A 57,671-nucleotide genomic window follows, 5' to 3' on the forward strand; every position below is an offset into this window, starting at 1 on the left:
TTCAGGCAGGCACTTAAAGATCACAAAATCATTCAATCCATGTCAAGGAAGGGTAACTGTTACGACAATTGCATCATGGAGACCTTCTTTGGACGGATGAAAAACGAGATGTTCTACGGGCATGAAAAAGAGTATTCCTCTTTTGAAACGTTTGCTAAGGCCGTTGACACCTACATAAATTACTACAACAACGAAAGAATCCAAGCGAAAACAAAATGGATGCCTCCCGCAAAATTCAGAGAGGCATCCATGTGCACCTAATTCAATTTTTAATGTGTCCAGAATCCTGGGTACATATCAGAACGCGGCTCCGTCCATTTTACCCAATCAATCCCGTTTCCAAACATTGAAGCAAACCCGAGAAAATTGTATAATCTAAGAAAGATTGAAACAAGTCAGTCTGGTTTTGTGTCTATATAGGTGCAGTGAAACAAGTAGACAAATTTCCAGTTTATTAAACCAAACAGCACATACTGACCGATAGGGGTAAGGTTGAAATACACCTTGCCCCTTTTCATTCCGCTATGGTTATTTGCAAAAATGAATGAGGCTCCACGGAACTGCAAAAGTCCTGTGGAGCCTTGAGACTGTCGAAAAACTTCGTTTTTCTGACAATCTATGTTTGGGCTACGCCAAACATGAACGAAAAAGAAATTCCCGTGCAGCAACTCATTTTGCACAAATTATTGAAAAAACGTTAAAATCCTTCGGTTTTCCAACAAAAAGCAGTGCCAATCACACTCTTTATCGGCATACTAACGCACTTTTCAGCGTATCTTTGCCTCCTCAATTCCACGTACACGAATCTGCTCCCGCACGTATTCGCGCAGCAGCGTATATACCACAGATACGATCGGGATCGCAAACAGAATACCGAGCACGCCGGCAAAGCTGGCGCCCAATGTAACCGCAACCAGTACCCAAATTGACGGCAACCCCACCGAACTGCCAACAACACGGGGATAAATAATGTTGCCCTCAATCTGCTGCAAAACAAGGAACAACAAAACGAACCACAGCGCCTGCACTGGATTGGCGATCAAAATCAGGAACGCACCTACGATACAGCCGATAAATGCACCAAAAATAGGAATCAATGCGGTCACACCGATCAGCACAGCAATCACCAGCGCATAGGGCATGCGAAACAGCGACATGGTGATAAAAAACATCAGCCCCAAAATAAAGGCTTCCAAGCACTGGCCGGATAAAAAGCTGTTGAAAGACGATGAAGTCAGGTAGCATACCTCAATGAATCGATCCACGTGCCGCTCCGGAAATACTGCATAGAACAGTCGGCGGAACTGACGGCCCAGATTTTCTTTCTGCAGCAAAATATAAATTGCAAAAACCAGTCCGATAATCGTATTGGCCACGCCGCTGGCCACCGAAGTAGCAATATTGAGCGTACTGCTGAGAAAATTGCTGTTCTGCAAAAAGTCCTTGATCAGTATGCCGACTTCCCGCCAATCGACATTAAGAAAATTATCGCGCAGCGATGCGATCTCGTCACGGAATATGGGAAGCATATCAGCCGCCTGATCCAGCATCTGCGGGATGCGCACACTCATATAGGACAATTCCCGCCCGATTGCTGCAAACGATTTGTACAGCTCGGGAACGACCATGAACAGCACAACTACCACAACGCCGAACACAACCACAATCGTCAGAATCAGGCTCAGTATCCGCTTCAGCTTGCGCGCCCGAGAGGTCGCGCTCCATTTCTTATGCGCAAATATATTTTTCTCAAAAAAGCGCATCGGCACATTAAGCACAAATGCAATGCAGCCGCCGATTAAAAACGGTGTGATCAGACCAATGACATAACGGAGCGCACCGGCAAAAATTTTTGTATTCTGCAGACCCACATACAACAGAATCGCAAAAGCGATCAATCCCATGATTTTTTTAATATTTTTCTTGTTCAGATCCAATATACCGCCCTCTTTGCAGATAATATCTCATTCAAACACTTTTTTCATGCAAAGTCAATAGAAACAGCCAATTATTCACGATATTTTAAGAATTTTCCGTTTTTCTCTGCCCACGTGATCTTCCCTTCCCCCTGTTGCAGCGTAATGTAACGTATTTCCTTATTCGAGAAAATCTGCTATACTATTTGCAGCGGCTCCCTGCCGCCGATCAATCGGAGAGAAAGAAGGCATAAAGATGAAAAACAGAATTATTGCATTATTCTCCGCCGCCGTACTGTGCTTTGGCATTTGTCTGCCGCAAGCATCGGCGCTGCAAATTCGCGCGGAAAGCGCATTTGTGATGGATGGCAATACCGGCGAGGAGCTTTACGCCGATCAAGCCGATCAGGCACGGGTACCCGCCAGTATGACCAAAGTACTGACCGCCTATATCACCTATCAGGAGATGGCTGCCGGGCGCCTTACACCGGAAACAGCGGTTAAAATCAGCAAAAATGCCGCTGCAAAATCGCGGGACAGCAGCTATCCCATGGCAGTTCCACTGCAGGAAGGCAGCACCTACACGGTGGACACCCTTCTGCATCTCATCATGATCCCCTCTGCCAGCGCATCCTGCATTGCAATGGCGGAGCACATCAGCGGCAGTGAAAGCGCCTTTGTAGAACGCATGAATCAAACCGCCAAAGAGCTCGGGCTGAATGCCACCTATTTTAATTGTCACGGCGCCCGTCCCAACTACATCACTGCCCGTTCGCAGGCCAAGCTGACCAAAGCGTTTATCGACACCTACCCGGATATTCTCCGGATCACATCTAAGAGCGGCGTTACCTTTAATGGGCGATATTACAACAATACCAACCATATGCTCAACACCATGGCACCCTATGAGGGCTTAGACGGGTTCAAAACCGGTACGATCGCTGAGTCCGGATACTGCGTCACCACCACAGCTGTGCGGAATGGTCATCGTGTGATTGCAGTAGTGATGAAATCTACCAGCGATACACAGCGTTTTGCGGATTCCCGCCAGCTGCTGGATTATGGTTTTGAGCAGATCCGTCTGCGGGATGCTTCCCGTGCCGCTACGCAAGTGCAGCTCCTTGCGCAGCCTGACAGCATCCGCCCGTATCAGCCGGTGTCCTTTCAGGTTAAGCTGAGCGGCGTATCCGTTCCCTATACCGCAAAGGCACAATGGTATATCAATGATGAGCCGATCGCCCAGTACGGAAATGACAGTTTTCAGGCGGCAAACGGTAAGATCAGCACCATGCATTATACCCTGCACGAGCTGAACGCAGCGGAGATGACCGTTCGTTTTGCATTAACCATGCCCGACGGCAGTGAAAAATCCGCCGAAGCGGTCGTACCGATCGAGCAGCGTCCGCTGACCTTTACCGGCTCCCTGAATATCCAAAGCGCTGCCGTCTATCCGGGTAAGGCTTTGACCGTGACCGCCGCAATCGCAGGCCGCAATGGGCTCAGTCCGATCCACCTGCCCGCCGGCTGGATGTGGGATGGCGAACCGATTGACGGCTATACCAATCCGGCCTTTGCTGTCATCAATGATGCGGCAGACAGCCAGTATCAACTTCGGATCCCGGCAGATGCACAGCCCGGCTCGCATACGCTGTCATTCTTTGTCGGCGCTGACGGCAGCACCGGTGTTGAACCGCTGCTTCTATCCGCTGATATCACAATCGTGTCCGCCCCTGCCGATTTGCAGCGATAAAACAGGAAAAGTCAGGCCACGGCCTGACTTTTCTTGTTTTTATATCTGCCGTTGTGTTTTGCTCCGCGCGTGGCCACATCATAGCGCCAGCGCGTTTCACACAAGCCGCGTCGGTCAAAGTGTGAGAGACGGCGCTGTATATGTACGTGCCGCCATTTCACTGTTCAGCATATACAATCCCTTAGCATCCCCGCCAAACAGCTCCATCTTGGTGATCATATCCGCCGAATTCTTTTCCTCTTCTCCCTGCTCCTTCACAAACCAGTCGAGGAACTGCACGGTACGGAAATCCCGGCATTCCTGTGCCGCCGCATAAATCGCATTGATCAATGCCGTAACATATTTTTCATGCGCTAAGGCCGCCTTCAGCGGGTCCATCGGTGTGGCATAAGACTGATCCGGCTTGGCGATCGCATCCAACGTTACCGCTTCGCCGTTATTATGCATATACTGGTAAAACAGCATCGCATGATCCTGCTCTTCCTTTGCCTGTATCTGATACCAGTTCGCAAATCCCTCCAACCCCTTGGATGCATAAAAGTTTGCCATATCCAAATACAGATAGGCGGAGTAAAACTCCTTATTGATCTGATCATTGATCAGCACAGATACCTTTTGATCCATTAACAAGACCTCCTGCAACGCAATATTTACACAAATTTTGTGTAGGTTTGTTTTCAGTATATCATATCCGCGCACGCTGTCAAGAGCTGTACCTCGGATCAGATCAGACACCATCTGAAAAACCGGACAAAGGTATCCCTTTGTCCGGTTTGATCTGTTCCATGCGGCAGCATGTGCGCCGCTGCATCATCAGTATTCGATTGTCGCCATCACGTCGGACACCTGCGGTTTGGTCGTGATCAGCCCCTCCGCATACATCCAGTCGATATTCTCCTGCCAGCAAGTTTCGCTCTGGCTGAGGAATGGGGCATCCACCGTTTCCATCAACGGCAGCAAAGTTTCGCAGGACTGCTTTTCCACATCCGGGTCAAGGGCGAAATTTGCCTTATCCTGATGATCCAGCAGTACCTGCAACACCTCATCCGTATGACTTTGGAAATCTGCAAATCCCTTGCCGCAGGCGCGCAGGAAACCGGCCAGCACCTCCGGCTCCTCTGCAATCAGGCTGTCATTTGCCAGAAATACCCCCTCATAATACTGCGGAACGCCAAAATCATCCGGGAAAAAGTAATTGACGGCAAAGCCTTCTTTCTCCATCTGCGGCACTTCATGGTTGACCAGACAGCCGATCGTTGCATCCACATTGCCAGTCGTCATGGATGCCATTAAGTCAAAGCCCACATCAACCAGCTTGACCGATTCCGGATCGGCGCCGCTGTTCTGCATAATGCTGTGCACCAAAGCCTCCGACAGCTCCGTGCCCGCATAACCAACCGTTTTGCCCACCAAATCTTCCGGTTTGGTGATGTTTTTATCCTTCAGGGACAAAATAATATTAAGCGGCGCCTGTACGACCGCCGCAATCGACTTGATCGGTACATTTTGCTCTGCCCGCGCCTGAATCAGATCCTGCTGGTAATACAGGCCGATATCCGCTTTACCAGCCGCCACCATGCTCATGGCATCGTTGACGCCCGCCGGCGGCTGGATATCAACGGTCAGGCCTTCCTCTGCAAAATAACCCGCCTGCTCAGCCTGATATAAGAAAGCATGCAGTGCATTCGGATACCAGTCCAACACAACTGTCAGTTTGCGAAGCTGCGCATCCGCTTCACCACCTGCCGCCGGCTCCTGCGTATGATCCGAACTGCCGGCACAACCGGAAAGCAGCATCGTCCCTGCCATCAAGGCGGCTAAAATCTTCTTTTTCATATACATTTCATTCCTTTTCTATCGATATTGCAGCGATTACAGGCTTCCACGCCATGTGATCAGCTTTTTTTCCAGCCATGATACGGCAGCCACTGCCAACATAGCCACAACACTCAGCAAAACGATCGGGGCAAACACCCCGGCGCCGTCCAGTTGGGTCATCATGCGGCGGCTGAAATACCCCAGACCTGCCTGTGCGCCCAGCCATTCACCGATCGCAGCGCCGATCACCGACAGCGGGATCGCCATTTTGATCGCTGAAAAAAAGTACGGCAGTGCTGCCGGCAGCTTCAGCTTCAGGAATATTTCCTTCCGTCCCGCCCCGAAGGTTTGCAGCATGTCTACCATATCGGTTTTGACCGACCGAAACCCATCAAACACCGTCATCGCAATCGGGAAAAACGTGATGAGAACGGTAACCAGCACCTTGCTCCAAATCGTATAGCCAAACCACAGCACAAACAACGGCGCCAATGCAGTTGTTGGGATGGTTTGCGAAGCGACGATCAGCGGGTACAGCATCTTCTCCGCGGACGGGCTTGCATCCATCAGCATAGCCAGCAGCAAACCGAGCACTACGGAAATCACCAATCCGATGCCGGTGCACAGCATCGTTGCAGGCAGATGTGCCGTCAGCAGCGGCTCACGCAATTCCCACATCCGCACCAGAATCTGCGTCGGTGACGGCAGGATATAGGCGGCGTTCATTCCCATTGCACCGATCTGCCATAGGATCAGCAGGGCGAACAGAAAAAGCATCGCCGGAAGGTTTGCATTTTTCCGTTTCATACCGTCACCTCCCGCCGCAGCATATCGATCAGGTTTTCCCGCAGCGAGAGCATCTCGGGCGCTGTCAGGCAGGCACGGGTGCGGGGATATGGCGCAGGCACTGTAAACGAAACCAGACGGCGGATCGGGGTTTGCTCTACCACCAGCACGCGGCTCGAAAGAAAAATAGCCTCTTCCACATCATGTGTAATAAACAGCACGGTTTTATGATCGTTTTCCCACTGGCGGAGCAGCCATTCCTGCATACTGATCCGCGTGAGAAAATCCAATGCAGAAAACGGTTCGTCAAGCAGCAGCAGCTCAGATCCGGTCAGCAATGTGCGCGCAAAAGCAGCCCGCTGCCGCATCCCGCCGGACAATTCATCCGGGCGCTTCTCTCCCCAACCGGACAAGCCGACATGCTCCAGCGTATCCGCTGCCCGGCGATCCATCTCCTCCCGGCTTATTCCGCCCCGAATCTCCATCGGCAAGCGCAGATTTTCATGCACCGTGCGCCATGGAAACAACAGATCCCGCTGGGGCATATAGCCGCAGTAGCCGCGCCGCCCGTCGATCCGTTCACCACCGACGGTGATCTCCCCGGCCTTGCACGGCAAAAGCTGATTGATCAAGCGAAAGATAGTGGATTTTCCGCATCCGGACGGACCGATGACCGAAACAAATTCTCCCGGTGCAATAGCAAAGGAAAGCCCGTCGATGATATTGAACTCTTCGCTGTCATACTGGAAAACGACATTTTGAAAGCGCAGCATCGCTCACATCGCCTCATTCCACGCCATGTCCCAGAACATAGCCTCGTATCGGGAACAGGTCACAAAGATATCGATCAGATGCTGCTGCTGAGATGCAGTGCAGTCTGCCGCAAGCCGCTCCATCAGCGCCGTCAGATGCCGGTTTTCTTCTGCATAGGCCGCGCCCGCATAGCCCTGCACCCATTCGCCGTAAAAGTCATGCTGATCCGCCTGCGGATAGTGCGTTACGATCCAGCGTGCGATATATTCATAGCTGAGCGCACAGGACAGGACAGCTGCCATGATCTCCGCAGGCCCTTCCTCCGCTGCCACTGCCCGCATATAGGCCGTATAGGACTGATTGCTCAGCGCCGGGCAGACTGCTTCCGCCTGCGATTCCGAAATGCCGAGCCGCTTCATATAGCCGCGGTGGATCTCCATCTCTCCGTTCAGGATGCTTGCCACATAGGATGCAAACAGACGCATGACTTCCGGATCGCGCGACTTGACGACGCCCTGTGCGAATACCTTGGCATAGTCAAACAGATAAACATAATCCTGCAATAAATAGAATCGGAATTTTTGAGCAGCAAGGCTGCCGTCCGCAATGCCCCGTACAAACGGGTGCTCCACATAGCCCTCCCAAATCGGGCGGGCAGCGTCCAGCAGTCTTTCGGTAATGGATTGATTGTTCAAGGTGGTACCCCCAATGAATCGTATTTTAGACTGTCGGCTCGTCGGCCGGCAGCACTTGTTGTGTGTTGGCTTACAGCGCTTGTATGCGCAGCCCGGATGCCAGATCAGACGCTGTCAGCAAGCTGACGGCATCGATCAGGCGCGTGCGAAAGGAAGCGGTGCCCTCCATCTCTTCACACACGCGCGCATACGCCCGTTCTCCGCAATATTTCATCACGCCTGCCGCAGTAACTGCGGCGTCAAATATTTGGTCCGGCACTGCACCGCAGCATACCGCCGTAAGCGATGTCAGCATACAGCCCGCTCCGGTGATCCGGCACATCCATTCACTCCCGCCTCGCAGCGCCACAGTGCGTGTCCCGTCTGTTGCCAGATCGATCGCACCGGAAAGCAGGATGACTGCACGGGTCCTTCTGCTGAAATCCGCAGCCCATGCAGCGGCGGTAGCCAATGTTTCTTCCGTCACGCAATCCAGCGCATCCGCCTCCACACCGGCTGCATGCGCTCCTTCGGCGGCTGCCAGCGCGTGGATCTCGGATGCATTGCCGCGGATCACAGATACCAGACCCTCCTCCAGCAGCCGGCTGCACATTTCCCTGCGCAGCCGGCTCGCCCCGGCGGCTACCGGATCGAGCACGACCGGGCGGGCATCCCGCTTCGCCGCCCGTGCCGCCGCCAGCATCGCATCCTGTGCACGCAGCGCCCCCATATTGAGCGCCAATGCCTGACTGTGTGCTGTGATCTCTTCTGCCTCGCGTTCATCCTGCGCCATAATGGCCGTACCGCCCGCCGCCAGAATGATGTTTGCACAGTCGTTCATCGTCACATTATTCGTAATCGAATGTACCATCGGACGGCTGCGCCGTATCTGTTCCCATATCCGGCAAACGCGTTCGGTCACCGCAGCGCTCCTTCCAGCTCACGAAACACATGCGTCCGCTTCAGGGCAGCCAGCACCAATACCGAAATTGCAGCCCCCACCGCTGTCGAAACCAGGAAGGATGGCACAAAGGTAAACAGAGCCGCTGTGGCATTGTTCATCAAAACGGCTGCAATCGGATAGGAGGCCATGCCGCCCAAAATTCCTGTTCCGAACACTTCGCCCACATAGGCAACAGACAGACGCGGCCACAGCTTATACAGCACCCCGCACAGCAGCGCGCCGATCATCGAACCGGGAAATGCCAACAGGCTGCCCAGCCCCAGCAGATTACGGATCAGTGCCGCGGCAAATCCCATTCCAAACGCATAGCCCGGCCCCAGCATGACTGCTGCCAGCACATTGACCATGTGTTGCACCGGCGAACACTTGGCGCCGAACATCGGAATGGAGAACAAACTGCCGACCACGGCAACCGCTACCAGCAGGCCAGCCAAGGTCAATTTACGAATCGATTTACTTTTCATCACATGATACCTCCTCAAAAATAGGTACGGCAAAAATGGTTCAGCGGCCCGCAGCCATGGCCAAGGCCGGGTGCATGCACGATTGCTTCCGTAACATACGCTTTGGCGCGCTCAACCGCATCCGGCACTGTGTAACCCAATGCCAGATTGGATGCAATCGCCGAAGATAATGTGCAGCCGGTTCCGTGCGTGTTTTTTGTTGCAAGCTGCTTAATTTCAAACCGGCGGACATCGCTGCCGTCAAACAGAACATCCACCGCACCTGCCATGTTCTGTCCGCCCTTAACCAACACGTTTTTACAGCCCTTCTCCCAGATGCGGCGGGCAGCCTGCTCCATATCCTCCGGTGTGAAGATTTCCATACCGGCCAAATACTGCGCTTCCGGAATATTGGGTGTCAGCAGCTCGGCATGCGGCAGCACGGTTTCGATCAATGCTCCCACCGAAGCCGGATCCATCAGCGCATCGCCGTTTTTGGCAAACATCACCGGATCGATCACCACATGCGGCGGACAATACTGTGCCAGCTTGCCGGATACGGCACGCATGCAGGCCGGCGAGGACAACATTCCGATTTTGACCGCATCCGGCACAATATCTTCAAATACTGCATCGATCTGCTTTTCGATCATTTCCGGGCTGATATCCTGAATGTCGATCACACGCGCTGTATTTTCTGCCACAACCGAAACGATCACACTCATGCCGAACACGCCGTGCGCTGCCATGGTTTTCAGATCGGCCTGAATACCGGCGCCGCCGGAGCAGTCCGATCCCGCAATGGTTAAAACTTTTTTCAATCTTATCATTCCTCCCAAGTTTTGCCAAAAGGAAAAGGGAACATCCGTGAGGATGTTCCCTTCTGTGCATCGTTTTCTGCACGGGCATTGACCCGTTCATGCACTTTGTCTGCATCCCTACGTTGGCATTATCCAAATCAGGTAAGGTCGAGAATTTGCATTCTCCTCTCAGCCTCCTAACAGAAGCTCCCTTGCGTGTATAAGCGTATCATTGAACGGGAAATTTGTCAAGATTGTTTTCCCGCACTCCTGTAAAATCATTTTTCTGTTTTGGCTTCGGATACGCGGACATTCCCCCGGAAATTCCTGTGTTTCACACCTATTCTTCCAATAAAAGCTGCCGCGCCGCAGCATACCGCACCTGTAGTGAGTTCATTTTTTCCACATCCTGTTCTGCACAGCCGTCCAGACGGGTTTGATCCGCATTATGCTCTATATCCGCCAGTTTTACCCGCCGTGCAACCGGATCGCACCGGAGTATCCGAATATACGTCAGATACGGCGTATTGGGATCATGTGTCAGCAGTCTGAGCGGCCTAAGCACCGCCTCCGGGAACGCCCGTGAAAGCACTTCGAGCATTACACCAGTATCCTCCGCCACATCATGCAACAACGCAACACATGCAGAAACCTCATCCTCCATCTGTTCCGCCAAATGAATCGGATGGAAAATATAAGGCACGCCCGCCCGATCCAACTGCCCGCTATGGGCATGGTATGCAATACACATTGCTTTTCTTGTCAATGCCGTATAGACCATTCTGCTCTCCTTTCCCGTTTTATTTTTTCATACCGGCTGCATATTTCTCACTGTCAACCGCAAAAAACGCAGCATCTGCGGCATTCTTACACCGCAGCGCTGCGTTTTGCACTTATTTTTGAAGAACTGTCACATGCGGATACGCAATTTCTACACCGGCCCGTTCATACACCTGCAAGATTTCCTCCTGCACCGCGCATTTCAAGCTGAATGCTGTTGCGTTATCTCTGGCCCACAGCGATGCACGCAGTGTGACCGCGCTGTCGGCCAGCGCCAGCACAACAACCTGTACTTCCGGCACACCCTCCGCCTTCTGATCGGGTGTGCGCACATCCAGATAATCCGGCTGCGCCGCCACAGTCTCCGCCAGCAGCTGCTTGGCAAGCTGTACGTTGGATTCGTAGGTCACGCCAACCTCCAGAAAAACGCAGACACGACTATCCGCATAGTCTGCATTTTCCACGATGGCACTGTTCATCACGCTGTTCGGTACGATCACACGCTTATTTTCATAGGTGCGGATCGCGGTATGCCGCAGCGTGATCTCTTCAATCACACCGGAGATATTCGTATCCACACAGCGCACCACATCACCGATGACAAACGGCTTAAAGGCAAGAATCACCAAACCGCTGACCACGCTGCCCAGTGCCTCCTGCGCAGCCAAACCACCGATCACTGCCAGAATACCGCCGGCTGCGAGCACCTTATTTACACCCGCACTCAAAGCCGGAATATTGGAAACGATCACGGCAAAGCCTGCAAAATACACCGCAGCCACCGCAACATAGCGAAAAAATGCCAAAATCGTTGCACTGCCGCTGTTTACTTTTTTCTGCCGTTCGATCAGCCGGCACATCAGCCGGTTAACCAGCCGGGAGGCGATCAGCGTCACCGCCACGGACGCAGCCACAAACAGCGCACCGAGCGCCAACTCAGGCAGCCGGTTTTGTACAAAATTCTCCATCCACGCTGTCATTACACTACCTCCCCGGCACGCAGCTGCACTACCGTGCGCTTACAATCAGTACGCAATGCCCCAAACGACCATTTTGTTCGCAGGCTTGCCGCATACCGGGCAAACATCCGCAATATGCTCCTGCTCAAACGGCATACAGCGGGACGGCATACCGGTCTCTTCCTTGATCTTCTCCTCGCAGGCGCGGTCGCCGCACCACATGGACTTGATAAAACCGATGTGATCCTTAAGGATCTCCTTCATCTCATCCAGCGATTTGGCGGTATAGGTGTGCTCCTCGCGGTTGCGGAGCGCCTTTTCAAACAACGCCTTCTGAATATCCTCCAGCAGCGCCGGAATGGTTGCCGCCAGATCCTCGAACTTGCAGACCGTCTTTTCGCGGGTATCACGGCGGACAAGCACGCACTGACCGTTTTCGATATCGCGCGGGCCGACCTCCAGACGGAGCGGCACGCCCTTCATCTCATACTCGGCAAACTTCCAGCCGGGCGAATTGTCCGAAACATCGATCTTGGCACGGATACCGGCTGCCTTGACGGTTTCCAGCAGCTCCTGCGCCTTTTCGGTAACGCCGGCCTTATGCGCCGCCACCGGAATGACCACCAACTGGGTCGGCGCGATGCGCGGCGGCAGCACCAGACCCTCATTATCGCCGTGGGTCATGATGATCGCGCCGATCAGACGGGTGGAGACACCCCACGAGGTCTGCTCCATATATTGCAGCGTGTTGTTCTTATCCGTATACTGCATATCGAACGCCTTGGCAAAGCCGTTGCCGAAATAATGGCTCGTGCCGGACTGCAGCGCCTTGCCGTCGTGCATCATCGCCTCGATGGTATACGTCTTTTCCGCGCCCGCAAAGCGTTCCTTCTCGGTTTTTTCACCCTTGAGCACAGGGATCGCCAGATACTCCTCGCAGAAGGTAGCATACACATTCAGCATGCGCAGCGTTTCCTCCATCGCCTCTTCCGCGGTCGCGTGTACGGTGTGACCCTCCTGCCACCAGAACTCACGGCTGCGCAGGAAAGGACGGGTGGTCTTTTCCCAGCGGACGACCGAGCACCACTGGTTATACAGCTTGGGCAGGTCGCGCCACGAGCGGACGGTTTTTGCGTAATGCTCGCAGAACAGCGTTTCCGAGGTCGGGCGCACGCACAGGCGTTCCTCCAGCTTTTCCGAACCGCCGTGCGTTACCCACGCAACCTCAGGCGCAAAGCCCTCCACATGATCCTTTTCCTTTTGCAGCAGGCTTTCCGGAATGAAGATCGGCATCGCGACATTCTCGTGTCCGGTTGCCTTGAACATGCCGTCCAGCGTGTGCTGAATATTTTCCCAAATCGCCTGCGCGTAAGGACGCATGATCACACAGCCCTTGACCGAGGAATAGTCGATCATCTCTGCCTTTTTGACGATATCGGTATACCACTGGGCAAAATCCACATCCATGGATGTGATCTCACTCACCAGTTTTTTCTTATCTGCCATGCGTATTTCACCTTTTCCTTGTCTGTTTCATAAAATAAGGTATCTGCTTCATTTCCGGCAGCCCTGCGCCGCATTCCGCCGGAATGGGGCTGCCAACAAACGATATGCGAGGGTTGCTTCATGAATTTTTCTCATGCTTTCTATGTCAAACCGGCTGCACGCGAGCTGGTCGATGCGGCATCCATTCTTGCGCCGGATCAGCGTCCCGCGCTGACAGGCACCGTACTGGATGCCGCCGAGCGTCCTGTCGAGGCGGCGCTTGTCACCTTTTACCTTGCCGATGCGCCCACGAAGCCGGTCGGCGCCGTCTATACGGATGAACTCGGCCGGTTTGCTTTTGGCCCGCTCGAGGCAGGGCAGCTGTATCACGTCACCGTGTTCAAAGCCTCTGACGAGATCCGTCCCCTGCCATAGCGGCACACAGAAAGAAAACGCTTACTTGAGCTTTTTCTCCACCTCATAGGTCAGCTTTTCGATAAACTCAGAAAGCTCCATCTGCGTGGTTTCGCCGGTCTTGCGTTCGCGTACGGAGATGATACCCTTTTCCTCATCCTTGTCGCCAATGACAATCATATACGGCACCTTATGCACCTGTGCTTCACGGATCTTGTAGCCGATTTTTTCGTTGCGGTCGTCCATGGAAACGCGGAAGCCCGCCGCCGTCAGCTGATCCATCACTTCCTGTGAACACGGCACGTTGCGGTCGGTCATCGGCATCACGCGCACCTGCTCGGGCGCCAACCAAGTCGGAAACGCGCCGGCAAAATGCTCGGTGATAACGCCGATAAAGCGTTCAATCGAGCCAAGCACCACGCGGTGGATCATGACCGGACGATGCTTCTCACCGTCCGCGCCGATATACTCCAGCTCAAACCGCTCGGGCAGCTGGGAATCCAGCTGAATAGTGCCGCACTGCCAAGTACGGCCGAGCGAATCCGCCAGATGGAAGTCCAGCTTGGGTCCATAGAATGCGCCGTCGCCCTCGTTGATGACATAGCTCTTGCCCAGCTCAGTGATTGCTTCCTTCAGGATATCCTGATTATGCTCCCACTGCTCCACCGTGCCGATATGATCCTCCGGCATGGTGGAAAGCTCGATCTCATAGGTCAGGCCGAATACCGAATAGACCTCGTCAAACAGCTTGACCACATTCTTGATCTCGTCCTTCATCTGCTCGGGCGTCATAAAAATATGCGCGTCATCCTGCGTAAAGCAGCGCACACGGAACAGGCCGTGCAGCGCACCGGACAGCTCATGCCGGTGTACCAGACCCAGCTCGCCTACCCGCAGCGGCAGCTCACGGTAGGAGTGCGGCTGCGATTTGTAAACCAGCATACCGCCCGGGCAGTTCATCGGCTTGATGGCAAAATCCTCTTCGTCGATGACCGTGGTATACATATTGTTCTTATAATGATCCCAGTGACCCGAGCGCTCCCACAGCTTGCGGCTCAAAATCGCCGGGGTGGATACCTCCACATAGCCATAGCGCTTGTGTACCTCGCGCCAGTAATCAACGAGGGTGTTCTTCAGCACCATGCCGTTCGGCAGGAAGAACGGGAAGCCCGGGCCTTCCTCGGTCAGCATAAACAGACCCAGCTCCTTGCCAAGGCGGCGGTGATCGCGCTTCTTGGCCTCCTCCAGCATTTGCAGATACGCGTCCAGCTCATCCTTCTTCGGGAAGGCCGTGCCGTAAATGCGCTGCAGCATTTTGTTCTTAGAATCGCCGCGCCAGTACGCGCCCGTCACATTCTGCAGCTTGATGCCGTTGCCTTTTACGCGGCCGGTCGAATCCAGATGCGGTCCGGCGCACAGGTCGGTAAAATCGCCCTGCTTGTAGAACGAAATCGTTGCATCCTCGGGCAGGTCGTTGATGAGCTCCACCTTGTACGGCTCATCGCGCTCCTCCATGAACTTGATCGCTTCTGCACGCGGCAGCTCAAACCGCTCAAGCCCCAGTTTTTCCTTGCAGATCTTCTTCATCTCAGCTTCGAGCGCGTCCAGATGCTCCTGCGTGAAAGAGAACGGCGCGTCAAAATCATAGTAAAACCCATTCTCAATGGCAGGGCCGATGGCGAGCTTTACCTCGGGGTACAGGCGCTTGACCGCCTGCGCCAGAATATGGGATACCGTGTGGCGGTAGGTATCGCGATATTCCGGATTTTCAAACGTATACTTGTTTTCTTCGGACATGGTAGTTCCTCCTTAAACTTTACGGGGCAAAAGAAAAACTCTCACCCCTAACGATGTGTCAGGGGTGAGAGTATAGATCCCACGGTTCCACCCTGCTTGCCCTCCGCCCCTTTCAGGTGCGGAAAGCCGCTCGGAAGCCCGTAACGTGGACAAGACGGCACGGCATACTGCATGGTTCCGCCGTGCGGCTCGGGAATCGGTTCTGCCCTCCCCGCGTCTGCGAACGCTTTCAGCCGCGGCGTTCACTCTCTCCAAAACGCTTTCCGGGTACTGACAGGGTTTCCGTCATCGCTTTTTTGTTATGAATGTTCCTATTTTATACCCAAAACACCGCTTTGTCAAGCGTCCCGCCGTTATTCTTACGCAGCCTTCTCATACCGGCCGACAAACAGAAGCTCCCCTGCCGCGTTATCCCGAATGGCAAAGTAGAACGGTTCGTCCGCAGTAAATTCGCGCACCAGCGCGGGGCGCTCGGGCATCGCCGAACCGCCGACGTCCATCGCGGCGGTCACAGCGGCCGCTTCCGTCCCTTTTTCGTCCACAGCGATGTAGGTCTTGTGCAGCACCGTGTCCAGAAAATGCTGTTTGTCCGGCAGCCCCGTGGGGTCCAGCATCGCGGTCAGGTCTGCCTGCTCCGCATCATATGCCGTTTGAACGCCGAGCGCCCGCAGCGCGTCATCCAGCGCCGCGCCGTACTCCACCTTAAACTTGGGCACGGCCACCCGAATCTCCCCGCTGCCCTTGGAAAAGTCCGCGCTGTCCAGAAAATGCTGCACGTCCAGCCCCTTGTCTGCCTTGATGATGTACATGCTGAAATCCGCATCGCGGAAAAATTCCCAGTTGTCGCCCTCCGCATTGTCCACTGCATACTTGCGGTAATCCATTTTCAGCGCCTGCGCGCCGGGCGTCGCATAATAGCCGAAAGAATCGGTCTGGTGCATCATATCAACCTTGGACTTTGTACCGTCCGCATTGGTGAACTCCGCCTTTTCCGTCCGCTGGGCGGGGAACTCATTTTCCCATGCCGCCTTGAAATACACGGCATTGACCAGCGCCGTTACAAATTTGCGGTCATCCTCGGTCAAAACAGACGGGATCTTGCCGTGCGTCTTTTCGTTTACCCATGCGTTGACCCGCTCAACCGCATCCCGGTTGGTGACCTCCTCCGCCGTAGCGCGGTAATTCTCCTCCATTTTGTGCGCAAACCCCGGCAGGAATTCGCCTCGTCCGTCAAACCAGCTCTGGTTGAGCCACAGGGAATTTGCCGTTTCCAGCGACATGATGCGCGCATAGCTATCGTAGGTACGCAGCAAGTCGCGCGTTTGGGCGTTAAACGCCGCCAGGTCGGCAATATCCAGCGCTTCCAGCAGCTCGCGCTGCGTTTCGCCCTTTGCGCCGTTCGCCAGCATCGCCAGACACATCCGGATCGAATACGGGGAAACCGCCCAGTTGTCCTTTGTTTCCAGTTTGCGCACCAGATCGTCGGCAAATGCCGGTTGTTCCGGCGCAGTGATCGCACTGGCCTGCACAGCGTTTGCCGCTGCGATCCACTGCGCAGCCTCTGCACCGGATACCAGCCCCTCCGGCCGGAAATCCGGCGCATAGCCCGTATCGATCACGCGATACAGCCAGCATTTCATCACGCCGTCCCGCGCCCATGCGGCAACGTTGTCCATTTGGGGTGCGCCCGTTCCGCAGCCGTCGGGCAGCTCGGTGTAGCGGTAATCCAGATACCGTCCCAGAAAAGCCGCCGCTTCCTGCCGGGTGATGGGGTCGTCCAGCCGCAGCGTGGCCTTATCCCCCGCGCCGCTGCCATTGAGGATCCACTTGGCAAATGTCCACTTTACTGCCGCCGACGCAGTTTCTCCGTCTGCAAAATACTCCTCCATCGGGATCCATGTATCCTGCGTCAGATCTTCCTCTGCACAAAGCGCCAGATGTTCCAAAAATGCGCCGCGCGTCATGGTTTTCGGAAAATCCTCTGCCGCAGGATAGCCGCAGGGCGCCTGTGCCGCCCCTGCGTGCACCGGCAGCATCATGCCTGCCGCCAACATCCACGCCAACCACTTTTTCTTCATTCGGTATCCCTCCCATACTGTGATTTACTTGATTAGACGAAGGCCGCGCCGCAAAGTTCCCGAAAATGCAAAAATCCCCTGTGTTTTCATCAACACAGGGAACTTGCTTTTGTCACAAAAAAACGCTATGGGAAGGCTGTCTGCCAGTCTCACGCTTTGCAGGGTGTATTCTCTCAGCACTTGAGCGCCTCATCCTCGATATGTGCCGTGATGCGGTTATAAAAATCCTGCTTCTGCTGCGCATCTGCAAATGCGGAAAAGGGTACAATGATCGCAGAAAATTCATCAAAGAAAATATAATAATGGCCTGCGTCCGTAGCCGTGCGCTGCACGCCCTCGTACTGATAAACCATATCTTCGTTTTCGCCCTTCAGCTCAAACTCTTCTTCGCGCAATATGAGCGTTTTCGGCCCGCAAAGCTGCTTATTGTTTGCATTGCGCAAAATCCGTTCCGTGTTTTTTACCACCTTACGTTTCATGTACCACGGCGTTCCGAAAAAGCACACGGCTGCCAACGCCAGATATACCGCAGCCGACCATATGTTCAGTCCCTTTACCCAATACATCAGCGCGGTACCGCCCAGTATCACGATTGCCGCAGTGGCGATCCGCGTGATCAGGATGCTGCGCTGCACCACGGCGTTGTTGGTATAGTAATTCAAATTAAAATCAATATAATCCTGTTTGGTAATGTCGTAATGTAATTCCATGGCAAGTCCCCCTCCAGACGATATGCTCCTATTGTAGCGGAAAGCGACTGCAAAAGCAAGCGTATTCTCTCCGGCGGCAGCATATCCCGCTTGACAGACGAAACGCTGCACGATAGTATAAGGTAAAAAGGAGGCTTGATCCGTGGCACATCGTTTCCGCACCCTGTTTCTCTGTGTTTCCGCCGCGCTTTATGCCACCTTCCTCCTGTTGGATCTGACAGGCGCTGCGGACAGCACGCCGGTCAAATTTGCTGCGATCCTACTGTGCTTTTTCTCTTCCCTGCTCTGCCTGCAAACAGCGGACGGACGCTTAACAGCAGCCGCGCTTGCCGGAGCGGTCTGCGCGGATTGGTTTTTGCTTCTGCCGGGGCACAGCTACCCGGTCGGGGTGCTGTTGTTTTGCGTCGTACAGGCGGCTTATGCGCTGCGGCTCTGCCACATACAGGGAAAGCAGTTCCGCCCCGCACTGCCGCTCCGGCTGCTCCCACTGCTTTTGTTTGCACTGCCGCTGCCCAAACTGGCTGCCCTCTCGCTGTTTTACTTTGCCAACCTGGCCGCCAATGTCCGGGAAGCCCTGCGCGCAGCGGCACACAGTGGTGCCGCACGTCTGTTTGCCGTGGGATTGCTTCTGCTAATGTGCTGCGATCTGTGTGTCGGCGCCGTTCAGCTGGGGCTGCTGACCGGCTTTACCGGCATCGGGATGTGGCTGTTTTATCTTCCCTCACAGGTATGTATTGTACTCTCTGCTGAACCGAAAGGAAAAAACTTATGAAAACAGCAAAATGGCTGTCCGTTCTTCTTGCTGTAACGCTGGCAGTATTCTTTCTCTCCGCATCTATTGCCGTGCCGATCCTGTTCCGTCCGTACTACGAAGCACAAATCGATGCGCTCGGTCTGGTATCCCAAACCGGATGGGATGCCGCAACGATCCGGGAAGCATATCACGATGTGATGGATTTTCTGGTATGGGGTACCCCCTTTGATACCGGCACGCTGCAATGGTCAGCCAGCGGCCGAGCGCACTTTGCCGACTGCCAGCGCCTGTTCCGCCTCAACTTTATGCTGCTCGGGGTCTCTGCCCTTCTGCTGCTCCTGTTTGGATGGCTGCACCGCAAACGGCATATCCGGTTTCCCCGTCTGCTGGGCCGCAGTCCCGCTTTTTGGACGGCAGCCGGTATGTGCATCCTGCTGCTTGCAGCAGCCGCTTGGGCTGCCATCGACTTTGACAGCCTGTTCCGCACCTTCCATCAGGCGTTCTTCCCCGGAGAAACCAACTGGCTGTTCGACCCCCAAACTGATGAGATCATTTTGATTCTGCCTGAGGCTTTCTGGATACGCACCGGTGCGCTTGTCATCATTCTGTCCCTTGGCGGCGCAGTTCTGACCGCTGCTGTGGCCGAATATTTGCACCGCCGCCCTGCAGCTTCCACCTCATAACTAAAACGCAAAGCGAACCATCGGCCGCTTTGCGTTTTTTATTATCGGTGTGCATTCCAATACGCATCCCTGATCTCTTCCGGCAATGCGTCCGGAATTATTTTACGCAGGCGATCCTCGTTGCCGTCCCGGATCGCCTGCCCGTAATACCAGCATTTGAAGCGCAGCATATCCCATACACGGTTCATCCGTTCCAGTTCGGCCTCTACCTGCGCTTTTTGCCGGATAAACAGCTCCAGCCGATCTGCATACGTAGCGCTGCCCTGGCTGCACCACACCATGAACTGTTTGATCTCCCGAATCTCCAAACCGGATTTTTTCAGACATTCGATCACACGCAGCGCCTCCAGCTCCTGCTCGCCAAAGCGGCGGATCCCTCCGCTGCGCTGCAAGTTCGGAAACAGCCCTTCCTTATCATAATACCGCAGCGTTGAAACCGGAAGACCGACTTTTTCCGCCACCTGACCGATCGTATACACACCGCCTCATCCTTTTCTGAAAAAAATTCCGTTTTCCCCTTGACTTAAAGTTAACTTTAGGTATTATCATCAATATAACAGAAAAAACACATACAGTCAATCTCAAAGAACGGAGGTTTACCATGTCCAAAAAAGTTCTTGTTATCAGCACCAGTCTGCGTGCACACAGCAACTCCGAAGCGCTGGCAGATGCCTTTTTAAGCGGTGCACAAGCCGCCGGTCATCAGGCGGAAAAGGTTACGCTCCGCGGCAAAGCAATTGCTTTCTGCACTGGCTGCCTTGCCTGCCAGCGCACGCAGCAATGCGTTATCCAAGATGATGCCAATGCGATCACGGAAAAGATGCGCTGTGCGGATGTGATCGCATTTGCCACCCCTATTTATTATTTTGAAATGTGCGGACAGATGAAAACCCTTCTTGACCGTGCCAACTCCCTTTATGTTTCCGACTACGCTTTCCGGGATATCTATACTGCTGACCGCTGCGGCAGAGGAAGATGACACCGTTCCGCAGCGTGCGGAAAGCGGTCTGTGCGGATGGATCGACTGCTTTGAAAAAGCTGCACTGGCCGGAACAGTTTTTGCCGGCGGCGTCAACAACGCCGGGGAAATCGACGGTCATCCTGCGCTGCAGTAGGCATATGCATGCGGCGCCAGCATTAAATAACGGGGGTTTTACATGGAAAAGATCATACAAACAGCCAGCCGCGACACGCTTGGCAATTTCGCACCCGCATTTGCCCATTTTAACGACGATATTCTGTTCGGTGAAAACTGGAACAACACCGACCTTGACCGGAAAACACGCAGCCTGCTCACAGTAAGTACGCTCATGTCATAGACAGTATTACACTTATCAGCCGAGTACGGCAAACCGAGGAGTGATCCACATGATGAAAACCGAAAATCTGCATTTATCCGCAGAATGGGATAAAACCTTTCCCAAAAACGATCAAGTTGACCATCAGAAAATAACCTTTGTCAACCGCTACGGCATTACGCTGGCGGCCGACCTGTACACCCCGCGCGGCGCATCCGGCCCGCTGCCCGCCATCGCCGTCAGCGGACCGTTTGGCGCAGTAAAAGAACAATCCTCCGGTTTGTACGCGCAGACGCTCGCCGGATATGGCTTTGTGACCCTCGCCTTTGATCCTTCCTTCACCGGCGAAAGCGGCGGCACGCCGCGCTATGTTGCTTCTCCGGATATCAATACCGAAGATTTTCTGGCGGCGGTAGACTATCTTTCTACCATAGAAAACAGCGATCCCCAGCGGATCGATATTCTCGGCATCTGCGGCTGGGGCGGTATGGCACTGAATGCGGCAGCGCTCGATCCCCGCATCAAGGCTGCCGTTACCTCGACCATGTACGATATGGCACGGGTCAATGCCAACGGCTATTTTAATGATGAAAACAGTGCCGAAGCACGGTATGCGAAAAAAGCAGCGCTCAGTGCGCAGCGTTCCGCGGATTACCGCAGCGGCACCTATGCTGCCGCCGGCGGTGTTGTCGATCCGCTGCCGGAGGATGCACCCTTTTTCGTCCGGGACTATTATGCCTACTACAAAACCACACGCGGTTACCATCCCCGCTCGCTCAATTCCAACCAAGGGTGGAACGTAACCGGCTGTCAGTCCTTCCTCAATCAGCCCATCCTGCATTACAGCAGCGAGATCCGCAGCGCGGTGCTGATGATTCACGGTGAAAAAGCGCATTCATGCTATTTCAGCCGGGATGCCTATGCTGCTATGATCCGCGATAACCCGTATGCCGACAACAAGGAGCTTCTGCTGCTCCCCCATGCCGTACATACGGATTTGTACGACCGGATCGATATCATCCCCTTTGACAAGATCGCTGCCTTTTTCCGCACTTATCTGCGATGACCCATTCACCGCTGCATAGCCGCAGCTGATGAAACACGCCCTTTGTAAGGGTGGCAATGTATACACTTCTGTACACTGCTTGGAGACTTTCGAAAGACTTCATTTTCCCGATAATCTGTGTTTGGATTACACGGGTCGCAGACAAGAAATCTTCCCAATACGAAAACTTTTTCTTTTTAAGCACAAAAGCTGAGGTACACGCCTTCAGCTTTTGTGCTTTTACCATGCCAATGCTGTTTTATGCGCGCTGCGGCGCTTCAAAAAGCACCGCCAGCCGATAAGCCCCCTCCACTGTCTGCTTCACGCTTTCTTTTTACCAGATTCCCAGCACATGCTGCATCCCCAAGGTTACCGCAGTAATGCCTACCCAGCACGCAAAACCCATTGCCAGCGGCTTTCCGCCGGTCTTGATCAAGTGAACAATATTGGTGTTCAACCCTACAGCGCTCATTGCCAGCACGATAAAAAATTTGCTGAGTACCTTAAAAGGGGCAAACACCGCTGCATCCATGCCCATGTGCAGCGCTGCCGTTGTGATCACAGACGCCGCGACAAAATACAGAATAAACATCGGAAAGACCTGCCGCAGACGGAACGAAGCCCCGGTCCGTACTTCCGCCGTGCGGGCGCGGCGCAGCGCCAACACCAGCGTGATCGGAATGATCGCCAGCGTGCGGGTCAGCTTTACCGTTACGGCTTTATCCAGCGTAGCCGAGCCAAGCCCGTACAGCGAATCCCACGTAGCGGCTGCCGCGGTGACCGAGGATGTATCGTTTACCGCAGTACCCGCAAAAATGCCGAATGCTTCTCCGCTCGTCTGGGAAAATCCCAGTATGCCGCCCAGCGCCGGAAACAACAACGCCGCCAACATATTATAAAAGAAGATCACCGAGATCGCCTGTGCGACATCATCATCCTCTGCATCGATTACCGGCGCAGTCGCTGCAATGGCCGAACCGCCGCAAATGGAGGACCCCACACCGACCAGTGCTGCAACATTACCCGGCACACGCATCACACGATGCAGGACATAGGCAATGACCAGCGAAGTCGTGATCGTGCTCACAATGATCGGCAGTGACTGTCTACCGGTTTCCAGCACGACGTTCAGATCCATACCGAATCCAAGCAGCACAACCGCATATTGCAAAACTTTTTTCGATACAAGCGTAATGCCGCTTTGCAGCCCGCTTTTATCCTTGAGAAACAGCGTCATTGCCATGCCGGCCACAATGCCGAATACCGGTCCGCCGATCACCGGAAACCGCTGCCCCAGCAGCCAGCTCGGCACAGCAATCAGCAGACACAGCAGCCCCCCTCGTGCATACTTCTGTATCCAATCCATCATATCCCTTATATCCTCCGCACTCAGCCCTGCGCCGCGTGAATCCCGGCTGCGGCACCATCTGCCACCGCCGTTGCTACCTGACGCACCGCTTTCACACAAATATCGCCTGCCGCATACACCCCCGGAATCTCAGTCTGCATATTGCTGTCCACCGGAATATACCCGTTTTCGAGATGCAGTTCCGGATACAAAGCCGTATTCGGTACCGAGCCGGCATACACAAACACACCGCAGCCGGCATCCTCGATCACTTCTATTGCCCCATCCTGCTCCCGGCGCAGCTCGATTTTTTCGATTTGCTGCGTGCCGTAAACGCCGTGCAGACGCATACCTGTTTTTACAACAATATTCGGCGTGTGTGCCACGCGCACACGAAATTCCGCCACGCAGCCAAGCTGATCCTCAAAATGGATGATCGTCAGCGTTTTGGCAAACTGCGCTAAATACAACGCTTCTTTTACCGCGCCATCTGCACCGCCGACCACATAGATATTCTTCCCGTCAAACTGCGGCCCATTCTCGGCAGCACGGCGGCACAGCAATGCCGGATTCCCTTCTATTGCAGGCGTGCGCGGGGTGGTTCCGTTTGCCAGAATCACCTTTGCTGCCTGATACACGGCGCGCTCTGTCTCCACGGTTTTCACATCACCCCGCAGGCACACCCTGCGCACGGTTTCATATGCGACCGGCACCCCTGCGCTCTGTGCCTGCTGCTGCATCCGCATAGCGAAGCTGCGTCCCGTCTCCCCCGGTACGATGCCGGTATAATGGGTCACGCTCGACACCGTGCCGATCAAACCGCCAACCCGGTTTTGCTCCAACACGAGTACACGCTTTCCTCTGCTTACCGCATAAATCCCCGCGCTGATCCCGGCCGGGCCCGCACCAATGATCACAATGTCATACTGTTCCATTTGTAAACCGCCTTTCCTGTTCTTCCTTTGTTTTTCTCTGATTGCATTATAACAGGGATTTATGATAAAATAAAATTATCTTACTTTATTATCTGATTATATATTTTTATCAACGGAGGAACGCTGTGGACATCAAATTGCAAACCTTTCTCACCCTGTGCGATACCATGAATTACCATGCCGCCGCCGATCTTCTGCATCTGACCCAACCGGCTGTCACGAGGCAGATACAAGCGTTGGAGGCGGAATACCGAACGCACCTGTTCCGATACTGCGGCCGGCAGCTTTCCCTGACGGAAGCCGGGTGCACGTTGGAGCAGTATGCACGCTCCATCCAATATAACTACGAAACACTCCGGCAGGCCATGAGCCATGCGAAGCGGCATCACCTGCGGATCGGCGCCACCAAAACCATCGGTGAATATGTGCTGCCCGACGCGGTTCTCCACTTTGCAGCTAATCCGCAGCATGAGATGACCCTGATTGTGGACAATACTGCACACCTGCTGCATCTGCTGGATCGTAATGAACTGGATTTTCTTGTGCTGGAAGGCGTGTTTGACAAACAGCGCTACGGGTGGATGCCGTTCCGATCCGAACCGTTTATCGGCATCTGCGCTCCGGAACACCCATTTGCCGGACAGGAAGTGCCGCTGCAGGAGGTATTGCAGGAATCGCTGATCGTGCGCGAACCCGGCTCGGGCACGCGGGATATTCTGGAGCGCCAGCTGCATTTATGCGGTTACCAGACCACAGCGTTCCGGCGGGTACTGACCATCAGCAGCTTTCCCCTCATCCGCCGTTTAATCGCGGCGCAACATGGGATCAGTTTTTTATATCAAGCGGTTGTAGATGCCGACCCCACGTTTGCCCACTTTACCGCTTCCCCACTGACCGGCACACACGAGTTTCATATCGTTTATCTGCCACAGACCAAAGCATCCCAGTATGCCGAAGAATTTTTCAGCTATCCCTAAAGGCAGTCGTTCCGCTTTCCATCCGTATTTTTGTTGATTGGATGACGACGCTGTCTTGCAGAAAAATTCGGATTATGATAGTATAAAAGATACAAACAAATTAGGAGGCACTGCAATGAAGCAGGATATGATTGTGATCCTCGATTTGGGCAGCGATGAAAACCCGCGCCTTGCCCGTGAGATCCGCGCGCTGGGCGTATACAGCGAGATCCACCCGCACGATATTACCGCAGAAGAACTGGCCGCTCTGCCGAATGTAAAAGGCGTGATTCTAAACGGCGGCCCGAACCGCATCGTCGATGGGGTGGAAATTGATGTTGCCAAGGATATTTACAATGCGCCGGTTCCGGTGCTGCTGGCCGACCACAAAGGTGACAAACCATGGCCGGTAGATGCCGAAGCACGCAAAGAGGCTCTGAGCAATTTTGTTTTCGGCATTTGCGGCGCACAGGCAAACTGGAATATGGAAAACTTTATCGCCGATCAGGTAGACCTGATCCGTCAGCAAGTAGGCGACAAAAAGGTGCTGCTTGCATTATCCGGCGGTGTAGATTCCTCCGTGGTAGCCGCGCTGCTGATCAAAGCCGTTGGAAAGCAGCTTACCTGCGTGCATGTCAACCACGGCCTGCTGCGCAAGGGCGAACCCGAGGAGGTAGTCCGCGTCTTCCGTGATGAAATGGATGCCAATCTGATCTACGTTGATGCCGTAGATCGTTTTCTGGACAAGCTGGCCGGTGTAGCTGATCCGGAATCCAAGCGCAAGATTATCGGCGCAGAATTTATCCGCGTATTTGAAGAGGAAGCGCGCAAGCTTGATGGAATCGCATTTTTGGGACAAGGTACCATCTATCCCGATATCATCGAATCCGGTACCAAAACGGTGAAAGCAGTCAAGAGCCATCACAATGTCGGCGGTCTGCCGGAGGATCTGGACTTTGAACTGGTCGAACCCCTTAAAATGCTCTTCAAGGATGAAGTGCGGGCCTGCGGCAAAGCGCTCGGTCTGCCGGATTCCATGGTATACCGCCAGCCCTTCCCCGGCCCCGGCTTGGGCGTGCGCTGCCTCGGCGCGATCACGCGCGACCGTCTGGAAGCGGTTCGCGAATCGGACGCGATCCTGCGCGAAGAATTTGCTGCTAACGGTTTGGAAGGCAAGGTATGGCAATATTTTACTGCTGTGCCCGATTTGAAATCGGTTGGTGTACGAGACGGCAAGCGTGCTGATGAATGGCCCTGCATTCTGCGTGCAGTCAATACAGTTGATGCAATGACCGCCACTGTGGAGGATGTTCCGTTCGCCCTTCTGCAAAAAATCACTGCCCGTATTACAAGCGAAGTCAAGGGCATTAACCGCGTTCTGTATGATTTGACGCCTAAGCCGACCGGCACGATCGAATGGGAATAACGATATCCTCCCCTGACAAATCATCTTTTTTCTGATGGCGTTGCGTCCTTTTGGAAATTGACCAATATCAGCATCGCCTACGAATATCTGTAAAAAACTGTGTTTTTTCGGCAATCTAAGCAAAAAGGCAGCCACTCTGTTAACCATTTCGGTTGGCAGAGTGGCTGCCTTTTCACAAAATCCTATCCGCATCCATAATCTATTCACACCATATACCACTCGGCATGCAGCAATAAACCGCACATATCATATTGGTATTTCGAGCAATAACAATGTACACGGCAAACCATATGCCAAACGGCGGAGGCATTCTACAAGATGCCTCCGCCGTTTATGATATAATGATCAATTGATTTAGATTGAAAAATTCAATGTTTTTCCTTGATTAACCAATTCTTCCAACGTAACAGAATCCACATACCGATTGACAACATCATACAATCCGCGCCAAAACTCGAGCGTAACACATTCATCCGCCCGCGGACACTCCACCGGATCCTTCGCCAAACAGGCTACCGGTGCCAACGGTCCCTCTGTAATTCGCAGAATATCGCCCACAGTATAATCCGCAGCCGGTTTCGCCAGTTGATACCCGCCTTGCGCTCCACGGGTAGAGGTAACAAATCCTGCACGCGATAGCTGCACGACGATCTGCTCCAAATACTTGGCTGATATCTCCTGTCGTTTGGAGATATCACGAAGCGGAATATAACCTGCCGCATCGTGCTGTGCCAAATCGATCATCAAACGAAGTGCATACCTTCCTTTTGTCGAAATCTTCATAGGCAGTTTCCCCCCTCGCCCTTATTATGCCACAATTTTACTCCAATTTCAAGGATATCCTGTCACTGATTTTACAGGCGTTTCATAACACTCTGAATATGCCGCTCTGCCTGCTCTACTTCCCATTGCAGCTCAGTAGCGGAAATGCGCTCCGCGCCATGACCAAGAATGATCATCTGCTCCATCCCATCCGAAGTGGCCACACGCACCCGATGCTTACGCGACAGGTCATAAGACGCCTGTTCGATATACATGTCTGCGGTTTCCGCCTCTTTGGTATACACCACATGCATCCCATGCCGTTTTTCAACCGATCCGGTTCCGCCTTTAACCTTATAGGCATCAAAAACCACAATCAGCCGGCATTTGCGCACCGCCTGATAATCACTGAGCCGATTGATCAGCATTTCCCGTGCTGCATTGATATCTCCGTCCGCCACCGCATGCAGCTCATCCCACGCAAAAATGATATTATAACCATCCACCAGCAGATAATCGTCCGCACGGATCCGGGTTACATAAAGCTGTTCCATAGTTTCCGCTTTTTTCCGGCTTTGCTGAAAGGCTTCAAAGCCGCGGTCCTTGATTGGCCCGTAGGTGCGTTCAAACAAAGCGCGCAATTCTCGTTCATCCGCCACACCAGCTGTGCTGCTGCCCGGCCGGAACATTGGAGCCGTATCCGATTCCGGCTCTGCTTCCAGCCGCATACCAGGATCGACATGTGCATGTGCGCGTACTTCATCCCATTTCACAACGTACCCCGCACCATGTGCACAGAATACCGAATCCGGAGTATTTTCCACATCACGTGTGGGATCATACCCCATCGCTTCGATCACCTGCGCCGCATTATGGCAGGGTGCATAACCATCCGGTACACAGGATAGGCGTCCCCGTCCCTTGGTGTATGCCGCAACCTCGGTCCAATAATTCCGCATCGAGGCAACCGGTGCGCGGCCGGTTAAAACCGCACCGGCAGCAGTCTGCTCCGGTGCATCAAAGGTGCCGTCCATGCGCTGTACATCAGTCATCGCACGCCCCACGCAATCCTCGGGCAGCTCCAACCGGAACGCATAATACGGTTCCAGCAGCACACTATCTGCCTGCATCAGGCCGTTACGCACTGCACGGTAAGTCGCCTCGCGGAAATCACCGCCCTCGGTATGCTTCACATGCGCCCGGCCAGCCAGCAGCGTAATGTGCAAATCGGTTACGGGCGCACCGGTCAGCACTCCCACATGTGTTTTTTCCGCCAAATGCGTTAGAATCAGCCGCTGCCAATTCAAATCCAACTGATCGGTCGGACAATCCGCCGTAAAAACCAAACCACTGCCCCGCTCACCCGGTTCCAAAAGCAGATGTACCTCTGCATAATGCCGCAGCGGTTCAAAATGCCCCACACCGAGCGCAGGTGATGTGATCGTCTCCCGGTAAACAATGCTCCCCTCGTCAAATGACACCTGCACGCCGAAACGGTCAGCAACAAGGCGGGACAGTACCTCCAGCTGTACCTCCCCCATCAGCTGCACATGCAGTTCCCCCAGCCGTTCATTCCATACCACACGAAGCTGCGGATCCTCTTCTTCCAACTGCCGAAAATACTGCAGCATCGTATGTGCGTCACTGTCTTCGGGCAGCACAACACGGTAGCCGAGCACCGGTTCCAACACCGGCGGTATCGCACCGGCAGCGCTGCCAAGCCCGATCCCCGGCCGGGTGTGCGTCAACCCCGTCACTGCGCAAACCATCCCTGCTTCCGCCTGTTCCACCGCACGGAACTTTTCACCCGAGTAAATGCGGATCTGATTGACCTTTTCCTGCCACCCGCCGTCTTCCTCACCGGACAATAAGGTGCGCACAGCCAATGCGCCGCCAGTCACTTTCAAATATGTCAGGCGGTTGCCCTGTGTATCCCGCGCGATCTTAAAAACGCGAGCACCAAAATCCGTGCCGTATGCCGGGGCGGGCATATACCGATCCACGCCATCCAGCAAAGCATCGATCCCTTCCAGCTTGAGTGCCGATCCGAAATAACACGGAAAGACACGCCGCGTACCAACCAGCGCCGCAATTTCATCTGTGCAAATGTTTCCTGTTTCCAGATAACGCTCCAACAGCGTTTCCTCGCACATCGCCAGTTCCTCCTGCGCCGCCGGAGCGGTCATGTCCACACAGGCTTCATCCAGCCGGCTCTTGAGCTCACGCATCCGTGCAGTACGGTCGGTGCCCTGCAGATCCATTTTGTTAATAAACAAAAAAACCGGGATCCTGTGCCGCTCTAACAGCCGCCAAAGCGTTTCCGTGTGCGCCTGCACGCCATCCGTACCGTTGATCACAAGCACCGCGCAATCGAGCACCTGCAGCGTCCGCTCCATTTCTGCAGAAAAGTCCACATGTCCCGGTGTATCCAGCAGTGTCAAATTGGTTCCCGGCAGCGACAGTTCCGCCTGCTTGGAAAAAATCGTGATCCCGCGTTCCCGTTCCAACGCAAAAGTATCTAAAAAAGCATCTTTGTGATCCACACGGCCGAGCTTTTTCAGCGCTCCGGCCTGATAGAGCAGCGCTTCGGACAGCGTTGTTTTACCCGCATCCACGTGAGCCAACAGACCGGCACATATATGTTTTTTTATCGGTTCAGGCGCTTGTCTGCTCACAAACACCGCTCCTTCCGCAATCATATTCTTTTTTAGTATACCACAGAGAACCGCAGCAGTCGAGTTCTGTTATACACCAGCTCTTCAAAGTTTTATGTCTGCCGCACGCATTTTTCACATAAGCGTACCATTTCTTGATGAATTCACACATTTAGATCAACTTTTCCCATGATTCACATCAATTTCATCACATATGTGCAGTATTTTCGCACAAGATACTATCAGCAAAACCCAAAACACCAACACAAAAAGGAGAGAACAAATCATGACGAACACGAAAAACGGCTCTAATCAGGGTATGGTACCGGAAGCACGCGAAGCAATGGATCGCTTTAAGATGGAAGCGGCGGCCGAGGTCGGCGTCAACCTCAAGCAGGGCTATAACGGCGATCTGACATCCCGTCAGGCCGGTTCTGTTGGCGGTCAGATGGTCAAGAAGATGATCGAATCTTATGAGCAGAAGCTGGCCGGTCAGGGCTAAGCCTTCCGTATAAGCAAAAGCGCGTTGTTTTCGGAAATTCCGAAAACAACGCGCTTTTCCTTTTAATTTAACCGCGCCATGCAGCAAACATCTGCTCCGCCTCGGTAGCGCTGGCCGCCATGACCAGTTTATCCGCCAGTTCCTTGCACTCCGCGTAAGAATGTGCTGCCAAATCCGCCTTGGCTGCCAGCATTGCAGAAGCCGACATCGACAGATTGGTCACACCCAAGCCGCACAGCACCGGCGCCATGCCCGGCGTGCCGGCCATTTCGCCGCATACGCCCACTTCAATACCATTCTCGTTGGCAGCCTTGGCTGTCATTGCGATCAGGCGCAGCACGCCCGGATGCAGCGGACGATACAGATAGGAGATTTTCTCGTTGATACGATCCACCGCGCAGGAATACTGGATCAAATCGTTCGTGCCGATTGAGAAGAAATCCACTTCCTTAGCCAGCATATCCGCACATACAGCCGCCACCGGGATCTCTACCATAATGCCGACCTTAACATCCGGATTAAACGGCACCCCTTCTGCCTTCAGCAGATCCTTAGCCTGCTGGAGCACCTGCTTGGCATTGCGGATCTCCTCGATCGACGAGATCATCGGGAACATAATGCGCAGATCACCAAACTGCGCCGCACGCAGCAGGGCGCGCAGCTGGGTCAGGAACAGGTCGGTCTTATTCAGACAGATGCGAATCGCACGGTAACCGAGGAAGGGGTTCTGCTCCTTCTCCAGCTCCAGCGCGGGCACCTCCTTATCGCCGCCGATATCCAGCGTGCGGATAATGACCGGCTTGCCTGCCATTGTCTGGCAGGCCGTTTTATATGCCTCAAACTGCTCCTCTTCGCTCGGCAGGTCATTGCGGTCCATAAACAGGAATTCCGAACGGAATAGGCCAACACCTTCGCCGCCCAATTCTGCCACACGCACCGCGTCATCCGGCGTACCGATATTGCCTTCGATCACGATGCGGCGTCCGTCGCTCGTTGCGCCCTCGCGGTCCTTAAACTGCGCCAGCATGGCACGGCGTGCATCTTCCGCCTTTTTCTTTTCTTCAAACTGCGCCAGCGTTTCCGCGTCCGGCGCCGCGATCACCTCGCCTGCCGCGCCATCCAGCAGAAGCTTGGTTCCATCTGCGATCCCATCCGCCTTATCACCTGCGCCAGCCACCGCCGGGATGCCCATCGAACGCGCCATGATGGCGGAATGGCTCGTCCGCCCGCCGATCCGGGTGATAAAGCCGACTACCGGCTTGCTGCCGATTTTTGCTGTATCGGACGGTGTCAGATCATTTGCAATCAAGATGCACGGCTCCGTGATCGCATCGATCGCATTATCCGCAATCCCTTTGAGGTTTTTCAGTACACGCTTGGAAATATCACCGATATCAGCCGCACGCGCCTGCATATATTCGCTGTCCATCGCGCGGAACATCGCCTGGAAATTCTCGCAGTTGACAAAGCACGCGTATTCTGCACACACCTTATCATCCGCAACCAGATTTGTCATCCCTTCCACAAAATCGGGATCATCCAGCATCATCAGGTGCGCGTCAAAAATTTCCGCCTCCGCCGCACCGATGGTCTTTTCCGCCTCATCCCGCAGCGCTTCGATCTGCCGTTTCGCTTTGTCCACCGCATCCGTCACGCGCTGCTGCTCCGCCGCAACATCCGTAATCGTATTTTTTACTACACTCAGGTCTTCTTCCTTAATTACAAGCGCCTTTGCGTGTGCAAGGCCTTCCGAAACACCGATCGCCTTAAACTTAACCATGAACATTTCCTCCCACTACTTGTAAGCCATAAACAAATCCCTTATCTTTATTTTACGTTAAATTGTTTAATACGTCAAGACGTTCCTCGCTATCGCTTTTACTGAATTTATCTTCTATTTTACTGTATTTTTACTCGTATTACCGAATGCCGGCATATCGCATCCCTTTGTGTAATTCACCTGTTTTCCACATACGTCATCCCCCCGAATTGTCCGCTTCGCCAAATCTTTCCGCACAAAGGGAAATCCTTTTGAAAAAAAGTAAAAATAGCGTGCTGGACAGGATATTTTCTGCTATACTGATATCATTCCAAATGCTTTATGAGGAGGAATTCCAACCATGGCAAACCGTTGCACCCGTATCCCTTCGATCCTGTTCCCGAAAGAAGGAACCGATCTTTCCAAGTGGGCTGTCATTGCCTGTGACCAGTATACCTCACAGCCGGATTACTGGGAAGAAACCGACCGCACGGTCGGCGATGCGCCCTCTACGCTGCGCCTGACCCTGCCCGAGGTCTATCTGGAAGATGCCGATGTGGCCGACCGCACTGCAACCATCCACCGCACCATGCAGGACTATATGCAGAACGGCACCCTGCGCACCCTGCCGGCCGGTGTTGTGCTGACCGAACGCTGGTCGGGCGGTAACTGCCCGCGCCGCGGCGTTGTGCTGGCCGTAGATCTGGAGGCCTATGAATACACCGCGGGTTCGGCTTCGCTGATCCGCCCGACCGAAAAAACCGTCGTTGAGCGCATCCCGCCCCGCTTAAAAGTGCGGCAGGGCGCCTGCATCGAGCTGCCGCACATTATGATCCTGATCGATGATCCCGATCGCCGCATCATTGAACCGCTCTTCGATAAAACCGCTTCGTTTTCCAAGCTGTATGATACCGACCTGATGCAGAACGGCGGCCATATCACCGGTTGGTTCATTCCGCAGGGCGCGGAAACCGATGCAATCGAAGCTGGTTTGGAGGCACTGTGCGACCGCGGCGCGTTCAACCGCAAATATGGCTGCACCGATGCACAAGCCCTCCTGCCCTACGCAGTAGGCGACGGCAACCATTCCATGGCGACCGCCAAGGCCTACTGGGAGGAGGTTAAGCAGGGACTGACTGCCGAAGAACAAGCAGACCATCCTGCACGCTACGTGCTGGTCGAAGTGGTCAATATCCACGACGAAAGCCTGATCATCGAACCGATCCACCGTATCCTGTTCGGCGTGCAGACCGAAAACCTGCTGACTGAACTGACCGCCTTCTATCAGTCGCAGGGCTGCCGCGCCTATGTTGCCGAGCAGGTACCCGCAGACGACAGCGCACACTGCTATCCATTCCGTTCCGCAGACCGAACCGGCGTGCTGGTTGTGGAAAATCCCAAGTGGTCCATTCCGGTAGCGACCATGCAGACCGGTCTGGACGCTTATCTGGAATCCCACCCGTCAGTCAAAATCGACTATATCCACGGTGAGGACGTGATCCGGGATCTGACCGCCAAGCCGGGCAATCTGGGCTTTATCCTGCCGGATATTGCGAAAAACGATCTGTTCCGCGGCGTTGTGTTCGACGGTGTCCTTCCCCGCAAAACCTTCTCCATGGGCGAAGCGCACGAAAAGCGCTACTACATGGAAGCCAAGGCCATTGTCAAGTAAACCGCTTCAGGGCGCAGTCTCCGGACTGCGCCCCTTTGCTTCCCACCGCAGCTCCGCCCGCTCTCCCCGCACCGAGCACAGCACAAAAGCCGGGGTCAGTGCAAACGGGCGATCGGATGCAAACGGGCAGGAAAGCCGTAATACATCTCCCTCCCGCTCGATCTGCACCACACCTTCCGTCAACAGCGCATCCAACACGGTATCCCCGGTTTGCACAGTAAACAAAGGTTCCGCCTGTGCCGGTTCCGCCGTTTGTTCTATTTCCTCTGCTTTGGATGCCGGATTGCGCCGGATCACCGGCGGCTCTGGTGCAGCCGCCAGATATACCCGCTGCGGCACTGCTGCCGGGCACCCCGCCGTTTTCAAGGTCTCCCTTGACAGGCGCCGCCGCAAACGCAGCCGCCCGTCCTCCGGCGCAGGCAGGCCGATCCGCAGCACCGCGCCGGACGCCCACTCCCCATAGCAGCGCAGCAGCTCCCCCTCGCCGCACAACGTGCAGTCCAGATCGACCTGTACGCCGCGCGCATCCGCCTCCCAGTCCAGTTTACCCACCGAACCGCCGGCAAAATACACTTCCGTCTGCATTTTCCAGCCCTCCCGATTCAAACGTTGCCGCTTCCCAACCGCAAACAAACAGCGCGTATCCTACCAACAGGATACGCGCTTTGTTCTGAACATATGACGCTTCAGCCCTGTATAGAACCCAAACCAAAACTGACAGCCAACGCCTCATCCACATGCCGCATCGCGCCCGCATCCAGTGATCCCATCTTTTCGCGCAGGCGGCGCTTATCCAGCGTGCGGATCTGCTCGGTCAAAATAATGGAGTCCTTGGTCAGGCCGTAATGCGGTGCGCCGAGCGTAATATGCGTCGGCATTTTCGCCTTATTGACCTGCGATGTAATGGCGGCTGCGATCACGGTCGGGCTGTATCGGTTGCCGACGTTGTTCTGCACGATCAGCACCGGACGAACCCCTCCCTGTTCGCTGCCGACTACCGGACTGAGGTCGGCGTAGTAAATATCGCCCCGTTTGATATTAGTATCCACGTTGGTCACACTCCGATAAAATAGATTTGCGTTACCCGCAAACCTATTTTCCCCGTGCTGCCGCAAAATATAACCGGCACAGCAAATTTGTACAATGCAAAATACAAGGGGATGGGAATGCATTGCTTCCCATCCCCAGTTTATGCCGCAATTTACCGTCTTGTCATCCTACATAAAACCGTGGTACACGGCTGCTCACCGCACAGATCACCTCATACGAAATCGTGCCCGCAGCCTGCGCGGTATCCTCCGCTGTCCACACGGACGGCCCGAACACCGTTACCTCATCCCCGCGGCGCACCTGTGCGCCCTCTGGGATCTGTACCATGCACATATCCATGCAGATCCGCCCCAGCACAGGAGCGCACTGCCCGTTCAGCACAACATGCGCCCGTCCTGAGCCTGTGCGCAGGAATCCATCCGCATACCCCATAGAAACCACCGCAATCCGTGTCGGCGCATCGGTTTCAAAGGTACGTCCATAGCTGATCGTGGTATGTGCCGGGATCTCGCGCACCTGCACGACCCGCGCCTTTACCGTCATCGCCGGATGAAGATCCAGCACCGGCGGCACCGAGCAATCCGGGCGGCAGCCGTACAGAATAATGCCCGCCCGTGTCATCGTACAGTGCATCCGCTCATAATGCTGTATCGCACCGCTGTTGGCACAGTGCCGCAGCGGCAGCGCTAAACCGGCGCGCTGTAAATCCTCACAAACTGCGGCAAAGCGTTCATACTGCAATGCCGTGTATTCCGTCCCCTCCGGCACATCGGACACGGCAAAATGGGTAAATATCCCTTCTGCATGCAGACCGGGCAAAGCTGCACAGGATAAAATACGCTGCACGGTGCGCTCCCGCTCCCACGCAGGGAAGCCAAGCCGGGTCATCCCTGTATCCAGCTTGATGTGCACGGTGATCGTTTCTCCCGTGCGCCGGGCTGCTGCCGACAGCAACTGCGCCGTTTCCTCATCATACACCGGCGCGGTAATGTGCTCCCGCGCGATCGTATCCATATCCGCTTCATCCACATAGCCCAAAATAAGAATCGGCTTGGTAATGCCGTTTTCCCGCAGCTCCACTGCCTCCGGCACGGTAGCCACCGCAAAATACGGCGCTCCCAGCGCCTGCAGCCGCTGTGCCACCGGCACTGCACCGTGACCATAGGCATCCGCCTTGACAACGCACAGCACCGGCGACTTTGCCTGCGCACAGATCACACGGTAATTATGTTCGATCGCACCCAGATCGATCTGCGCCCAAGTGCGGTGTTTGCTCGGTTTCATGTTTCATTCATCCCCATATTTATGTTTCCTGATATGCTGTAACCTGCAAGGTCAGCACCCGCGTGCCATCCGCATACAGCTCCGCACAAACGGGCTGCAAGCCCTGTTCAGTCAGCCAGACCTGCTTTTCGACCCGCTCGCCGTCCGTTTCTCCCTCATACCGCAGCACCAGCAGCGCACGTCCGTCCGTGTGCTCGGTCCACATCTGCGCCGGTTCAGCCATGCGCAGATCGCACAGCAAGCAGAACAGCGCATCCGCCGGTGTCAATCCGGTGCGCTGCGGCATGGCGTGCTCCAATGCCAAGCCGTCATACTGCAGCACCAGAGAAGCGCTGTCCTCCCCGGCGATCGTCCCGCCGATCCCGGCAACCGATTCCGGTGCCGTGATCGTAAAGGAATCGGCATCTTCTCTATTATACGCGTACTCGCTTTCAAATTCCAGCACCGATCCATCCAGATCGGAAATAATTTTCAATTGTGCCGTAAAGCCGTCCAGTGTTTCAAAATGCGCCCGTACCTGACTGCTGTCCACAGGCTTTCCGCATCCGGACAGCATGAGCAGCACCAATAGCACCGCCGCGTATCGTAACCTGTTCAGAAGTTCACCACTCCTTCGTATTGTAACGCCGGAGCAGCACCGCAAGCTGCCCGAGCATATCCCCCGGCGTCATACCGTACTCGCTGTATGCATTCGCGGCATAGTCACCCGCACGTCCATGCAGCCATGCTGCCGCGCAGGCCGCATCCTCCGCCCGCAGCCCCTGTCCGCAAAGCGATACCAGCATCCCCGCCAGTACATCGCCGCTGCCGCCCTTCGCCATGCCGGGATTGCCCGAATGATTCCGGTAAGCCGTGCCGTCCGGCGTATAAATTTGCGTGCGGTGGCCTTTATACAGCAGAACACAGCGCATTTCACAGGCAAAAGCCGCCAATTCCTCCGCAGAAGGCGTGCGCATTCCGCTCAGGCGCGCAAATTCCCCGGCGTGCGGTGTCAGGATCACCGGCTTAGCTGTCTGCCGTAAGATATTCTTATGCGCCGCAACGGCATTTATGCCGTCTGCATCCAAAACGATCGGGCACGCTGCCTGCCGCAGCAGGCCGGATACCACCGCCTCCACCCCGGCCGAGCGCCCCAGTCCGCAGCCGATCAGCATAGCATCTGCTTTTTCCGCCAATGCCAACAAAGACGGCAGCGCATCAGCAGAAAGCGTGCCGTCCGCTCCGCCGGGTACCGGACGCACCACCGGCTCATTCAGCTTAACGACCAGCGTCGGCCATGCCTGCTCCGGTACCGCCAGCGTTACCACACCGCTTCCCATGCGCACCGCCCCTTGCGCTGCAAAATATGCTGCGCCGGTATACCCCACGCAGCCGCAGACGCACAGCACGCGTCCGTAGTCATTTTTATCGGATTCCGCCCGGCGCGGCGGGATCAGACGGTCGATATAGGCCTGATCCAGTTCTATCATATCTGTTTCGCTCCCCTCCCACAGCAATTCTCGCCGCACCACACTTCTTTCTGCCGCATACAATGCACAGAAGGAGTGTGATCTGCTTGGCGATCCGTATTTTTATTGATCAGGGGCACAATCCCAGCGGCCCCAACACCGGCGCAGAAGGCAATGGACTGCGCGAACAGGACATCACTTATGCTGTCGGCCTGTATCTGGCCGGCCTGCTGCGCGACGACCCGCGCTTTGAGGTGCGGCAGAGCCGCAATACGCCGGACGAAGTGCTCGGCACCAGCAACAGCACCAGTCTGGCTGCCCGTGTCCGCGCCGCAAACAACTGGCCGGCGGATTATTTTATCAGCATCCACTGCAATTCCAATCCCAATCCGGCCATCAACGGCAGCGAAGTATATGTATACCGTACCAACTCACAGCCTTACTGGCTGGCGCAGCACGTGCTGAACGGCATTGTCGCACGCACCGGCACCAAGGACAATGGTGTGCGGCTGAATCCTGCCCTGTATGTGCTGCGGCGCACGCAAATGCCGGCAATTCTGGTCGAGCTGGCCTATCTGAGCAACCAGGAGGATGCCCGCCGTCTGGAATCCGATCCCTTCGGGTTTGCGCAGGGGATCTATAACGGTCTGCTCAGCTATTTCGGCTTTGCGCCGCTGTAATCCGGTGGCCGTCGCGGAAAATCCTTTTTTCTGCCGTGCTGCGACTGAACGCAGACAAACACTGAGCAAACGCTCTGCACAAAACACAATTTTCTCCCAAAGCATAAAAACCGAGGCTTCTGTCCCCGGTTTTTATGCTTTAAGCTGCAATTTCTGCTGCAGGCGCATTGCCGCAGCACCATGTCATCCTATTCAAAACCCACCGGTCACACCAAGCACCTGCCCGGTCACAAACGATGCCTGCTCCGAGCATAGAAACAGCACGGCTGCGGCAACCTCATCCGCCGTTCCAATCCGCCCCAACGGCGTCTCCTCCGCCAGCTCCTGCATGGTTTGCGCACTGTGCACGGCATTCATATCCGTACCGATGACACCGGGCGCTACGCAGTTAACACGGATACCGCTCGGCCCAAGCTCCAGTGCAAGCGATTTGGTCAGCCCGATCAGCGCCGCCTTGCTTGCTGCATAGTGGCTTTCACAGGACGCACCTGTCTGTCCCCACATGGAGGAAATCGTTACAATGCTGCCGCGCTTGCGATGCAGCAGCTCGGGCAGAGCCGTCCGGATCGTACGCACTGCACCCAGCAGGTTCACATCCAGCATCTGCTGCCAATCCGCATCCGTAATGTCCTGAAACATTTTTTGCTGCGCAATACCCGCGTTGCAGATCACCGCATCCAATGCGCCAAAGTGCCTCTGCGCCTCGCTTACAGCACGAGCCGCGGCGCGGCTGTCCTGCAGATCCGCGCAAAGCGGCAATGCGCCGGTCTCTTCCGCCAGCGCACCGGACAGTGCGCGGCTTTCCCGATAGGTAAACGCCACATTCCATCCGGCTGCCGCAAACGCACGCACACAGGCTGCACCGATCCCGCGGGAGCCGCCGGTGATCAAAACGGTCTGCGGCATATCAGATCGCCACCGTCTGCTGCGCTTCAAACAGGCACTGGTTCAGATCCTTCTTGCGGGACAGACCTTCCTCAATATCCAGATCGGTCACGATATTATTATCCAGCACGACCACGCGGTTGGTCTTGCCCTCCATCAGCGCCCGAACAGCCGCGTAACCCATGCGGGTCGCCATGACGCGATCCTCTGCCGTCGGCGAACCGCCGCGCTGGATATGTCCGAGAATGGTCACGCGGGTATCAATGCCGGTCGCTTCGTGGATCTGGTCGGCAACCTCCTGTGCGGAGCCATACCCCTCCGCCACGATGATAATATGATGGTTGCGGCCTTTGATACGCCCGATGCGCATTTTTTCCACGATATCCGTGTCAAAATCCAGCTTACGCTCCGGCAGACAAATCGCTGTTGCACCCACCGCGCAGCCAACCTGCAGCGCCAGATGACCTGCCCGGCGTCCCATGACCTCAACCACCGAGCAGCGCTCATGCGACTGCATGGTATCGCGCAGCTTATCGATGCACTCGATCGCCGTATTGCAGGCCGTATCAAAGCCGATGGTATAGTCTGTACAAACGATATCATTATCAATCGTACCGGGCACACCAATGCAGGGTACCCCCTTGCGGGACAGCGCCTGCGCGCCGCGGAATGTACCGTCGCCGCCGCAGCAGATCAGGCCGTCAATGCCGAGATACTTGCAGGTATCCGCTGCCTTCTGCAGGCCTTCCTCGGTCAGCATTTCCTTGCAGCGCGCAGTGTACAGCATGGTTCCGCCGCGGCGGATGATGCCGTCCACGCTGCGCGCGCCCATCTCAATGATATCGCCGTTGATCAGGCCGCTGTATCCGCGCCGGATGCCCAGCACGGAAATATCATGCGCCGATGCTGTACGAACGACCGACCGGATCATTGCGTTCATCCCGGGCGCGTCGCCGCCGCTCGTCAGCACGCCAATTCTGCGAATCTGTTTTTCCATAATAAACCTCCTGTATCGGTGCTGTATTGTTGCCGTATCCTTTTATTGTAGTATAACATTTTCTTCGCCCAAGAGGAAGCGTAATTTTTCCAAAAACGCCACATCCGGGCGGCACCAGTACGTGCGCTTGGCCAATGTTTTTTTTCTGGTATCCATTGGATACAGATAAACCGGCGTATCCCCCGGCTGCGTCAGCAGCGCTGCTTTGATCCGCGGCCACTCATCGCTCTTCATGCTGCCAATACGCAGAAACAGCTTATGCGGTGCCAGCTTGGCCGCCTGCTGATCGGTATACACCGACCGAGCCGGGTCACTGCGCGCCTGCATACTGTCCACCGCACTTTCGGTCAGCGGCTGTGCTTCGTCCAGCAGCACCTTGGGGGCTTCGTCCTCACGGGTGTCAATCCGCCCGGTCAGCAGCACCGCGCTGTCCTCCGTCAGGTATGCGCCGCACTGCTGCAGCGAACGCGGGAATACGACCAGTTCAATCGAAGCCGTCTCATCCTCCACGGTCACGTAAGCCATCATCGCACCGTTTTTGGTGGATTTGAGCCGCACCGCCGTGATAACGCAGGCCAGCCGCACGGTCATCCCGTCGCGGAACACCGGTTTTTCGCTCTCGCCGCCCAGATCGTCAATGATCCGGCGGATCGCGGCGGCATCCGCCTTACGCGCCAGCGTGCGGTATTCGTCCATCGGATGCCCGGACAAATACAGACCGGTCGTTTCCTTCTCCATCGAAAGCAGCTCACGCTTGGACACCTCGGGGATATCGGGCAGCGCGATCTGGCTGTCCTGCACGGCGTCATTCCCCATGCCGAACAGATCCATCTGCCCTTCAATATTCTTTTTCCTGCTCTGCGCGACCGCGTCCACGACCGCACCTGCGATTTTCAGCAGTTGGCTGCGGCGGTAGCCCATGGAATCAAACGCCCCCGCCTTGATCATACTCTCGAGTGCCCGACGGTTGAGCTCGCGGTCGTACATCCGCTCACAAAAATCCTGAAACGAGCCAAACAGCCCGCCGCTCTCCCGCTCTTCAACCAACTGCCGCATGAAGCTGCGCCCCACGCCCTTAACCGCCGCCAAACCAAATCGGATATCCTGCCCGGAAACCGAAAAGCTGTCGTAAGACTCATTCACATCCGGTGGCAGCACGCGAATAGCCATTTCCCGCGCGGCCTGAATGTATTCCGAAATTTTGTCCGATGAATCCAGCACACTGGTCAGCAGCGCCGCCATATACTCCCGCGGATAGTGACACTTCAGATACGCAGTGCGGAATGAGACCACTGCATAGCACACGGCATGCGCCTTGTTGAAGGCATAGTTGGCAAAATCCATAATTTCATCAAACAGGCTGGCCGCAACCGACTCGGGCACACCGCGTTTGACCGCCCCGTCGATCCCCTGCGTCTCGTCGCCGTGGATAAACGTGACGCGTTCCTTTTCCAGCTCCTTCATTTTCTTTTTGCTCATCGCGCGGCGCACCATATCCGCCTTGCCGAGCGAATACCCCGCGAGCGACTGAAACACCTGCATGACCTGCTCCTGATAGATCATGCAGCCGTAAGTGACTTTGAGGATCGGTTCCAGCAGCGGATGCTTGTACGTCACCTTCTCCGGGTGATGGCGGCACTCGATATACCGCGGGATCGACTGCATCGGCCCCGGCCGGTACAGCGCCACAACCGCCGTGATATCCTCGATCGACTGCGGGCGCAAACCGGTAACGACATTGGTGATGCCCGCACTTTCCAGCTGGAACACACCCATTGTTGAGCCGCGGCCGAGCATCTCATAGGTCGCCGGATCATTCATATCCACCTTTTCAATGTCAAAATCCGGCGTATGGCGGCGGATCATCTTTTCTGCATCCGCGATAACCGTCAGGTTGCGCAGACCAAGGAAATCCATCTTGAGCAGCCCCAGCTCCTCCAGTGTAACCATGGTAAACTGTGTAACCATCTGCTCATCGTTGCGCGCCAGCGGCACATAGGTATCCACCGGATCCTTGGTGATAACCACGCCTGCGGCATGAGTCGAAGCGTGCCGCGGCATGCCTTCCAGTGCGCGCGCAGTATCGATCAGCTCGCGTACCTGCGGCGCTTCATCATACATTTTTTTCAGCTCAGGATTGATCGCCAGCGCCTTATCGATCGTGATATGCAGTTCGTTCGGCACCTGCTTGGCAACGGCGTCCACCTCGTTATAGGGAATGTTCAGCGCCCGTCCCACATCGCGGATCGCGCCGCGCGCCGCCATCGTGCCAAAGGTAACGATCTGTGCCACCCGGTCCTTGCCGTATTTGCTCGTAACGTATTCAATGACCTCCGGCCGGCGCACATAGCAGAAGTCCACGTCGATATCCGGCATGGAAACGCGCTCCGGATTGAGGAACCGTTCAAAATACAGCGAATAGTGGATCGGATCCAGATCTGTGATACCCAGACAGTACGACACGATCGAACCTGCGGCCGACCCGCGCCCCGGTCCGACCGGTATGCCCTGCCGCTTGGCATAGCCGATAAAATCCGAAACGATCAGAAAGTAATCGACAAACCCCATCTTGGCAATCATATCGATTTCATATTGCAAACGCTTACGCACCGTGCCGTCATCCTCCGGATAACGCTGCGCAAAGCCTTCCGCACACAGCTTTTGCAGGTATTCCAGTGCTGTGTATCCCGCAGGCACATCAAATTCAGGCAGATGATATTTGCCGAATTCAAATTCCACCTGACAGCGCTCCGCGATCTTTACCGTATTGGCCAGTGCCTCGGGATGCTCAGGAAACAGCGCTGCCATCTCGTCCGCGTCCTTGATGTAAAACTCCTGCGTTTCAAACTTCATCCGCGTGGGATCATCCACGGTTTTTCCCATCTGGATGGACATGAGAACATCCTGTATTCTGGCATCCTGACGGGAAAGGTAGTGCGCGTCATTTGTTGCAACAAGACCGATATCCAATTCCTTTGCGAGCTGAAACAGCCCGTCGTTTACTTTTTTCTGGATATCGATTCCGTGATCCTGTACCTCCAGATAAAAATGATCACGGTCGAATATTTCAAGGAACTCCTCACACAGTTCATAGGCCCCGTCCATATCCCCGTCTGCCAACGCCCGCGGAACAGCACCCGCCAAACAAGCCGACAGGCAGATCAGCCCCTCGCTGTGCTGCCGCAGCAATTCCATATCAATGCGCGGCTTCATGTAAAAGCCTTCGGAGAAACCCAGCGATACCATATGGATCAGGTTGCGGTAGCCGGTCATATTTTCGCACAGCAGGATCAAATGGCTGTGCCACTCCCCATTCACATAGCTGCGGTCGAAACGCGAATGAGGCGCCAAATAAACCTCACAGCCGATGACCGGATGGATCCCCTTGGCCTTGCAGGCACGATAAAAATCAATCACACCGTACATCACACCATGATCGGTCAGTGCGCAGGCGGTCTGCCCGAGTGCCGCCACCCGATCGACCAACCCCTCGATCCGGCATGCGCCGTCCAGCAGGCTATATTCACTATGTACATGCAAATGCGCAAATGGTACCATTTAGCTCTCCTTTATTGCAAATTCGGTAATCTTTTTCAATCGATGGCTCAGCCCCGGCTTTGAAATCGGCGGATCAAACCGCTGTGCCAGCTCCGCAAGGCTGTCCGTTGGGTAAGCAAGACGCAGCCGCACCGTTTCACGCAGCGCTTCCGGGAAGGCCTCCTCCCCGCCGCTCTCCAGCACTGCACGGATCGCGGCGATCTGCCGTGCTGCGGCATCCGCGGTTTTGACCAGATTCGCTGTTTCGCAGTTGACCTGCCGGTTGATCGTATTGCGCAGATTCTTTTCCACCTTGGCTTCCATCAATTCCATTGCTGCATGCGGCGCGCCGATGTGCGTTAAAAAATCCTCCACACCGGCATTGTCTTTGAAATAGAGCAGCCATGCGCTGCCGCGCCGCGCCTGCTTGGGCGACAGACCCAGCTCGAGCAGCAGGCTTGTCTCTTCTCCGGACAAGCTCTGCCGTGTGCTTTTCAGCTCCAAATGGCTTTTCTTATCCGGCCCGGCTACCGTTCCTGCCATCAGGAATGCCCCACGCAGGAACGCAGCAATGCAGCAGTCCTCCTCAATGATATTCCGATTCAGGTGATAGGCAATATGGCTTTTGCGGTCATATCCCAGCCCGTCAAAGATCCGACCGATCTCTCCGCTTTGCGTGATCACAAGCTGCTGTTTCCTGCCCGCCTGCTGCGGCTCGCACAAAACGAAAAACGCCCGCTGCAGCAGCGCCTGCAAGCGGCGCACCACAGCGGTGTTCTCCGCAGAGAGACGGATCTCCTTATGCGAAAACACCGAAGCATGAAGCAATGCACCGTATGCCTCTGCCCGTGTGCAGCAACTGCGCTGCATGGATATACGGCACAGCTCATTTTTTACCTCGGATGAAAAGGACATCGTTTTCTCCCACTGTTCTGTTTACTTGTGATAATCGCGGTGCATGGTCACCACACCGTATTCCCGCCCGCGCAGATGCCCGGACAGTGCCTCTGTGATCGCAACCGAACGGTGCTTGCCGCCCGTGCAGCCGATGCTGATGACCACATTGGTTTTTCCCTCTGCCATATAGCGCGGCAGCAGAAAATCCACCAGCGAGGTCAAATGCCCCATCAGTGCATCCGCTGTGCCGCCCTGAAACACATAGTCCCGCACATCGGGATCGGTACCGTTCTTTTCGCGCAGTTCCATCTCATAATAGGGATTCGGCAAAAAACGCACATCAAATACCAAGTCCGATTCTGCCGGGATACCGTATTTGAAACCAAACGACTGCACGATCACTTCAAAAGCGCCGCTGCCCTCTGCCCCGGAAAAGAGCGTCAGCAGCCGCTCACGCAGGCCGGCGGTGGACAAGCCAGTCGTATCGACCATAAAATCCGCACGGTCGCGCAATGCGGACAGCAGCTCGCGCTCCTTGTCGATCGCGGCTGTCATGGAAATACCACGCTCCATCAGCGGATGCTTGCGCCGGGTCTCCTTGTAGCGGCGAATCAGCGTGGGCGTATCCGTATCCAGAAACAGGATCCGAAAATCGCATCCCATATCGCGGATGGAAGCCAGAGAATCGAACAACTGCTGAAAATCCCCGCCCGCACGCACATCGGTCACCAGCGCGACCCGCTCGTACCGCTCGGTCGCTGCCAGACAGATCTCTGCAAAGCGGGGGATCAGGGCAATCGGCAGATTATCCACGCAGTAATAACCCAAGTCCTCCAAAGTTGCGATCGCGCGGCTCTTACCCGCACCCGACATGCCCGAAACAATCAGAAAATTCATGTATGCCTCTCTCCTTGTCCGCTTACCGGATAATGCGGACCTCACATTCCAGTTCCACGCCAAATTTCTCGCGCACACGCTGCTGCACCAGTTCGATCAGGCGAAGCATCTCCTCACAGGTTGCCCCGCCGCGGTTGATCAAAAATCCCGCATGCTTTTCCGATACCTGCGCTGCGCCGACCGAAACGCCCTTCAGTCCCGCGTCCTCAATCAGCCGGCCGGCAAAATACCCTTCCGGCCGTTTGAAGGTTGATCCGGCGGACGGATAATTCAGCGGCTGCTTATCGCGCCGGCGCTGCGCAAAATCGTTCATTTTATCCAAAATGGCAGCGGGATCCCCCGGCTGCAGCCGCAGCACCGAGCGCAGCACAACCCAATCCGGATGCGCCCGGAACGCGCTGCCACGATAAGCAAAACAGTGCTCCTCACCGGTCAGTGTGTGCACCGTACCGCTGCCGTCCAGATATTCAGTCTGCTCCACAATAGCGGCCATCTGACCGTCATATGCTCCTGCATTCATAAACACTGCACCGCCCAGGCTGCCCGGAATCCCGCCGGCAAACTCCGCACCAGTCAGCCCTGCGCGCTGTGCATACCGCGACACCCGGCTGAGCAAAGCGCCGGCCTGCACAATCAAGCGGTTCTCCTCAACCGCGCGTACGTCATCCATCTCCGTCGTGCACACTACCGCGCCGCGATAGCCCGCATCAGACACCAACATGTTCGACCCATTACCCAGCATCAGCAACGGCAGGCCGCAATCACGGATCACCTGCAGCGCCTTTGCCAGCTGTTCTGGCGTTTTAGGAACCACAAACAGATCGGCCGCTCCGCCGATTGCGAATGTCGTGTGGCGGCACATCGGCTCCCCCGCCATAACCTCTATTTCAGGCGCCGCCTCATGCAGTGCAGCCATACATCTCTTGGTTTTTTCCATAGTTCCCTCCATATGCAAACGATCTATTCGCAAAATAACACCACAGCAGCAGCCGCATATAATCGACAACAGCAGCCGCCCAGTGGCAGTAAGTATTCAATTCAAGGTTATTATAACAAAGATACTCACAAAGTGCAAATAAAAGGCACCCTTTCGGGTGCCTTTTATCCTATGTAACCTATAGCAGTGTTATTCGCTTACCGCTTCCAACATGCTTGCGCCTTCTGCCATGTCAGTCATAGCCGTTTCCAGCTGCTCACTCATCTGCGCAGACAATTCGGCCAGCTTCGTTTGATCGGTTTCTTCCGTCATCGCGGCAACCGTATCAATAAACGCAATCAGCGACTCACAGCCGGACTTGAGCTTAGCATGTGCATCAGCATAAGACTCAGGCGGCGTAACAGATGCAAATTCGTTAATCGAAGCCTTCATATCGTCGAGGACTTTCTTTGCGGATTCCGGATCGCTGATCGCCGTACTAACATTGGTCTGAATCTCATTCATATCAGCGCTGAGCTTTTCGGCTGCCTGCTGATACTCTTCCTCCGTCAGCGCTGCCGGTGCAGCCCCACCGCTTTCGCCTGTTCCAGCATCGTTTCCGCCGCATGCCGCCAGCGAAAGTGCCAGCACAGCTACCAATAACGCCGCCAAAAGACGCTTGGTAATATTCTTCTTCACATTCCATTCTCCTTACTTTTTTATTTGCAAGATTGTATTTGCATTATAGCCGAAAGCGTACAAAATGTAAAGACATTCCCCAATAATAGAAGACAATTTTTTTAAGTGATTTTTATGCTATTTTCCTATTAAGTTTTAGCGCACCCAAACTTCTTCATGCTCCCCGCGGCGCGGGCGGCCCAGCAGCATCCGAATCGCTTCCTGCGCCGGCAGGTCATGGTACAGCACCTCATACATAGCCTCTGTAATCGGCATGGATACCCCCTGCTGCTTTGCCAAATGATAACCGGCCTCGGTCGCATAATACCCTTCGACCGTCGCGCCTACCTCCCGCATCGCCTGCTGCGCCGTTGCACCCTTGCCGATCAGGATACCGGCACGGCGGTTGCGTGAATGCATCGAGCAGCAGGTCACGATCAGGTCTCCTACACCGGACAGGCCGGCAAAGGTTTCCTGCTTTGCACCCAGCGTTACACCAAGGCGCGCGATTTCCGTTAAGCCGCGGGTCATAAAAGCGGCCTTGGAATTATCCCCCAAGCCCAAGCCATCCGAAATACCCGCACCCAGCGCAATGATATTCTTAAACGCGCCGCCCAGTTCGCAGCCAACAATATCTGCCGAGGTATAAACACGGAACGAGTGATCATTCATAAAAGCCGACTGGGTCAGCTCAGCCGCTGCACGGCTCGCAGAGGCCGCAACGATCGCCGTCGGCACGTTGCGTGCAACTTCCTCCGCATGGGTCGGCCCGGTCAGCGCGACCACCGGATTGCGTCCGCCCATCGCGCGGTCGATCGTCTGCGAAAAGCGGCAGTAACCATGCCCCGAATCCAGCCCCTTGCCGACGTTGACGATCACCGTACCGGCCGGTACGATTGCAGCAAGCTGTTCTGCGGTCGAAGCAACTGCGAAGGACGGCACCGCCATCACAATCAAATCCGCCTGTGCTGCGCCCGACATATCGGTCGTAATGTCAATGCCCTCCGGGATATGCACGCCCGGCAGCAGTTTTTCATGCGCACGTTCGCGCAGCAGCAGATCACATTCCTCCTGCAAATAGGTCCACGACGTCACTTCGTGACCATTCTGGTGCAGCAGCATGGCAAGAGCAATGCCCCAACCGCCGGTGCCAAGCACGAAAACCTTCATGTTTCGTTCTCCTCTCCGTCTGAAACGGTCTTTTCGATCGTTTTTTTGCTTTTGAATGAGAATTTATTCTCTTCCCCGCGCAGGATGCGCATAATATTGGCGCGGTGCATAAACACCACCGCCACCGCCATACCAAATGCCATCGCCGTCAGTACCGGATCACGGTAAAACAGCAGTGTCGTAATCGGAAAGCTGACCGCCCCCAGAATCGAGCCGAGCGAAATCCAGCGTGTCAGCAGCACCGCACCGAAAAACAGCACAAAGGCGATCAGGAAAATACGCCAGTCGAACAGCACCAGCATAACCGCACCAACCAATACACCCTTTCCGCCGCGAAAGCCGAAATACAACGGAAACATATGGCCGAGTATGACGAAAATACCTGCGACCAGCTTGCCGACCGGCCCCGCCAGCAGGGCGCCGATTGAAACCGCCGCCGCGCCCTTGGCGATATCACCCAGCAGGACAAACAGCGTTTTTCCCGCTCCCATCGTGCGGTAAGCATTGGTCAGCCCGGCATTCCCGCTGCCGTAATCCCGAATATCCTTGCCAAGCGTTACCTTGCTGACGATGATCGCAAAACTCAGCGAGCCGAGCAGGTAGCCGCAAACAGCAATGATAGCAAAGTGCGTCAGTGTCATATTCATCTCCCCCAGATGTGATTTTAGTCCTTATCCCCGCGTTCGCGGATCACCATGCGCACCGGTGTGCCGGTCAATCCGAACACCTCACGGATCTGGTTTTCCAAATACCGCTGATAGGAAAAGTGGAACAGCCGCGCATCATTGCAGAAGCACACAAACGTCGGCGGGCAGGTGGATGCCTGCGTCATATAGAAAATACGCAGGCGGCGTCCCTTATCGGTCGGCGGCTGCACGCGGGCTGTCGCTTCTGCCAAAATGGAATTCAGGCGGCCGGTCGGGATCCGCATATGGTTCTGCTCATATACCTCATGGATCAGGGCAAACAGCTTGTCCACGCGCTGTCCGGTCTGTGCCGAAATAAACAGCACCGGTGCATAGGGCATATATGCCAGCCCCTCGCGGACACGGAGCGTATACTCCTTCATGGTCGATCCGTCCTTTTCGACCAGATCCCACTTATTGACCACAATAATGCAGGCCTTGCCCGCGTTATGCGCTTCTCCGGCAACCTTTGTATCCTGCTCGGTCACACCTTCGGTCGCGTCGATCATGATAACGCAGACATCCGCGCGCTCCACTGCCAGAAGCGACCGCATGACCGAATATTTCTCGATCGCCTCATCCACCTTGCTCTTTTTGCGGATACCCGCTGTATCGATGAAGGTGAACTTGCCGTGCGCATTGTCCAGATCCGCATCCACGCTGTCGCGCGTGGTTCCGGCCACATTGGAAACGATGACCCGTTCCTCTCCCAGCACGCGGTTGAGCAGGCTGGATTTGCCGACATTTGGCTTGCCAATGAGCGCAACGCGAATGCGTTCATCATCCGCTTCATTTTCCTCCTCGGCCGGAAAATATTCATAGGCTGCATCCAACAGTTCGCCCACACCATAGCCGTGCAGTGCCGAAATACCATACGGCTCACCCAAACCAAGGTTATAAAATTCGTAAAATTCCGCCGGCGGGTCACCCGGCTTATCGCATTTGTTCACCGCAAGCACGATCGGCTTGCCCGAACGCAGCAGCATGGAAGCCACGTCCTGATCTGCCGCCGTCACACCGGTGCGCAGATCGGTGATCAGTACGATCACATCCGCGTGCGAAATCGCCGTTTCCGCCTGATAACGCATAAACTGCAAAATTTCGTTATCATTGGACGGCTCGATGCCGCCCGTATCGATAATGGTAAAATCGCGGCCGCGCCAATCGCTTTCCGCATACAAGCGGTCACGGGTAACACCCGGCGTGTCCTCCACAATAGACAGGCGCTTGCCTGCCAAACGGTTAAAAAGCTGCGATTTGCCCACATTCGGCCGTCCCACGATGGCCATGATCGGTTTTGGCATAGGGGAATCCCTCCTTTGTCTCTCCGCTTATCAATCCTCAAATATCTTTGCCAGCAGATCCGCGCCGTCGATCTCGACCGGTATGACCGGTACACCGATGGCCTCTGCCACCTGCGGCAGGGTATAATCATCCAAAAACACGTCGCCGCCGTCCCGCAGCATATTGGCGGAAATCAGCACACGCTCCCCCAATTCCCGTCCGCGCAGCTGCGCTACCAGATCCTGCCCGGTGATCAGACCGGCTACGGAAACCAGAGGCCCGAAAAAATCATTACGAATCTCCGCAACCGCTCCCTTCAAATTATCGCATGCAGCGGCAGCTTCGTCAAGCAGCACCCGCATTGAGGGCGCAGCCGCCGCCCCGGTTGCGATGGTAAACGGCCGCGGCGTACGTCCGGCGTAATCCGGCAAGGCAAGGCGAAACTCTTCCATAAACAACGGCAGCATGCCGATGCCGTTTTCAAACTGCGTAAATTCCTCATAATACGCTGTATCCAGCAGCGGACGCTCTGCCTTCAGGTAAAGCTCATCCCCGCACCAAGCCAGACGCGTCCCTAACTCCTGCCGGCATTCCTCCGCAAACGGCTCCACAATATCCAGAATTGCTTGCGCACAAGCCCGGTCGGTGGCCTCCAGCGGATACAAGCCTGCGCGGTGGCGCGTCATACCAAACGGCACGACCGAGATCGTATTGACAGCAGGATACAGCTTTTTCAGATCGTACAGCGAACGGCGCAGCTCTTCTCCATCATTCAAGCCCTTGCATACCACAAGCTGGCAGTTCATCGTAATGCCGCCCTCTGCGAAACGATCCATGATCCGCAGCGCTTCACCTGCACGCTTGTTTTGCAGCATTTTCACACGCAATTCGGGGTTGGTTGTCTGCACCGAAATATTGACCGGCGAAATATGCATCCGCAGGATGCGATCCACGTCTGCCTCGGACAGGTTGGTCATGGAAATATAGTTGCCCATCAGAAAGGACATCCGGGCATCGTCATCCTTGACATACAGCGTTTTACGCATCCCTTTGGGGAGTTGATCGATAAAGCAGAACACGCATTTATTCGAGCACTGCTTCATACCGTCCATCAGGTAGTGCTCAAAATTCAAGCCAAGCGGCTCTCCCTCCCGTTTGCGCACCCGCACTTCGCGCATTGTCACACCGTCCTGCTCCAACACCTTGAGCATCAAACGCGCATCGTAGCTGTAAAACTTGTAATCCAGCACATCACGGATCGCCGTACCGTCGATCTGCAGCAGAACCTCTCCTGCCTGCAGCCCCGCCCGTTCTGCCGGACTTCCCGCATCTACACTGATAATTTTCGACGCCATCGTGCGCCCTCCCCTCTGTGATTCACAGACTGCCGCGCTTTTGCACGGATATCCCATAGAAAAAGTGGCTGCTGCAAAGCAAAAACCGTTTTTTCATCCAAACGCAGAGCATATCCCTGCATTTAGATGCCAACACGCGAAAAAGTTCTCCGGAGCCTTTCCGCACCTGCGGCTTGTCCGGGCATCTGCCCGGCAAGATACCCCGACCGAAAGCAAAAAAAATGGAGAAGTCGTTGCCGCCTTCTCCATTTTTTGTTCTGTTTTAGCCTTACGCTTCCTTAACGGCGACAACCTCACGGCCATTGTAGTAGCCGCAGGCCTTGCACATTCTGTGAGCCAGCTTCATCTCGCCGCACTTGGGGCACTTGGTCATGCCGGGCAGAGAGAGCTTCCAGTGGGAGTTACGGCGCTTGTCGCGGCGGGCTTTGGATACCTTTCTCTTCGGTACTGCCATGGTGGATACACCTCCTACTCTGTCTTCTGTATTTTATCAGTAAATTATGATTTGCCCTCGTCCTCATCCGAGTTGAGCAGGGCGCGCAGCGCGGCAAAACGCGGATCGATCTGCTTTTTATCACAATCGCAATCGACCTCGTTGCGGTCAGCGCCGCAGTGCGGACAGAGGCCTTTACAGTCCTCCTTGCACAGATATGTCATCTGTACCTGCAGGATCAATGCCGGCACAAGTACGTCCGCAGGATCCACGCTGTCACCGGTCAGCACGAAAAGATCGTCCTCTTCCTCTGCCCCCGGATCATCCGACAAAATCATATCGGCCTCGGCGGACAGCAGAATATCGAGCGGCTTCAAACAACGTGCACAAGCGGTAGAATAAATCGTTTTGATCGACCCGCGCAGCCGCAAAACACCGTTGTCACTCGAAACCTCTCCGCTGATTCGGACAGGGCTTTGAAACGGCTTTGCACCATACAGCGTTTCTTCCTTCAGGTCGATTTCCTCATCGAACGGGATCACTGCATGCTGCGAAGCAGTTAGCTTTTTCAAATCAATCTTCATGTTAACCTCACATGGTACTAAAATAGTATACTACAAGTAATCAGGCTTTGTCAACCAAAAAATGCGTGCTTCCAGCATATTTCACCGAACGTTTGCAGGCACTTCCCTTTCTTGCGCAAATGCGGTATACTGAGTGGAGAAAACACCATCACACAGAAAAGGAACCCCTGCCTTGAGAGAATATTATATCACAAAAAACGACAGCGGACAACGTCTGAACAAATTTCTTGAAAAAGCCGTCCCCCTGCTGCCCGGCGGCATAATGCACAAGTACCTGCGGCTCAAACGCATCAAAGTCAACGGCAAACGCACGGATGCCGCCTACCGGTTGGCCGAGGGCGACGCGGTTCAGCTTTACCTGAACGACGAATACTTTGACGCACCGCGCGAGGAGGAAGCCTTTCGCCGCATCACACAGCCGCGGCTGCGTATCGTCTACGAGGATGACCATATCCTGCTGGCCGACAAAGCGCCCGGCATGGTCGTGCATGCCGATGAACGCGGCGGCGCTGATACCCTGATCGCTCATATCCAAGCCTACCTGTATCAAACCGGCGCATGGAATCCGGCAGATGCCGCCTCCTTCGCCCCTGCCCTGTGCAATCGTATCGACCGCAACACCGGCGGCATTGTTATTGCCGCCAAAACCGCCGAGGCGCTGCGCATCCTCAATGATAAGATCAAGGAACGGGAGCTGGAAAAACGCTATTTGTGCATTGTACACGGCCGTCCGCAGCCCGCCGCCGGACTGATCGAGAATTATTTACGGCGGGACGAAAAGCGCAAGCAGGTCACCCTGCACCGCCAGCGTGTACCCGGCGCCAAAACCGCGCGCACACGCTACCGCACACTGGCATCGCAGGATAAGCTGTCACTCGTTGAATGTGAACTGCTGACCGGCCGCACCCATCAGATCCGTGCACACATGGCTTCAATCGGCTGCCCGCTGCTGGGCGACGGCAAATACGGCACAAATGAATTGAACCGCCCCTACAATGAAACCGGGCAGGCGCTGTATGCCTACTCACTCACTTTCCGATTTGAAGAAGACGCCGGTGTGCTGTCCTATCTAAACGGGCGGACATTCACAGCAAAGGAAATCCCTTTTGTACGCAAATATTTCCCGTCATTTCAGCTGTAATGCTATTTTATCCGCTCCCTGAAAACAACCGATCCCGCGGCACAACGTACCCCGAGCTGCACGCCGCAAACGGTATCGGCAGCGCAGATGCACGAACCCCCGATGGCTTATGCCCCGGGGGTTCGTATCGAGCAGCTTTTCGGTCTGCCAAAAAGACACTCCGCCGCCCCTCCGGTTCGCACCGGAAGGGCGTTTTTTTGTGTTCTCTTTCTGCTGCCAGTCCGTGTAAGGATCACGCCGCCGATTCCTTGATATTCGTGTATACCTTGCCCGGTTCCAGCGTGATTCCTTTGACCGCAGCCAGTTCGGAAACCGTCACAAATGCATAGGTCTTATCCGTTCTGCTCTGCAGCTCATCGATCGCCTGTAAAACGCCCTGCACCGTACCGGTATACATATCATGCATCAGGACGATCGATCCGTCCTTCGCCAGATCGATCAGATTATTCTTCACACTCGACGGATCGGTCTTGGTCTTCCAGTCCAGCGTATCCGCATCCCAGTTGATGATCGGCAGACCCAGTTCCTTCATCACCGCCTGCACCTTATCATCATAAGCACCGCCAACCGGTCGCATCACCGTTGGCCGTGCGCCGCAATATTTCTCGATCAGATCGTTGTTGTCATTGATCTCCTTGCGGATCTCATCCTCGCCCAGCGCCGGCAGCATACTCATCGGATGGTTCATGGTGTGGTTGCCCAGTTCATGCCCCTCCGCCAGATAACGGCTGCAATGCGAATTGAAATCCTGCAAACGGTAGCCGCACATAAAGAACGTCGCGTGTGCGCCGCGCTCCTTCAGGCCGTCCAGCAGCGTTGCGGTCAATCCTTCGGGGTACTCGCCCGTGCGCCCAGTCGGCCCATCGTCAAAGGTCAGGGCGATATACACGTCCGCCTCCGGGATATTCCCGCCGACAGCCTGCGTCAAGCCCTCCTTCAAAGAATCCAAATATGCCTTCTGGCTGTCAAAGCCATCCAGCGATACAGTGGTGAATGCAAAGGCGCCGTCGCCCAAATCGGTAAAGTGCTTGCCGATCACCGCGGCAAATACCGGCGCCGAAACATAAAAGCTGCCGGACGCTTCATCCTGATAGGCATCGATATGGTCGCCCTTCACCTTTTCACCGTTCACCTTGGTTTTGCCATCATCCTGCACGGTCGACTGGAGCCCACTGCAATCCACCGTCCATTCATGCTTGCCGTCAAACGATGCCGTGCCGCCCAGCGCATGTACCGCCGCTTTGAGCGGTACGTATTTCATACCGCCACGGTCAAGCGCCGCCTTGCCGCGCTTGCCCTCTTCCTCGGACATCTGCACCGTCTCACCCGCAGACAGCAGCTTATCCGAATCCGCACGCAGCAGCACGCTGGTTGCTGCAAGCTGCTGCTCAGACGGGCCGAGCACCGCCAGTGCTTCTTCTGCCGCTTTTCCGATCTTATCCTCATCCAGTGGTTTTTTCGACTGGGAAATCACGATCAGATCTCCCTGATCCGCCCCCAGTTCACTGCTCTGCCACGAAAGCGCCGTGCAAAAATCCCGCACAGGCACATACAGCACCCCGTCCTTTGCATCGGCTGCAACGGACATCGAATGTTTTTCTCCATTCAGCAGCATATTCTTGCTGCCGGCCTTCATCTGCACAGTATCCTTTTTGCGGGTTGCCGTGGCTGTCCCCGCTGCCGCATCCCATGCAAAATCCATATCCATGTTCTCGCAAAGAGACTGCATAGGAACCAGTGCGCTGCCGCTCTGATCCCGATAAGGCGTGCCGCCCAGATCCACTGCTTTTCCCTGCATCAGGGCGCGTGGGGTTTGCAGCTGATACACGATCTGCGAGGATCCGCCGCCGAACAGCGCGCCCGCGGCCCCCGTTACCATACGAAATATGACCGGCACCGCAATTACAACCAGCAGAATCAGGGCGATCAGCACCCCATAGTGACTGTTGCGGCGACGGCGGCGATGACGACGGTAGCTGGACCGATACGCCGACTGATACGCCATTTTCCTCATCCCTTCCTATCTTTATTGGTATATTTGTGTCTCTATTTACTCATTATAGCACCCCTTGACGCAAAATAAAGTTACATAACCGTTACTTTTCTTTTCCTGCGGCTTTCAGCGCATTTTCCATCATCTGCACACCAATCCCCAACAAATGCGGTCCAACATAAGCCCCCAGCGTACAGTCGATCTCGCCCTCCATACAGTTTTGATAATCCGGCAGGCTTTGCTGCGCCAAGCTGCGGATCTCTTTCAGCTCAGCCGGCGAATCCCCGTGAGCTACCGCCAGATTAAACCGGATGCCGCGCGGCACACAGGCTGCTGCCAGCTGCACCATCTTCTGCATCGCCGCCTTGCGCCCGCGCATTTTCGCTGTATTGACCAGCTCTCCCTCTTCCGTAAAGGAAATAATGGGCTTGATTTGCAGCAGCGTACCGGCCACCGCCGTAATACGGCCGATACGGCCTCCCTTTTGCAAATATTCCAGCGTATCCACACAGAAAAACACCGTCGTATCCTGCATCAGCGGCGGCAGAGCGCGCAGCAATTCTTCCCAAGTCCATCCCTCTTCGATCCAGCGGGCTGCCTGCAAAACCGTCATACCGGTTCCCAGCGAGCCGCTCAAGGTATCAAACGCAGCGACCTCCAACCCGGGCGTCTGCTCTCCGATCAGGCGCACCAGATTATGTGTCCCGCTCAGGCCGCTTGAAAAGTTGATCGCCAGCACCTTGGTGTAACCCGCTTCCCGAATCCGTGCGAACGCCCGCTCTACTGACGCCCCGTCCGGCAAGGTCGTCTTGGGTATCTCCGTCGGCAATCGGCGGTATACCTCTGTCGGTGTGATATCCACGCCATCTGCATATTCGCCGTCCGAAAAAATCAGCTTGAGCGGTACTACATGAATATCGTAACGATGCAGCAGCGCCTGTGGAATATCGGCGCACGAATCGGTCAGCAACGCGATTTTCTGTTGATTCATTTTCATCCCCTCTTTACCCTTACAATTCCTCTCCTGCACTCCAGTTGATCAAATGCGGGGAAACCGTTTTCTTCTGCTGGCCCGGAGGCGGCACTTTTACGCCAAAAAAATCATACCATTGACCGCAGACCTCACATTGCCAAGCCGCAGCCGCCGTTTCGTCCATAATATAGATCTCATTGCCGCAGGAGCAGTTCAGGATCGTCATCATTCTCTTCCTTTCACGCACCGTTTATATGCGCCAATCTGTAAATTGATATTCTCAGTATAACATATCCCATAAAGGAAGTCGAATACTATTCCACACCCGCCCGGTTTAAGCTTCTGATAAAATATCGGCTGATCCGCAACAAAAGGCTTGGAGTCCGGCTCCAAGCCTGAGATTGTCGAAAAACTTTGTTTTTCGACAATCTATGTTTGGACTATGCCAAACATGAACGAGAAAAAAGTTCCTGTACAGAAACTTTTTCTCTCTCAAAGTATAAAAAGTCAGGCACATGTCCTGACTTTTTATGCATTTGCGCTGCAAATGCTGTTTCATGCGCGCTGCCGCGCGTATTGCTGACGTCCATCGACAAAATACTTTTTCGAAAAGCTAAGGCTTGGAGTCCAGCTCCAAGCCTTTTGTTGCTTTCATGTTATGCGCAATCAGAGGATCCATTCCTGTTCTTTTTCCTCGCCGCAATACTTGCACAGCGTTTCTCGGATCGCACGCGGCCCGCGGTTCAGTTCATTGAACATGCGGACGACCGTTTCGCCTACACCGATCTCAAACAGGTTCACGCCGAAGTAATACCGGTTGGACAACAGCGGGTACAGCTGCTCCTCCGTCGCTTCTTCTCCC

Annotated in this window: 55 protein-coding genes, 2 pseudogenes and 1 riboswitch (1 of these 58 running past the window's edge); of the genes and pseudogenes, 14 read left to right on the forward strand and 43 right to left on the reverse strand. The window is 55.0% G+C overall.

Features of this window, described 5'->3' with window-relative positions; translation table 11 throughout:
* Positions 1 to 261, forward strand: a 261-nt coding sequence (locus T363_RS0102805; RefSeq protein WP_031473043.1) for an IS3 family transposase, incomplete at its 5' end; no start/stop codon positions are given.
* 506 nt (positions 262 to 767) lie between these two features.
* Here T363_RS0102805 and T363_RS0102810 read toward each other — a convergent pair.
* On the reverse strand, positions 768 to 1,937 hold the full coding sequence (locus T363_RS0102810) for an AI-2E family transporter (RefSeq protein WP_031473045.1): 1,170 nt from the start codon (positions 1,935 to 1,937) through the stop codon (positions 768 to 770).
* A gap of 235 nt (positions 1,938 to 2,172) precedes the next feature.
* Here T363_RS0102810 and T363_RS14955 point away from each other — a divergent pair, with 235 nt between their 5' ends.
* On the forward strand, positions 2,173 to 3,666 hold the full coding sequence (locus T363_RS14955; RefSeq protein WP_051643044.1) for a D-alanyl-D-alanine carboxypeptidase family protein: 1,494 nt from the start codon (positions 2,173 to 2,175) through the stop codon (positions 3,664 to 3,666).
* A gap of 114 nt (positions 3,667 to 3,780) precedes the next feature.
* On the opposite strand, the gene T363_RS0102820 is transcribed toward T363_RS14955, so the two are convergent.
* From T363_RS0102820 to proS, 11 genes are all read right to left on the reverse strand, one after another.
* Positions 3,781 to 4,290: a ferritin gene (locus T363_RS0102820; protein ID WP_031473049.1), complete on the reverse strand. Its 510-nt coding sequence runs from the start codon at positions 4,288 to 4,290 to the stop codon at positions 3,781 to 3,783.
* A 189-nt stretch (positions 4,291 to 4,479) separates the two neighbouring features.
* Positions 4,480 to 5,502 (reverse strand): ABC transporter substrate-binding protein, encoded by a 1,023-nt coding sequence (locus tag T363_RS0102825; RefSeq protein ID WP_031473051.1) that lies wholly within the window; start codon positions 5,500 to 5,502, stop codon positions 4,480 to 4,482.
* 36 nt (positions 5,503 to 5,538) lie between these two features.
* On the reverse strand, positions 5,539 to 6,291 hold the full coding sequence (locus T363_RS0102830; protein ID WP_031473053.1) for an ABC transporter permease: 753 nt from the start codon (positions 6,289 to 6,291) through the stop codon (positions 5,539 to 5,541).
* Positions 6,288 to 7,043, reverse strand: a complete 756-nt coding sequence (locus T363_RS0102835) for an ABC transporter ATP-binding protein (RefSeq protein WP_031473055.1) — start codon at positions 7,041 to 7,043, stop codon at positions 6,288 to 6,290. Before T363_RS0102835 ends, T363_RS0102830 begins: the two co-directional genes overlap by 4 nt.
* Positions 7,044 to 7,046: 3 nt before the next feature.
* Positions 7,047 to 7,718 carry a thiaminase II gene (tenA, locus tag T363_RS0102840; RefSeq protein ID WP_031473057.1) on the reverse strand — a complete coding sequence of 224 codons (672 nt, stop codon included), beginning with the start codon at positions 7,716 to 7,718 and terminating at the stop codon, positions 7,047 to 7,049.
* 70 nt (positions 7,719 to 7,788) lie between these two features.
* The gene (gene thiM, locus T363_RS0102845; RefSeq protein WP_034971507.1) at positions 7,789 to 8,619 is read right to left on the reverse strand and encodes a hydroxyethylthiazole kinase; all 831 of its coding nucleotides are present in this window, start codon (positions 8,617 to 8,619) and stop codon (positions 7,789 to 7,791) included.
* A complete protein-coding gene (gene thiW / locus T363_RS0102850) occupies positions 8,616 to 9,125 on the reverse strand; it encodes an energy coupling factor transporter S component ThiW (protein ID WP_031473061.1) in 510 nt (169 codons plus the stop codon). The genes thiM and thiW overlap by 4 nt, the downstream gene beginning before the upstream one ends.
* Before the next feature lie 14 nt (positions 9,126 to 9,139).
* Positions 9,140 to 9,925, reverse strand: a complete 786-nt coding sequence (gene thiD, locus T363_RS0102855) for a bifunctional hydroxymethylpyrimidine kinase/phosphomethylpyrimidine kinase (RefSeq protein ID WP_031473063.1) — start codon at positions 9,923 to 9,925, stop codon at positions 9,140 to 9,142.
* A 96-nt stretch (positions 9,926 to 10,021) separates the two neighbouring features.
* Positions 10,022 to 10,128: riboswitch (TPP riboswitch) on the reverse strand.
* A 116-nt stretch (positions 10,129 to 10,244) separates the two neighbouring features.
* Positions 10,245 to 10,685: an HD domain-containing protein gene (locus T363_RS0102860; protein WP_031473065.1), complete on the reverse strand. Its 441-nt coding sequence runs from the start codon at positions 10,683 to 10,685 to the stop codon at positions 10,245 to 10,247.
* A 112-nt stretch (positions 10,686 to 10,797) separates the two neighbouring features.
* Positions 10,798 to 11,664 (reverse strand): mechanosensitive ion channel family protein, encoded by an 867-nt coding sequence (locus T363_RS0102870; protein ID WP_051643046.1) that lies wholly within the window; start codon positions 11,662 to 11,664, stop codon positions 10,798 to 10,800.
* A 45-nt stretch (positions 11,665 to 11,709) separates the two neighbouring features.
* Positions 11,710 to 13,149, reverse strand: coding sequence for a proline--tRNA ligase (gene proS / locus T363_RS0102875; protein ID WP_031473069.1), 1,440 nt, complete (start codon positions 13,147 to 13,149; stop codon positions 11,710 to 11,712).
* A 120-nt stretch (positions 13,150 to 13,269) separates the two neighbouring features.
* Between proS and T363_RS0102885 the strand changes: the two genes are divergently transcribed.
* Positions 13,270 to 13,563, forward strand: coding sequence for a carboxypeptidase-like regulatory domain-containing protein (locus T363_RS0102885; protein ID WP_031473071.1), 294 nt, complete (start codon positions 13,270 to 13,272; stop codon positions 13,561 to 13,563).
* A gap of 21 nt (positions 13,564 to 13,584) precedes the next feature.
* Here the strand turns inward: T363_RS0102885 and thrS are convergent, their stop codons facing one another.
* The 3 genes from thrS to T363_RS0102905 all read right to left on the reverse strand — a co-directional run bounded on the left by thrS (position 13,585) and on the right by T363_RS0102905 (position 18,127).
* Positions 13,585 to 15,339: a threonine--tRNA ligase gene (gene thrS, locus T363_RS0102890; RefSeq protein WP_031473073.1), complete on the reverse strand. Its 1,755-nt coding sequence runs from the start codon at positions 15,337 to 15,339 to the stop codon at positions 13,585 to 13,587.
* 359 nt (positions 15,340 to 15,698) lie between these two features.
* Entirely contained in the window at positions 15,699 to 17,417 is a 1,719-nt protein-coding gene (locus T363_RS0102895) for a serpin family protein (protein ID WP_031473075.1), read from the reverse strand.
* 173 nt (positions 17,418 to 17,590) lie between these two features.
* Complete coding sequence (locus T363_RS0102905; protein ID WP_031473077.1) at positions 17,591 to 18,127, reverse strand: YcxB family protein; 537 nt, start codon at positions 18,125 to 18,127, stop codon at positions 17,591 to 17,593.
* A 142-nt stretch (positions 18,128 to 18,269) separates the two neighbouring features.
* Here T363_RS0102905 and T363_RS0102910 point away from each other — a divergent pair, with 142 nt between their 5' ends.
* Both T363_RS0102910 and T363_RS0102915 read left to right on the forward strand, forming a co-directional pair.
* Positions 18,270 to 18,899: a lysoplasmalogenase family protein gene (locus tag T363_RS0102910; protein WP_031473079.1), complete on the forward strand. Its 630-nt coding sequence runs from the start codon at positions 18,270 to 18,272 to the stop codon at positions 18,897 to 18,899.
* A complete protein-coding gene (locus tag T363_RS0102915; protein ID WP_031473081.1) occupies positions 18,896 to 19,564 on the forward strand; it encodes a TIGR01906 family membrane protein in 669 nt (222 codons plus the stop codon). Before T363_RS0102910 ends, T363_RS0102915 begins: the two co-directional genes overlap by 4 nt.
* A 41-nt stretch (positions 19,565 to 19,605) precedes the next feature.
* Here T363_RS0102915 and T363_RS0102920 read toward each other — a convergent pair whose 3' ends face one another.
* Positions 19,606 to 20,043 carry a MerR family transcriptional regulator gene (locus T363_RS0102920; protein WP_031473083.1) on the reverse strand — a complete coding sequence of 146 codons (438 nt, stop codon included), beginning with the start codon at positions 20,041 to 20,043 and terminating at the stop codon, positions 19,606 to 19,608.
* 122 nt (positions 20,044 to 20,165) lie between these two features.
* On the opposite strand from T363_RS0102920, the pseudogene T363_RS14370 reads away from it, so the two are divergent.
* The 3 genes and pseudogenes from T363_RS14370 to T363_RS0102935 all read left to right on the forward strand — a co-directional run bounded on the left by T363_RS14370 (position 20,166) and on the right by T363_RS0102935 (position 21,928).
* Positions 20,166 to 20,679, forward strand: a pseudogene (locus T363_RS14370) (flavodoxin family protein).
* Positions 20,680 to 20,721: 42 nt separating this feature from the next.
* Positions 20,722 to 20,880: pseudogene (locus T363_RS0102930) on the forward strand (carboxymuconolactone decarboxylase family protein); the annotation flags it as partial.
* A 55-nt stretch (positions 20,881 to 20,935) separates the two neighbouring features.
* Positions 20,936 to 21,928 carry an alpha/beta hydrolase gene (locus tag T363_RS0102935; protein ID WP_034971516.1) on the forward strand — a complete coding sequence of 331 codons (993 nt, stop codon included), beginning with the start codon at positions 20,936 to 20,938 and terminating at the stop codon, positions 21,926 to 21,928.
* A 313-nt stretch (positions 21,929 to 22,241) separates the two neighbouring features.
* Here the strand turns inward: T363_RS0102935 and T363_RS0102940 are convergent, their stop codons facing one another.
* Together T363_RS0102940 and T363_RS0102945 are read right to left on the reverse strand one after the other, a co-directional pair.
* Entirely contained in the window at positions 22,242 to 23,273 is a 1,032-nt protein-coding gene (locus T363_RS0102940) for a YeiH family protein (RefSeq protein ID WP_031473089.1), read from the reverse strand.
* A gap of 23 nt (positions 23,274 to 23,296) precedes the next feature.
* Entirely contained in the window at positions 23,297 to 24,190 is an 894-nt protein-coding gene (locus tag T363_RS0102945) for an NAD(P)/FAD-dependent oxidoreductase (RefSeq protein ID WP_031473091.1), read from the reverse strand.
* Positions 24,191 to 24,315: 125 nt separating this feature from the next.
* On the opposite strand from T363_RS0102945, the gene T363_RS0102950 reads away from it, so the two are divergent.
* Together T363_RS0102950 and guaA are read left to right on the forward strand one after the other, a co-directional pair.
* On the forward strand, positions 24,316 to 25,167 hold the full coding sequence (locus T363_RS0102950; protein WP_031473093.1) for a LysR family transcriptional regulator: 852 nt from the start codon (positions 24,316 to 24,318) through the stop codon (positions 25,165 to 25,167).
* Between the two features lie 115 nt (positions 25,168 to 25,282).
* Positions 25,283 to 26,572 carry a glutamine-hydrolyzing GMP synthase gene (gene guaA / locus T363_RS0102955; RefSeq protein WP_031473095.1) on the forward strand — a complete coding sequence of 430 codons (1,290 nt, stop codon included), beginning with the start codon at positions 25,283 to 25,285 and terminating at the stop codon, positions 26,570 to 26,572.
* Positions 26,573 to 26,926: 354 nt separating this feature from the next.
* On the opposite strand, the gene T363_RS0102960 is transcribed toward guaA, so the two are convergent.
* Entirely contained in the window at positions 26,927 to 27,355 is a 429-nt protein-coding gene (locus tag T363_RS0102960) for an RrF2 family transcriptional regulator (protein ID WP_031473097.1), read from the reverse strand.
* Positions 27,356 to 27,426: 71 nt separating this feature from the next.
* Positions 27,427 to 30,009 carry a translation factor GTPase family protein gene (locus T363_RS0102965; protein ID WP_242840215.1) on the reverse strand — a complete coding sequence of 861 codons (2,583 nt, stop codon included), beginning with the start codon at positions 30,007 to 30,009 and terminating at the stop codon, positions 27,427 to 27,429.
* Between the two features lie 265 nt (positions 30,010 to 30,274).
* Here T363_RS0102965 and T363_RS0102970 point away from each other — a divergent pair, with 265 nt between their 5' ends.
* On the forward strand, positions 30,275 to 30,490 hold the full coding sequence (locus T363_RS0102970) for an alpha/beta-type small acid-soluble spore protein (protein WP_031473101.1): 216 nt from the start codon (positions 30,275 to 30,277) through the stop codon (positions 30,488 to 30,490).
* 67 nt (positions 30,491 to 30,557) lie between these two features.
* Here T363_RS0102970 and ptsP read toward each other — a convergent pair whose 3' ends face one another.
* Positions 30,558 to 32,270: a phosphoenolpyruvate--protein phosphotransferase gene (gene ptsP, locus T363_RS0102975; RefSeq protein WP_031473103.1), complete on the reverse strand. Its 1,713-nt coding sequence runs from the start codon at positions 32,268 to 32,270 to the stop codon at positions 30,558 to 30,560.
* 340 nt (positions 32,271 to 32,610) lie between these two features.
* Between ptsP and T363_RS0102980 the strand changes: the two genes are divergently transcribed.
* Positions 32,611 to 33,921: a DUF1015 domain-containing protein gene (locus tag T363_RS0102980; RefSeq protein ID WP_031473105.1), complete on the forward strand. Its 1,311-nt coding sequence runs from the start codon at positions 32,611 to 32,613 to the stop codon at positions 33,919 to 33,921.
* 6 nt (positions 33,922 to 33,927) lie between these two features.
* On the opposite strand, the gene T363_RS0102985 is transcribed toward T363_RS0102980, so the two are convergent.
* The 5 genes from T363_RS0102985 to T363_RS0103005 form a co-directional block, all read right to left on the reverse strand.
* The gene (locus T363_RS0102985; protein WP_031473106.1) at positions 33,928 to 34,506 is read right to left on the reverse strand and encodes a hypothetical protein; all 579 of its coding nucleotides are present in this window, start codon (positions 34,504 to 34,506) and stop codon (positions 33,928 to 33,930) included.
* 101 nt (positions 34,507 to 34,607) lie between these two features.
* Positions 34,608 to 34,970, reverse strand: a complete 363-nt coding sequence (locus T363_RS0102990) for a type II toxin-antitoxin system PemK/MazF family toxin (RefSeq protein WP_031473107.1) — start codon at positions 34,968 to 34,970, stop codon at positions 34,608 to 34,610.
* A gap of 163 nt (positions 34,971 to 35,133) precedes the next feature.
* Positions 35,134 to 36,255 (reverse strand): alanine racemase, encoded by a 1,122-nt coding sequence (gene alr, locus T363_RS0102995; RefSeq protein WP_031473108.1) that lies wholly within the window; start codon positions 36,253 to 36,255, stop codon positions 35,134 to 35,136.
* A gap of 19 nt (positions 36,256 to 36,274) precedes the next feature.
* Entirely contained in the window at positions 36,275 to 36,820 is a 546-nt protein-coding gene (locus tag T363_RS0103000; protein WP_034971509.1) for a hypothetical protein, read from the reverse strand.
* 37 nt (positions 36,821 to 36,857) lie between these two features.
* Complete coding sequence (locus T363_RS0103005) at positions 36,858 to 37,724, reverse strand: NAD(P)H-hydrate dehydratase (protein WP_051643048.1); 867 nt, start codon at positions 37,722 to 37,724, stop codon at positions 36,858 to 36,860.
* 86 nt (positions 37,725 to 37,810) lie between these two features.
* Here T363_RS0103005 and T363_RS0103010 point away from each other — a divergent pair, with 86 nt between their 5' ends.
* The gene (locus T363_RS0103010; RefSeq protein WP_031473111.1) at positions 37,811 to 38,383 is read left to right on the forward strand and encodes an N-acetylmuramoyl-L-alanine amidase family protein; all 573 of its coding nucleotides are present in this window, start codon (positions 37,811 to 37,813) and stop codon (positions 38,381 to 38,383) included.
* A gap of 192 nt (positions 38,384 to 38,575) precedes the next feature.
* Here the strand turns inward: T363_RS0103010 and ymfI are convergent, their stop codons facing one another.
* The 13 genes from ymfI to T363_RS14960 all read right to left on the reverse strand — a co-directional run bounded on the left by ymfI (position 38,576) and on the right by T363_RS14960 (position 52,702).
* Positions 38,576 to 39,289 (reverse strand): elongation factor P 5-aminopentanone reductase, encoded by a 714-nt coding sequence (gene ymfI / locus T363_RS0103015; protein WP_031473113.1) that lies wholly within the window; start codon positions 39,287 to 39,289, stop codon positions 38,576 to 38,578.
* 1 nt (position 39,290) lies between these two features.
* Positions 39,291 to 40,265: a 6-phosphofructokinase gene (pfkA, locus tag T363_RS0103020; protein WP_031473114.1), complete on the reverse strand. Its 975-nt coding sequence runs from the start codon at positions 40,263 to 40,265 to the stop codon at positions 39,291 to 39,293.
* Between the two features lie 42 nt (positions 40,266 to 40,307).
* On the reverse strand, positions 40,308 to 43,823 hold the full coding sequence (locus T363_RS0103025; protein WP_031473115.1) for a DNA polymerase III subunit alpha: 3,516 nt from the start codon (positions 43,821 to 43,823) through the stop codon (positions 40,308 to 40,310).
* Positions 43,824 to 44,717: a DNA-binding protein WhiA gene (whiA, locus tag T363_RS0103030; protein ID WP_031473116.1), complete on the reverse strand. Its 894-nt coding sequence runs from the start codon at positions 44,715 to 44,717 to the stop codon at positions 43,824 to 43,826.
* A 21-nt stretch (positions 44,718 to 44,738) separates the two neighbouring features.
* Entirely contained in the window at positions 44,739 to 45,596 is an 858-nt protein-coding gene (gene rapZ / locus T363_RS0103035) for an RNase adapter RapZ (RefSeq protein ID WP_031473118.1), read from the reverse strand.
* A 22-nt stretch (positions 45,597 to 45,618) separates the two neighbouring features.
* Positions 45,619 to 46,533 carry a UDP-N-acetylmuramate dehydrogenase gene (gene murB, locus T363_RS0103040; protein WP_031473119.1) on the reverse strand — a complete coding sequence of 305 codons (915 nt, stop codon included), beginning with the start codon at positions 46,531 to 46,533 and terminating at the stop codon, positions 45,619 to 45,621.
* Positions 46,534 to 46,722: 189 nt separating this feature from the next.
* Complete coding sequence (locus T363_RS14375; protein WP_034971510.1) at positions 46,723 to 47,211, reverse strand: DUF6376 family protein; 489 nt, start codon at positions 47,209 to 47,211, stop codon at positions 46,723 to 46,725.
* Between the two features lie 135 nt (positions 47,212 to 47,346).
* Positions 47,347 to 48,360, reverse strand: a complete 1,014-nt coding sequence (locus T363_RS0103050; protein ID WP_031473120.1) for an NAD(P)H-dependent glycerol-3-phosphate dehydrogenase — start codon at positions 48,358 to 48,360, stop codon at positions 47,347 to 47,349.
* Positions 48,357 to 49,001 (reverse strand): glycerol-3-phosphate 1-O-acyltransferase PlsY, encoded by a 645-nt coding sequence (gene plsY / locus T363_RS0103055; RefSeq protein WP_051643049.1) that lies wholly within the window; start codon positions 48,999 to 49,001, stop codon positions 48,357 to 48,359. The genes T363_RS0103050 and plsY overlap by 4 nt, the downstream gene beginning before the upstream one ends.
* A 23-nt stretch (positions 49,002 to 49,024) precedes the next feature.
* Entirely contained in the window at positions 49,025 to 50,350 is a 1,326-nt protein-coding gene (der, locus tag T363_RS0103060; RefSeq protein WP_031473122.1) for a ribosome biogenesis GTPase Der, read from the reverse strand.
* A gap of 30 nt (positions 50,351 to 50,380) precedes the next feature.
* Positions 50,381 to 51,685, reverse strand: coding sequence for a DUF512 domain-containing protein (locus tag T363_RS0103065; protein WP_031473123.1), 1,305 nt, complete (start codon positions 51,683 to 51,685; stop codon positions 50,381 to 50,383).
* Between the two features lie 268 nt (positions 51,686 to 51,953).
* Positions 51,954 to 52,139, reverse strand: coding sequence for a 50S ribosomal protein L32 (rpmF, locus tag T363_RS0103070; RefSeq protein ID WP_031473124.1), 186 nt, complete (start codon positions 52,137 to 52,139; stop codon positions 51,954 to 51,956).
* A gap of 44 nt (positions 52,140 to 52,183) precedes the next feature.
* Positions 52,184 to 52,702, reverse strand: coding sequence for a YceD family protein (locus T363_RS14960; RefSeq protein WP_051643050.1), 519 nt, complete (start codon positions 52,700 to 52,702; stop codon positions 52,184 to 52,186).
* A gap of 172 nt (positions 52,703 to 52,874) precedes the next feature.
* Here T363_RS14960 and T363_RS0103080 point away from each other — a divergent pair, with 172 nt between their 5' ends.
* Positions 52,875 to 53,843: an RluA family pseudouridine synthase gene (locus T363_RS0103080; RefSeq protein ID WP_031473128.1), complete on the forward strand. Its 969-nt coding sequence runs from the start codon at positions 52,875 to 52,877 to the stop codon at positions 53,841 to 53,843.
* A gap of 232 nt (positions 53,844 to 54,075) precedes the next feature.
* Here T363_RS0103080 and T363_RS14965 read toward each other — a convergent pair whose 3' ends face one another.
* The 4 genes from T363_RS14965 to T363_RS0103100 form a co-directional block, all read right to left on the reverse strand.
* Positions 54,076 to 55,848, reverse strand: coding sequence for a polysaccharide deacetylase family protein (locus T363_RS14965; protein WP_051643051.1), 1,773 nt, complete (start codon positions 55,846 to 55,848; stop codon positions 54,076 to 54,078).
* Positions 55,849 to 55,939: 91 nt separating this feature from the next.
* Positions 55,940 to 56,827, reverse strand: coding sequence for a DegV family protein (locus tag T363_RS0103090; RefSeq protein ID WP_031473132.1), 888 nt, complete (start codon positions 56,825 to 56,827; stop codon positions 55,940 to 55,942).
* Between the two features lie 19 nt (positions 56,828 to 56,846).
* Complete coding sequence (locus tag T363_RS0103095) at positions 56,847 to 57,035, reverse strand: hypothetical protein (protein WP_031473134.1); 189 nt, start codon at positions 57,033 to 57,035, stop codon at positions 56,847 to 56,849.
* Positions 57,036 to 57,475: 440 nt separating this feature from the next.
* On the reverse strand, positions 57,476 to 57,671 hold the 3' portion of the coding sequence (locus T363_RS0103100) for a mannitol dehydrogenase family protein (protein WP_031473136.1). The gene runs 1,424 nt beyond the window's last position; only the last 196 of its 1,620 coding nucleotides appear in the window; its start codon lies beyond the right edge, outside the window; it ends in the stop codon at positions 57,476 to 57,478.

The organism is Agathobaculum desmolans ATCC 43058, assembly GCF_000701665.1.
GTDB classification, from domain to species: domain Bacteria; phylum Bacillota; class Clostridia; order Oscillospirales; family Butyricicoccaceae; genus Agathobaculum; species Agathobaculum desmolans.

Coding starts and splice junctions, on each gene's coding strand:
- T363_RS14955 (WP_051643044.1), top strand. CDS start 2,173: ATGAAAAACAGAATTATTGCATTATTCTCCGCCGCCGTACTGTGCTTT.
- T363_RS0102820 (WP_031473049.1), bottom strand. CDS start 4,290: ATGGATCAAAAGGTATCTGTGCTGATCAATGATCAGATCAATAAGGAG.
- T363_RS0102825 (WP_031473051.1), bottom strand. CDS start 5,502: ATGAAAAAGAAGATTTTAGCCGCCTTGATGGCAGGGACGATGCTGCTT.
- T363_RS0102830 (WP_031473053.1), bottom strand. CDS start 6,291: ATGAAACGGAAAAATGCAAACCTTCCGGCGATGCTTTTTCTGTTCGCC.
- T363_RS0102835 (WP_031473055.1), bottom strand. CDS start 7,043: ATGCTGCGCTTTCAAAATGTCGTTTTCCAGTATGACAGCGAAGAGTTC.
- thiW (WP_031473061.1), bottom strand. CDS start 9,125: ATGAAAAGTAAATCGATTCGTAAATTGACCTTGGCTGGCCTGCTGGTA.
- T363_RS0102860 (WP_031473065.1), bottom strand. CDS start 10,685: ATGGTCTATACGGCATTGACAAGAAAAGCAATGTGTATTGCATACCAT.
- T363_RS0102870 (WP_051643046.1), bottom strand. CDS start 11,664: ATGACAGCGTGGATGGAGAATTTTGTACAAAACCGGCTGCCTGAGTTG.
- proS (WP_031473069.1), bottom strand. CDS start 13,149: ATGGCAGATAAGAAAAAACTGGTGAGTGAGATCACATCCATGGATGTG.
- T363_RS0102885 (WP_031473071.1), top strand. CDS start 13,270: ATGAATTTTTCTCATGCTTTCTATGTCAAACCGGCTGCACGCGAGCTG.
- thrS (WP_031473073.1), bottom strand. CDS start 15,339: ATGTCCGAAGAAAACAAGTATACGTTTGAAAATCCGGAATATCGCGAT.
- T363_RS0102895 (WP_031473075.1), bottom strand. CDS start 17,417: ATGAAGAAAAAGTGGTTGGCGTGGATGTTGGCGGCAGGCATGATGCTG.
- T363_RS0102905 (WP_031473077.1), bottom strand. CDS start 18,127: ATGGAATTACATTACGACATTACCAAACAGGATTATATTGATTTTAAT.
- T363_RS0102915 (WP_031473081.1), top strand. CDS start 18,896: ATGAAAACAGCAAAATGGCTGTCCGTTCTTCTTGCTGTAACGCTGGCA.
- T363_RS0102935 (WP_034971516.1), top strand. CDS start 20,936: ATGAAAACCGAAAATCTGCATTTATCCGCAGAATGGGATAAAACCTTT.
- T363_RS0102940 (WP_031473089.1), bottom strand. CDS start 23,273: ATGGATTGGATACAGAAGTATGCACGAGGGGGGCTGCTGTGTCTGCTG.
- T363_RS0102945 (WP_031473091.1), bottom strand. CDS start 24,190: ATGGAACAGTATGACATTGTGATCATTGGTGCGGGCCCGGCCGGGATC.
- guaA (WP_031473095.1), top strand. CDS start 25,283: ATGAAGCAGGATATGATTGTGATCCTCGATTTGGGCAGCGATGAAAAC.
- T363_RS0102960 (WP_031473097.1), bottom strand. CDS start 27,355: ATGAAGATTTCGACAAAAGGAAGGTATGCACTTCGTTTGATGATCGAT.
- T363_RS0102970 (WP_031473101.1), top strand. CDS start 30,275: ATGACGAACACGAAAAACGGCTCTAATCAGGGTATGGTACCGGAAGCA.
- ptsP (WP_031473103.1), bottom strand. CDS start 32,270: ATGGTTAAGTTTAAGGCGATCGGTGTTTCGGAAGGCCTTGCACACGCA.
- T363_RS0102980 (WP_031473105.1), top strand. CDS start 32,611: ATGGCAAACCGTTGCACCCGTATCCCTTCGATCCTGTTCCCGAAAGAA.
- T363_RS0102985 (WP_031473106.1), bottom strand. CDS start 34,506: ATGCAGACGGAAGTGTATTTTGCCGGCGGTTCGGTGGGTAAACTGGAC.
- alr (WP_031473108.1), bottom strand. CDS start 36,255: ATGAAACCGAGCAAACACCGCACTTGGGCGCAGATCGATCTGGGTGCG.
- T363_RS0103005 (WP_051643048.1), bottom strand. CDS start 37,724: ATGATAGAACTGGATCAGGCCTATATCGACCGTCTGATCCCGCCGCGC.
- ymfI (WP_031473113.1), bottom strand. CDS start 39,289: ATGCCGCAGACCGTTTTGATCACCGGCGGCTCCCGCGGGATCGGTGCA.
- pfkA (WP_031473114.1), bottom strand. CDS start 40,265: ATGGAAAAACAGATTCGCAGAATTGGCGTGCTGACGAGCGGCGGCGAC.
- T363_RS0103025 (WP_031473115.1), bottom strand. CDS start 43,823: ATGGTACCATTTGCGCATTTGCATGTACATAGTGAATATAGCCTGCTG.
- whiA (WP_031473116.1), bottom strand. CDS start 44,717: ATGTCCTTTTCATCCGAGGTAAAAAATGAGCTGTGCCGTATATCCATG.
- rapZ (WP_031473118.1), bottom strand. CDS start 45,596: ATGAATTTTCTGATTGTTTCGGGCATGTCGGGTGCGGGTAAGAGCCGC.
- murB (WP_031473119.1), bottom strand. CDS start 46,533: ATGGAAAAAACCAAGAGATGTATGGCTGCACTGCATGAGGCGGCGCCT.
- T363_RS0103050 (WP_031473120.1), bottom strand. CDS start 48,360: ATGAAGGTTTTCGTGCTTGGCACCGGCGGTTGGGGCATTGCTCTTGCC.
- plsY (WP_051643049.1), bottom strand. CDS start 49,001: ATGACACTGACGCACTTTGCTATCATTGCTGTTTGCGGCTACCTGCTC.
- der (WP_031473122.1), bottom strand. CDS start 50,350: ATGCCAAAACCGATCATGGCCATCGTGGGACGGCCGAATGTGGGCAAA.
- T363_RS0103065 (WP_031473123.1), bottom strand. CDS start 51,685: ATGGCGTCGAAAATTATCAGTGTAGATGCGGGAAGTCCGGCAGAACGG.
- rpmF (WP_031473124.1), bottom strand. CDS start 52,139: ATGGCAGTACCGAAGAGAAAGGTATCCAAAGCCCGCCGCGACAAGCGC.
- T363_RS14960 (WP_051643050.1), bottom strand. CDS start 52,702: ATGAAGATTGATTTGAAAAAGCTAACTGCTTCGCAGCATGCAGTGATC.
- T363_RS14965 (WP_051643051.1), bottom strand. CDS start 55,848: ATGGCGTATCAGTCGGCGTATCGGTCCAGCTACCGTCGTCATCGCCGC.
- T363_RS0103090 (WP_031473132.1), bottom strand. CDS start 56,827: ATGAATCAACAGAAAATCGCGTTGCTGACCGATTCGTGCGCCGATATT.
- T363_RS0103095 (WP_031473134.1), bottom strand. CDS start 57,035: ATGACGATCCTGAACTGCTCCTGCGGCAATGAGATCTATATTATGGAC.